Below are 47,738 nucleotides of genomic sequence, written 5' to 3'. Positions count from 1 at the left end.
CTTGCTCCCGCACGGGGGCGTGCGGGAGAGGGAGTCTGTTTGGCCCTCGCCGGGCGGGCGCTGCCGCGCCCTTGGCCGCCGCCGCAATGGCGGCTGGGTGGCTTGTTTGGTCATCGCTGTGCGGGGGGCCGGGCGGGCGAGTCTGTTTGGCCCTCGCCGGGCGGCCACTACCGTGGCCTTGGCCGCCGCGGCAATGGCGGCTTGCTCCCGCACGGGGGCGTGCGGGAGCGGGAGTCTGTTTGGCCCTCGCCGGGCGGGCGCTGCCGCGCCCTTGGCCGCCACCGCAATGGCGGCTTGCACCAGCCATCCTTGATGGCTGGTGCAGCTCTATGGGAACGGCCTGAGTACTCGGTCCGGTACCCGGCCTCGCTCAGCCGGCGCGGGGGTCCTGAGCGACCGAGTGTTCGGTGCCGGCCATGGAGGTTACCGCGAAGGTGGTGGCCTCGGGGGCCGGGGCCGGGTGGTGCCAGATGCCGGCGGGGATGACCACGAAGCCCCCCGCCTCGATCTTCACGGTTTCCGGGCCGCTGTCGTGCAGCAGGGTCAGCTGGATGGCGCCGTCCAGCACCTGGACCTGCTCGTCATGGGGGTGGCGTTCCCACGGCACCTGGCCGGCATAGCGCAGCAGATAGGCCATGCAGCCATTGGCCGCGGCCAGCGGCCGCATCGCCGCCATGGCGTCTTCCGGCCTGGTATCGGGGCCGATGGTCAACAGGGGCAGATCGCCGGCGATCTTACCGATGGCATGAACGTCCATGACACACATCTCCTCTCCTGGCGTGGCAGGGGCGCCGGTGCTTCGCCGGCAGGAGGGGATTCCACCATGGATTGAACCATTGAGTCGATATGCGTCGTAAAAATTCATCATTTGCGCGAGGCCCTGCCCCTGCCGGGCCGGCTCTCACAGGAACGTGACCCGCCGCGAGCGGCTTCCGGCTTGCCCCGCCGGCCGATCTGCCGACATCTGTGGGGCAGCCCCACCCGTCTCAGGGATCCGCCAGATGTCCTCAGCCCGCACGCCTGCCCTGCCCTGGAACGGCCCCCGCGGCCGTTTCTCGCCGATGAAGGCGCTGGTCTTCGGCCTGCTGCTGCTGCCGGGCGTGTGGATGATCTGGACCCTGGTCGCAGCCGCACCGGACATGCCGCAGCAGCCAGGCCCCGGGATCGGGCTTCAGGGGCTGCCGGATCGGGGACTGCCGGGGCCGGGCGGGCCGGCCGGCGGCATCGACGAAGCCGGGCTCAGCGTGCCCCAGGTCAAGGAGACCCTGCTGCTGGCGGGGCTCTGGGCCGTGCGGCTGCTGACCCTGTCGCTGCTGGTCACACCGCTCAAACTCTCGCTCGGCCGGCCGAAGATCGGCCAGCTCCGGCGGATGATCGGGGTCGCGGCCGGGCTCTACACGCTCGCCCATTTCGGGCTCTATCTCGTCTGGATGAAGCTCGATCTGGCACGGATCGCATCCGAAATCTGGCTCAGGACCTATCTCACCATCGGCTTCGTGGCCGTGCTGATCCTGGCGGCCCTGCTCGCCACCTCTACCGACGGCATGGCGAAACGGCTGGGCGGCAGCACCTGGAAACGGCTGCACAAGGCGGTCTATGCCGCCGCCCTGCTCGGCGCCCTGCACTTCTTCATGCAGACCCGGCTGGAGCCGGGGGAGGCGACCATTCTGGCCGGCATTCTGGGCTGGGCCGCGCTCTGGCGGCTGGCCGATGCCCGGCGCCCCGGCTGGGTGCGGGGGGTGCCGGGCCTTGTCGGCCTCGCCCTGGCCGCGGGGCTTCTGACCGTCGGGATCGAAGCGGCCTGGTTCGCCTTCGGCACCAGCCTGGATCCCGGGCGTGTGGTGGCGGCCAATCTGATGCCCGATGTCTTCCCACGCCCCGCCGCGGTGGTGGCGATGGCCGGGCTCGGGATCGTCGGGCTGCACCTCGCCGTCAGACCCCGCCCCCGCGCTCAGCCTGCCCGGCCGCGCCGGAATTCGGTCGCATAGATCAGGAGCATGGCAAGGCCCAGCCCGGCACCGGCCACGACCACGCCCACCCAGCCGCCGGCATGATAGATCACCGTGCCGAGGGCGGCGCCCGAGGCCCCGGCAAAGAACATGATCGTCATATAGATGGCGTTCACCCGACCGCGGATCTCGGGCGCGGTCGAAAAGATGATCCGCTGGCCCGTGATCTGATTGGCCTGGATGGCCGCGTCCAGCACCACCGCCAGCACCGCCATCGCGATGATCGAGCCGGCCGAAACCGCCCCGCCCGAGGCGAGGAACGACACCACCACCAGCACCATCGCCACCCCGGTCTGCACCCGGCTGTAGCCGCGATCGGCAAGCCGGCCCGCCACCGGGGCGACCAGCGCACCGCCGGCACCGGCCAGCGCGAACAGGCCGATCTGGTGGATGCTGAGGCCGAAGCGCTCTGCCAGCATGATCGGCGCCGTGGTCCAGAACAGGTTGAAGGCCGCGAACATCAGCGCCTGATAGGCGGCCCGCCGGCGCACCGCCGGCAGGCGGCGCAGCAGGCCGGGCATGGAGCCCAGGATGCGAAGATAGGCGACCAGCCCCGATCCGCTGCGGCTCCGCCCCGGCTGCCAGGCCGGCATCATCCGCCAGAGGGCGGCGCCCACCACAAGCATCAGCGCGGCCGAGGCCCAGAACACCGCCCGCCAGCCGAAGCTGCCGGCAATGAACAGGGCAGCCGGCCGCGCCAGCATGATCCCGGTCAACAGCCCCGCCATCACCGTGCCGACCACCTGGCCGCGGCGCGCATCGGGCGCGAGTCTCGCGATGAACGGCACCAGCACCTGGGCGCCGGTGGCACAGAGACCGACCATGAAGCAGAAGGCGAAGAGCGGCAGTGCCTCGGTCGACATCGCGATGCCGGCCAGGCCCAGCGTGGTCAGCACCAGCGTCGCCAGCACCAGCCGGCGGTTTTCGACCAGATCCGCGGCCGAGACCAGCAGGAACAGGCCCACCCCATAGCCGATCTGGGTGATGCCGGTCAGCGAGCCGGCAAGATCGGGGTCCAGCCCCAGATCCGCGCCGATCGCCGCCACCATCGGCTGGGCATAATAGAGATTGGCGACCAGCGCACCGGTCGCCACGGCAAAAAGCGCCACGAGGGCCCCGGAGGGCCCTCGCGACACGGATGGTTCAGAGGTGGCCGCAGCCTCGCTCACCGATCGTCTCCCCGCCGCCGGGAGGCCGCGCGTCCGGTCCCCTGGCGTTCCAGCATCCAGCCCGGATATTCGGGCGGAAGCGCACTCACCGCATCCAGCCGCGCGAGTTCCTCGGTCGACAGCTCGACCTCGGTCGCGGCCAGGTTGTCATCCAGCTGCTCCACCGTATTGGCACCGATGATCACCGACATCACCGACCGCTGATGCAGCAGCCAGGCGAGCGCGATCCGCGCCACCGACACGCCCCGCGCCGTCGCGATGTCGCGCATCACGTCGATGCAGTCGAAGGCACGGTCGCGGTTCACCGGCGGGAAATCGAACGTCGCCCGGCGCGACCCCTCGGGGCCGTTGCCGTCACGGTCGTACTTGCCCGACAAGAGGCCGCCCGCCAGCGGGCTCCACACCATCAGACCCAGCTTTTCGGCCTCGATCAGCGGCACCAGCTCGCGTTCGAGATCGCGCCCGGCGATGGTGTAATAGGCCTGAAGCGTGGCGAAGCGGCTGAAACCGCCCCGATCGGCGATGCCCAGCGCCTTCATGATCCGCCAGGCGGACCAGTTGGACACGCCGACATAGCGCACATGACCCTGGCGGACAAGATCGTCGAGCGCCCGCACCGTCTCTTCGATCGGCGTCACCGGATCCACGCCGTGGATCTGGTAGAGGTCGATATAGTCGGTCCCCAGCCGGCGCAGGCTGGCCTTGACCGCATCCATGATATGCCCGCGCGAGGCGCCGCGGTCATTGGGCCCGTCGCCCACCTGCCCCAGAACCTTGGTCGCCAGCACCATGTCGGTGCGCGGCCGGCCGGAATTGCGCATGGCATGGCCGGTGATCTCTTCCGAAAGCCCGCCCGAATAGACATCGGCGGTGTCGATGAAATTGACGCCCCGGTCCAGCGCCCGGGCGAGGATCGCATCCGCGCCCGCCTGATCGAGCCTGCCGATCTGGGTCCAGAAGCCGCCGCGGCCGCCGAAGGTCATGGTGCCGAGGCAGAGTTCCGACACGAGCAGGCCCGTGCCGCCAAGGGTGTTGTAGCGCATCGCTTTCCCCATTCGATCGCTGTCGTTGTCGACAAGGCCCGATATGGCACGGCGTGCCCTATCGGATAACCGCCCGGATCGGTCACGCCGTGTATAGTATGGCTGAACAATGGCGGTGCGATCCGTCACCCCTGCTCCTGCGATCCGGACCCTGCATCCATGGCGAACGGCGACCCTTTCGACGGGCTGCATGAATTTCTGGCCATCGCCCGGCGCGGCAGCATCCGCGGTGCCGCGGCCGAGCTGGGCGTCACGCCGGGGGCGGTCAGCCAGGCGCTTCAGGGGCTGGAACGGCGGCTGGGCCTGCCGCTCTTCCATCGCACCACCCGGCGGATTTCGCTCACCGAGGCGGGCGAAACCCTGCTCGGGCGGCTGGGCCCCGCGGCCGACGCCATCACCGGCACCATCGACGGCCTGCGCCGGATGACGGCCGAACCCTCGGGCACGCTTCGCCTGCTCGCCCACCGGATGGCGGTGGAAACGGTGATCCATCCGCTGATCCCGGCTTTCCGCGCCGCCTGCCCAGGGGTCACGGTGGACATCACCATCGATGACGGGCTGGAAGACCAGATCGCCGGGCGCTACGACGCCCATATCGCGATCGGCGAATTCATCGACCGCGACATGATCGCGGTCAGGGTCTCGCGCCCCTTCCGCTGGCTGGTGGCGGCCTCCCCCGACTATCTGGCCCGCCGGGGCCGACCCGAGGTGCCGGAAGACATTGCCCGCCACGACTGCATCCGCTTCCGCCTGGCCCGCAGCCGGCGGATCTATCGCTGGGAATTCGAACGCCCCGGCCCCGACGGCACCGCCCAGGCGCTGTCGGTCGACCCGCCGGGGGACATCGTCACCAACGACACGAAGCTGGTCCGCACCTTCGCCCTGCAGGGGCTGGGGCTGGTCTACGGGTCGGAGCTGATGCTGGGGGAGGATCTTGCCGCCGGACGGCTGGAGACGGTGCTGGATGCCTTCATGCCCGCCCGCGACGCCCTGTTCCTGTGCTATCCCCGGGCCAGCCGCGGCGACCCAAAGCTTCGCGCCTTCGTGGAGGCCTGCCAGCGGCAGCTGCGCCGCAGCGGCGGCTGACCGGTCAGGCGGGGCGGCGTAACCCCCCGGCCCCCGCCGTCCGGAACCGGTCGAGCCCGGCCATGCAGAACCCGACCATGAAATCGACCAGCACCGGCTTGTCGCGGGCATCGTCCGCCACCTTGGCGAAGGGCCAGATGATCGCCTCGTCCAGCGCACCGGGGATGCAGGCGGCGGCAAGCTCGGTGTCGAAGGGGATGAATTCACCCGCGGCGATGCCGTCCTGCAGGATCTCGGAAAACAGCAGATGGAAGCGGTGGCGGCAGTCCAGGCGCACCGCCTCGATCTCGGGCGAGACCGGCTCGGCCAGCAGGGCATGGGCCAGACGCGGCCGGCGCAGCGCCCGTTCGACATGCACCTGCACGGCAGCCGCCAGCCGCTCGCCATGCGGGCCCGGCCGGTCTGCCGCCTCGACCGAGGCGGCCAGTTCGCGCAAGGCCGCCGTCCGGAAGACCTCGGCATAAAGCGCGGTCATGGTCGGGAAATAGCGGTAGATCGTGCCTTCCGATATCCCGGCCTTCTCGGCCACCAGCCGGCTGCGCACGCCCCGGAAGCCGACCTCGGCGATCAGTTCGCGGGTCGCCTTCAGGATCATCATCCGCCGCTCGGCAAGGCGGCGACGGGTCTCGGGCGTCTGTCGATAGGCCAAGGCTGGGGGCTCCGGTCCGGACATATCCTCCTGCGAGCATGCACCGTCATGCACGCACTTGCCAGTGGATAAACAATGAGTCCATACTCATTTCTTAAAAGGGGCCACCATCGGGTGAATGACGTCCGCACCCGCATCGGCCATCCCGGTCGCCCCCGCCGGACGGAGAGCCCAGATGACCCTCGACGCGCGCCCAGATCCCCAACCTGTAGACGATCTTGATATATCACAGGCAATCCGGGATGCCGGAGCGAAAACGCATGAGGTGCTGCCCGGCACACCCGGCGGGCATCTGGCGGAGATCGCGGCGCGCTTTCCCGACCGGCCGGCGATCGAGGGCGAGGGCCTGGTGCTGGACTATGCCGGGCTGGATGCGCGGGTGAACCGCACCGCCCGTCTGCTGACGGCGCGCGGGCTGGGCCGCGGCGACCGCATGGCGGTGCTGGCGGAAAACCGGCTGGATTATGTGGTGCTGGCCTTCGCCGCCGCGCGCACCGGTATCATCCTTGCGGCCCTCAACTGGCGGTTGTCGGATGGTGAACTCAGCCATTGCGTCCATCTGGTGGCCCCGCGGCTGGTGATCGCCTCGCCCCGGTTCCGCGACACCGCGCGCCGGCTCGGCCTCGACCCGCTGGTGTTCGGCCCCGACTGGGAGGCGGCGCTCGGCGCCGAAGAGCCGGGCCCGATCCCCGGCGCCGAAGCCGAGGCCGAAGCCCGTCAGGAAGACGGGCTGCTGATCCTTTACACCAGCGGCACCACCGGCCTGCCCAAGGGCGCCATGATCAGCGCCCGGGCCGAGATGGCGCGGTTCACCCTCAGCCGGCGGGAACTCGGGCTCAGGCCCGAGCATATGTTCATCGCCTGGGCGCCGATGTTCCACATGGTCTCGATCGAGCATGCGATGCATGTGCTGATGACCGGCGGCCGGGTGGTGGTGGTCGATGGGGCCGACATCCCGCGGCTGGTCGATCTGGTCGAGACCGGGCCGCATTGGTGGCTGGTGCTGATCCCGGGCATGATCGAACGGGTGGCGGCCGAGATCCGCAGCCGCCGGGCCGCCCGGCCCGACTGGCGACCGGCGCGGATCGAGATGGTGGGTGCACTGGCCGATCTGGTGCCCCCGGCGCTGATCGCCGAGATTTCGGGCGTGCTGGAAGCGCCCTACTGGAACAGTTTCGGCTCCACCGAAACCGGCATGCTGCCGGCCGCCGGCACCCGCTTCGCACCGGGCGAGGCGCCGGGCGACCTCGCCAAGGCCCCGAACAGTCTGCATCTCTGGCGGCTGGTCGACGAGGACGACCGCGACGTGCCCCCGGGCACGGCAGGCGAGATCGCCGTGCGCGGCCCCTCGGTCTTCAGCGGCTACTGGAATGCGACCGCGACGAATGCCAAAGATTTCCGCGGCGGCTGGTTCCATATGGGCGACATGTTCGTGGAGCGCCCCGACGGCCGGCTCGATTTCGTCGACCGCGCCAAATACATGATCAAATCGGGGGCCGAGAACATCTATCCGGTCGAGATCGAGCGGGTGCTGATGACCCATCCCGCCGTGGGCGAGGCGGTGGTCGTGCGCCGCCCCGACGAGCGCTGGGGCGAGGTTCCGGTCGCCTTCGTGGCCCTGGCGGACGAGGCCCCCCCGGTGACGGCGGCCGAGCTGACCGCCTGGTGCCGGGCGGGGCTCGCCACCTATAAATGCCCGCGCGAGATCCGTTTCGTCGCCTCGCGCGACGACTTCCCGCGCAGCACCAGCGGCAAGGTCCAGCGCAAGACGCTGGAGGCGCAGCTTCAGGCCGAAACCGCGCCCCCCGCCGCCCGCGACGTCGTCGGGGAGAGTGCCGCATGAGCACGATCATCCTGCACCATTACGACTATTCGCCCTTTTCCGAGAAGATCCGGCTGATCTTCGGGCTGAAGGGGCTGGACTGGCGGTCGGTGATCGTGCCGGCGATCAACCCGAAGCCCAAGCTGATGCCGCTGACCGGCGGCTATCGTTTCACGCCCGTGATGCAGATCGGTGCCGACATCTATTGCGACACACGGCTGATCGCCCGCGAGCTGGAGCGCCGCTTTCCGACGCCGCCGCTGTTCACCAGCCTGGCCGAACAGGGCCTGGCCGGGGTGGTGGAGGCCTGGGCGGAGCGCGACCTGTTCTGGCCGCTCGCCCGCTACATCTCCGGCATCAATGCCGAGCGCACGGAGCCGGGACTGAATGCCGATCGGGCGGCGCTGCGCGGCAAGCCCGAGCCGTCGCTGGCCCGGCTGCAGCAGGTGGCACGCGACAGCCTGGGCCAGGCGCTGGGCGAAATCCGCCGGGTGGACCAGATGCTGGGCGACGGCCGGGCTTTCCTGCTGGGCGGCAAGCACCCGGGCCTGGCCGATCTTGCGGTCTATCACGGCCTCTGGTTCCTCGACGCCCTGCCGATCCGCTGCGGCACCGCGCTCGACCTCTACCCCGCCATCCGCGCCTGGATGGGACGGGTGGCCGCCCTCGGCCATGGTCGGGAAAGCCCGTTCACGGCCGAACAGGCGCTGGATGCCGCCGCCGCCGCCTATCCGGATCCGCTGCTGGCCTCGGCCGACGGGGCGGCGCCGGCGCCGGGCAGCCTGGTCGAGGTCCGCCCCGAAGGCTATGTCACCGAGCCGGTGACCGGCGAACTGATCCGCGCCGATGCCGGCCGGATCAGCCTGCGCCGCATCCATCCCGCCGTCGGCGAGGTGATGGTGCATCTGCCCCGCCAGGGCTATGTGCTCCGCCCCGCCGGGCATGGCGGCCATACCCTGGCAACCGCCATGGAAGACCCTGTCGGAGAGGAAGCCTGCCGGTGACCACCCTGCTCGACGGCAAGATCGTTCTGCTCACCGGTGCCGCCTCGGGCATCGGTGCCGCCACCGCCCGTGCCATGCTCGACGAGGGCGCGCGGGTGATGCTCACCGATCTCGACGCCGCCCGGCTCGACCGTCTGGCGGCAGAGCTGGCCGAAGACCATCCGGGCCGGGTGGCCGCCCTGCCCCAGGACGTGACCGACGAAGCCGGCTGGGAAGCGGCGACGGCGGCCGTGGCCGACCGTTTCGGCCCGATGACCGTGCTGGTCAACAATGCCGGCGTGCTGCCCGAACTCTGCCGGCTGGAAGACACCAGCCTGACCGAATGGCGGCGGGTGATGACGGTCAATCTGGACGGCGTGTTCCTGGGGGTGAAGCACGGCATCCGGGCGATGAAGGACCGGGGTGGCGCCATGGTCAACATCTCGTCCGTTGCCGCCATGATCGGCATGCCGATCACCGGCGCCTATAATGCCAGCAAGGCCGGGGTGCACATGCTGACCAAATGCGCGGCGCTGGAATGCGCGCATCTGGGCTATGCGATCCGGGTGAATTCGGTCCATCCCGGCTATGTCCGCACCCCGATGACCGGGCAGATCGCCGACACGCTGGGCGGCGACCGCTTCGACCGGCGGATGACGGCGGTCACGCCGATGCGGCGGCTGGGGGAGCCGCGCGAGATCGCCGATGCGGTGGTGTTCCTGGCCTCGGACCGGTCGTCCTATGCCACCGGTACCGCGCTCGTCATCGACGGCGGCTGGACCGCGCAATAGCCCCGGGCGGCGGGGGCCTGGACCAGAGGGGGAGGTTCAAGGCAGGATCGGGGACGTCCCGCCCCTCCTCCGGAAGGCCCGCATCCCCATGTCCCGCTCGCTGCCCCTCGCCGGCCTCGCCGGCGCTGCCTGCCTGATCGGCGCCACGCTGGCCCTCGCGCCCGCGCCGGCCAAGGCCGAAGAAGTCGGCTGCGTCAGCACCACCTTCAAGCTGATCGGCCCCAACAACAAGATCTGCATCGACAGCTTCCGCGACCCCAAGGTCGACGGCGTGGTCTGCCATGTCAGCCGTGCCAAGACCGGCGGGCTGAAGGGCGCCGTGGGCCTCGCCGAAGACACCTCCGACGCCTCGATCGCCTGCCGCCAGGTCGGCCCGATCACCATCCGCGAAAAGCTGAAAGAGGGCGAAGACGTCTTCCGCGAAAGCCGCTCCTGGCTGTTCAAGCGCCTCCAGGTCGTCCGCTTCTACGACGAACCCAACAACACCCTGGTCTACCTGACCTATTCCGACGAACTGGTCGACGGCTCGCCCAAGAACGCCATTTCCACCGTGCCGATCATGCCGTGGCCGGAGAAGTGAGGCAGCGCACCGGCTGCGGCATGATCATCATGTGTCATCCAACGGCGGCAATTGCCCGCCGCCCGGCGGCGGCATAGTCTCAAGGCGGTTCTGTCGCAGACGCAAGGAAAGTGCAGGCGGATGGAAATCTGGATCATCCTCGGCATCGTGGTGCTGGTGGCGCTTTATGCCATCGCCACCTATAACGGCCTGGTCGGGCGGCGGAACGGGGTGCGCAATGCCTTTGCCCAGATCTCGGTGCAGTTGAAGCGCCGGCATGATCTGGTGCCGAACCTGGTCGCCGCGGTGCGCGACGCCATGGCCTTCGAGCGCGAGACCCTGGAAGCCGTGGTCGCCGCGCGCGGCAAGGCGGTCGCCGCAACCCAGCGGGCGGAACAGGGCGGCAGTGCCGCCGATCGCGCCCAGGCGCTGGCGGCGGAACGCGAACTGGGCGCCGGGCTCGGCCGGCTGCTCGCCGTGGTCGAGGCCTATCCCGAAATCCGCTCGGGCACCCATGTATCGGAGCTGACCGAAGAGCTGCGCTCCACCGAAAACCGCATCGCCTTCGCCCGCCAGCACTATAACGACAGCATCCAGTCCTATAACGACCGGGTGCAGATGTTCCCCTCGAACCTGATCGCCGGCATGTTCGGCTTCCGGACCGAGGAATTCTTCCAGGTCGATGCCGCCGAGACGGCGGTACCGACCGTGTCGCTGCGCTGATCCCATGGCCCGCGGCAATGGCTGGCGGCCCTGGCAGAGGCAGGCCTCCCCCTGGGCGCGCCGTGATCCCTGGGACAGGGGACAGGAGACGGTGTCGGACCAGGCAGACCAGGATCCGGCGCCCGACCCGATCCGCGAGGCGGAGGACCGGCCGGAGCCGGTCGAGGGCATCCGGATCGACCGCACCGATTTCGCCGGCGCCATCCGTGCCAATCGCCGCAAGAGCCTGGCGATCTGCCTGGGCCTCACCCTGTTCGGCGTGGCGCTCGGCTATCTGGTCGGCTGGTGGGTGGCCCCGCCCTATGCGCCCGAAGGCACGGCCACGCTCGCCCTCCTGCTCTCGGGCGGCGGTGCGGTGGGGGCGGCGGTGATGGCGGTGGCGGGCGGGCTCTGGTCGACGCTGGCACTCACCACCGGTGATCGCATGGCGCTCGGCATCGCCGGCGCCCGCGAGGCCGACCCGATCGCCGATCGCCGGCTGCACAACGTCGTCGAAGAAATGGCCATCGCCGCCGGCCTGCCCAAGCCGCGGGTCATGGTGATCGAAACCGACATGCCCAATGCCTTCGCCGCCGGGCTCCGGCCCGAAAAGGGCACGATCGCGGTTACCCGCGGGCTTCTGAACCGGCTCAGCCGCGACGAGCTGCAGGCGGTGGTGGCGCATGAAACCGGCCATCTCGCCAATGGCGACAGCCGCTACATGGTCGTGGTCTCGGTGATGGTCGGGCTGATCGTCATCGTGGCGGCGATGGCCCGCAACATGGCCTATTTCGGTGGCGGCTCCCGCCGCGGCAGCGACCGCAATGGCGGCAACGCCCTGGCGCTGGTGGCCCTGCTGCTGATGGTGGTCGCCATCCTCGCCCCCTTCGCGGCCCAGGCGATGCAGTTCGCGCTGTCGCGGCAGCGCGAATATCTGGCCGATGCCACGGCGGTGAAGCTCACCCGCAATCCCAAGGCGATGATCGGGGCGCTGATGCGGCTCGACGAGGCGGCCGCCGCAACCGGCCGCGATGCGCCCACCTCCGCACGGGCGCTCGAAGCGCTCTGGATCGTCAACCCGCTGGACGGGCCCGGCGAAAGCGGCCGCCGCCGGCGCCGGGCCGGGCTGTTCTCCACCCATCCCTCCATCGACGACCGGATCGCGCGGATCCGCGCGATGGGCTGAGCCGCAGCCACGCCATCAGCCCTTCACACAATGGCGCGGCCCGCCGGCCGTCCCGGTCTCGTCGATCTCCGCCAGCTGGCGGCGGGCCGGCTTGACGTCAAGCAGCGGGGTGCCGTCCAGGCAGTCGAGACCACGCACCAGAAGCGTGCAGCCCTCCCGCCCCTCCAGCGTCACCTCGGCGGTGCCGATCGGGTTGGGGCGGTTGGGGGAGCGGATCGAGAAGGTGCCCCGCGTCGCGCCGCTATGGCCGGGGTTCTGCACCATCAGATCCCGCCGTGCCCGGTCGAGCCAGTAGAGCAGTTCCAGCCGCCCGAAATCGTCGAGCCCGGCCAGCGCCGGCGCCCAGAGCGGATCGATCTCCACCCGGCAGAGGGGGCCCTCCCCCGCCCGGCCCTGGCGCGGACACTGCCCCCGGCCGGTCCAGGGGGTGCGGATCCGGCCGATGAAGACCAGGCCGGCATCATCCGGCGCGGGCGCGGTCACCGTCTCTTCAAGCGGGCGCAGATCGATCTCCATGGGGCCTCTCCGATCGATGGCGGGTGGTTCCGATCATGCGCGGATGGTTCTCGATTGCAAAGCACCGGCGGCACGGGTTGAATCGGGCGGCCTCCACCCCATCTGGCGGAGGCGCCCATGGTCCGGTTCCGGACATCGAGACAGCGGCAGGTTTGAGATGCAGGACCAGGATTCGCCCGCCACCCGCAAGACCATGCTGCTGACCGGCGCCAGCCGGGGCATCGGTCACGCCACGGTGAAACTGTTCTACCAGCATGGCTGGCGGGTGCTCACCCTCTCGCGCGCGCCCTTCGATCCCGAATGCCCCTGGCCGGGCGGGCGGGAAAACCACATCCAGGGCGACCTGGCCGACCCCGAGGCCTTCGAGGCGATCGCGGCCGAGGTGCGCCGCCGCCTGGGCGGCGGCGGGCTGAACGCGCTGGTCAACAACGCCGCCATCTCGCCCAAGCGGCCGGGCGGCGCGCGCATGGGCGTGGCCGATACCGACTACGCCACCTGGGCGGCGGTGTTCAACGTCAACCTGTTCTCGGCGGCGCTGCTCTCACGCAACCTGCTGCCGGAACTGAAGGCCACCGGCGGCACCATCGTCAACGTCACCTCGATCGCCGGCTCGCGCGTGCATCCCTTCGCGGGCGTCGCCTATGCCTGCTCCAAGGCGGCGCTGGCCACGCTGACCCGCGAACAGGCCTTCGATTTCGGCCGCTTCGGCGTCAGGGTGAACGCGATCGCCCCGGGCGAGATCGACACCTCGATCCTCTCCCCCGGCACCGAAGACATCGTCCGCACCCAGATCCCGATGCAGCGCCTGGGCGACCCCAAGGAAGTCGCCCGCACGATCATGTTCCTGTGCTCGCCAGACGCGTCCTACATCAACGGCGCCGAAATCCACATCAATGGCGGGCAACACGTCTGACGGCGAGGGGCCCTGCCCCCGTCTCCCCCGGCCCCCGTCTCCCCCGGCCCCTCCCGATTGTCCCACTCCCGCAGCCGCGCTATGGTGCCCCCCGACGGGCCGGCGGTCATGATCCCGCCGGCCGGCCGCAAAAGGACGCGCCGATGCAGCCGACCGATATGTTCTTCGACTACACCCTGGCCGCCCTGCCCGATTATCTGGGCTTTCTCGGCACCATGGCGGCGCTTATCGCCGTCTTCACCGCGATCTATCAGGCGATCACGCCCTATCGCGAGATCCGGCTGATCCGCGCCGGCAACCGGGCGGCGGCCATCTCGCTCTCCGGCACGATCATCGGCCTGGCCATCGCGCTCAACACGGTCGCGGCCGGTGCGGTCTCGATCCTCGACATGGCACTCTGGGGCGCCATTGCCTGCATCAGCCAGCTGGTGGTCTATCTGATCGTCGCCCGGCTGCTGGGCGATCTGTCGGCCGGCATCGAAGAGGACCGCATCGGCTATGGCATTCTGCTGGGCGGTGTGTCGGTCGCAACCGGGCTGGTGAATGCCGGGGCGCTGACCTATTGAACCTGAAGCCCTCGTTTCAGAGCCCGACGATCCCCATCTCTCGCTCATCCTCCCCCAACGCACGAGGTTGCTCCCCGATGCGTCGCTCCCGCGCCGTGACCACCCTGCTCATCGCCGGTACCGCCCTCACCCTCGCCGGTTGTGGCGAAGACACCGAACAGGTGAAGATCTACGGCACCAGCGAGGCCTGCAGCGCCGAGATGACCGCCGCCGACTGCGCTGCTGCCGAAGCCGAGGCGCGCGAGGCCCATATCGCGACCGCGCCGCGTTTCGACAGCCTGGCGGCCTGTGAAGAAGATTTCGGCGCCGATGGCTGCCAGCCGGTGCCCCAGCAGCAGGCCTCGTCCGGAGGCAGCTTCTTCATGCCCGCCTTCGCGGGCTTCATGCTCGGCCGGATGATGGGCGGCGGCGGGGGCTTTCACGGCCGCCCGGTCTATGTCGACCGCAACGGCTACATGTACAGCGGCGCCGATCGCTTCGGGCAGACCCGGCGCGAGAACGTGTTCCGCAATGGCCGGCCGACCAACTGGGCGGGCTCGGCCAATGTTGCGCGCAGCACGGTCAGCAACCCTGTGAAGCCTGCGGGTACGGTGTCGCCGGCCCGACGCTCGGGCGGATTCGGTTCGACCGGCGCCCGCGGCTATTCCTTCGGCGGCTGACGGAGACATTCCCCATGCGTCGCGTCACTCACCCGCCCCGCCCCGACTGGGCCCGCCGGATGGAAGAGGAGCTGGGCTTCGTCTTCCACTCCCCCGACGGCACGGTCTATTGGGACGAGACCGCCCATTGGGCCTTCACCGAAGACGAGATCGACCGGATCGAGGATGCGGCCGACGCCTTCCATGCGCTCGCCATCCGCGCCGCCGATCGCGCCGTTTCCCAGAACCGTCTGGCGGAGCTGGGCATTCCGGGCTATGCGGTGGCGGCGGTGGCCGACAGCTGGCGCCGCTTCCGCGAGGGCGACCCGCTGGAAGCCCCGGTCTATGGCCGGCTCGACATCGCCTGGACCGGCGACGGTGCGCCGGCGCTGCTGGAATACAATGCCGCCACCCCCACCAGCCTTTACGAGACGGCGGTGGTCCAGTGGCACTGGCTGGAAGAGACCCATCCCGAGGCCGACCAGTTCAACCGCCTGCACGAGGCGCTGGTCGAGGCCTGGGCAGCGCGCGGGGCCGCCATGGCCGGCCGGCCGATCCATTTCACCGCGGGCGACGTGACCGAAGACATGGCGACGGCCGGCTATCTGCAGGCGATCGCCACCGAAGCCGGGCTCGCCACCAAACTGGTCGCGATCGGCGACATCGCCTTCGACGAGAGCGACCGCCGCTTCTACGACCCGGACGGCACGCCGATCGAGGCGCTGTTCAGCCTGTACCCGGTCGAATGGATGCTGCGCGAAGACTGGGGCGTGCCCCTGATCGAGGCGGTGGAGGCCGGGCGGCTGGTGCTGTTCGAACCGCTGTGGAAGCAGCTCTTCTCCAAGGGCATCCTGGCCTTCATGTACGAGCTGGAGCCCGACCATCCGGGGCTGCTGAAGGCGGGGTTCGCCCCCGGCCTGTTCGCCCCGGGCGACCGGGTGGTGGCCAAGCCGCTCGCCGGCCGCGAAGGCGATGGCGTCGAGATCGTGACGCTTGGCCCCGACGGCATGCCGGCGGCCGACAGCGTGGTACGCCAGGCAAGCCCCGGCCCGCGCATCGCCGGCGACGAGGGCTGGGTCTACCAGGCCTTCACGCCGCTTGCCCCCGCCCCGGGCGGCCATGCGGTGGCGGGCGTCTGGATCATCGGCGACAAGGCCGTGGCGATGGGCCTGCGCGAGGATGCGGGCGAGATCACCGGGGTCGGCAGCCGCTTCGTGCCGCATCTGTTCACGCCGCGGGACGCGTAAGCCGATCCGGGCCGCCCGGCGGGATCACCCCCGCCCGGCGGCCACCCGGCGCAGCCGGACGTTCCACCAGATGATCGCCGGCACCACCAGCACCGTCGGCACCAGCCAGGTGGCGATCGGGGGCAGGCCGAGGGTCGGGCCGTTGACGACCAGGGCGGCGGTGATGGTGCCGATCAACGCACCCATCATGCGCGAAAGGTGGCGGGCGATGCGCGGCGGGCCGACGCGGCTCACCTCCATCAGATCCTGACAGGCGAGCGCACCGCCGATCACGCCGAAGACCGGCATGACGACATTGGCGGCCCCGCCCACCGCACCGGTCAGGCCGGCGACGATCATCACCAGGGCCAGGCCCAGCATCAGCCCGGCGATCAGCCGGTCGGCCATGCCCGGTTCCGCCTTGCGCCGGCGGGCGGCACGCCAGCCGGCGGCGAGCAGATAGGCCGAAAATCCGGCAATGGCGAGTAGGAAGGACGAGAAGTTCACCAGCGCCAGCACCACCGAGGCGGCAAGCGATACCGCCATCGACCAGCCGAACACCCGGCCAATCCGGCGGTGGCGGTCATTGCCCTTGCCCGGCAGGACCATCAGGGTCAAGCCGCTCGCCAGCGCCAGGGCGCCCGCCCCCACATGCAGCATCAGAAACGCCGTCGAAATCATGCCTGCCCCGTTCCGCTGTTTCACTGCCGCCCGACGGGCAGCGGCGTCTCATCATAATCATCTGCATGCGCCGATGCCTGTGCGATCGAACACGGTTTGAGTGCGATTTGTGTAAAATATCGGCGCCCGACCGGTGCTCAGCTGCGCCGCCGGGGATCGGCCGGCTCCCCCAGGGTCTGGAGACGGCGGGCGACCTCGGCGCAGTCGTCGTCGATCCGGGCGGGCACGTGCAGCAGGGCTTCGAGATGCGCATCGTCGAAGCTTTCCACCGGCACGCCCTGGGCGCGGGCGATGCGATGGCTGCGCACCAGCCCGGGCAGATAGGTCTCCAGCGAGCGGGCCGAAGTCCGGATGCTCATCAGCGGCGTCTGCACCATGCGCCCGGCAGCCCGGCCGCTTTCGGCGAGCGCCCGTTCACGCACCGCCCGCGAATTGGCGGCGTTGTAGTTGAAAATCGCGCCGCCCAGCAGGCCGAAGGCCAGGATCGGGGCGTATTCGGCATAGATCGCCACGTCGTGTTCGGGCGGGCCCGTGATCAGGGCCATGGCAACGCCAAGCCCGGTGCCGATCAGGAACAGCATGATCAGGCTGAACCAGTCGACCAGCAGCACCAGAAGGAACAGCGCCGTCAGGGTCGACATCTGCCAGATGACCGAACCGCCGTTCATCACCGTCATGAAGGTGAAGAAGAAGGGCAGGCAATAGCCCAGCATCACCAGCCAGACCGCCGGGATCCAGGGCTGCAGCCGCGCCGGCCAGCGCCGGCGGAAGGCAAGCAGCAGGCACAGCACCGACCCGGCCAGACGCAGGCCGAGATTCTCGTAAGCCTGGGGAAAGAGGAAGGTCCAGACCATCCAATAGGCCGGCATCATCACCGCACCGGCGATCGATACCGGCACGAGATTGGGCTCGATATGGCGGAAGCCGTTCAGGATGATGCCACGCAGGCTGCCGGCCGGAACGTCGGTGCCGGCGCGCGCGGCCTCGCCAGCCGGCCTCGGGTCGGATCGGTAGGTGCTGCTGCCCGACATGGTCTTCAGCCCATCACCGTGCTGGGGCCCGTCGGCATGCCACCCTGGCCCGGTCGCCGGCCGTCGCCACCGGGGCCTTCGACGCTGCGTCCGCCGCCGCCCAGCCGGCCGCCGGCGCCGCGCTCGCCGATCCCCGGGTCACTGATGCCGGAATGCGGACCCCCCCGCCGGCCGCTGCCCACCACACGCGCCGCCGGCCAGGCGATCTCGGCACGGGTGCCCTCGTTCACCCGGCTGATCAGCTGGAAGCGGCCGCCATGCATCTCGATCAGCGACCGGACCAGCGGCAGGCCAAGCCCGGTGCCCGCATAGCGACGGTTGAGCGCACTGTCCACCTGTCCGAAGGCCTCCATCGCCCGGTTAATGTCTTCAGGCGCAATGCCGATGCCGGTGTCGACCACCGCGATCGTCAACCCGCCCTCTTCGGCGATCCGCGCCTCCACCGTGACGCTGCCGCCGATCGGGGTGAATTTGACCGCATTGGACAGCAGGTTCAGCAGCACCTGCTTCATTGCCCGCTGGTCGCCGCGCAGCGCCGGCAGATCGGGTGCCAGCATGTTGACCAGCTTCAACCCGGCCTTGTCGGCCTGGCCGCGCATCAGATTGGTGGTGGCCCGGACGATGCTCTCCAGCGTGAAGACGCTTTCGTCCAGGTTATAGGCGCCGGCCTCGATCTTCGACAGGTCGAGAATGTCGTTGACGATGTCGAGCAGGTGAACGCCGCTCTCGTTGATCAGCCGGGCGAATTCCATCTGCTCGTCGATCTGGGCGTCGGTGCGCGGCCGATCGTTCATCAGGATCTCCGAGAAACCGATGATCGCATTCAGGGGCGTGCGCAGTTCGTGGCTGGTATTGGCGAGGAAATCGGATTTGGCGATGTTGGCCGCCTGGGCGGCCTGCACCGCATCGGCCAGTTCGATCCGCAGGCGCAGCCCGTCATCCAGCAGACGGGCCAGATAATGTGCGCCCACCGCCAGCACGGCGGCGGAAGCCAGAATCGCCAGCATCAGCGGCAGATCCACCCGCCCGGCGATCACCAGCCCGCCCGTCAGTGCGGCAGAGGTCACCCCCAGCCAGACCAGGGCCGATGTCAGATGACACGACATCATGACCGTGCCGGCCACCCCGATCGCGGCGGTGGCGAACAGCACCTTGGCCATGTCGATCGAGGCCGCGGCAGGCGCCAGCACCAGCGGTGCCAGCCCCCAGATCACGCCGCTGACCGCGATGATCATCAGGATCGGCAGGGCACGTTGTTCGGGTTCCGTCTCGGCCCCGCCATCGCGCAGGTCGCGCTGAATGGCGGCGAAGCGCAGGCCCACCAGGCAGTTGACCGCCACCAGCCAGAGCGCGATCTGCTGCTGGGCGGCGGCAGGCCAGATCAGCACCGCCAGACAGATCGAGACCAGCGGCTCCATCAGGATGCCGATCCGCGCGGCCCGATAGAGCGCATCGAGCTGTGCGGCGCGCATGCGCGCCGTCACTGTCGCCGCCTGACCCTCCGCTCCACCGTCCCGCCGCAGGTTCATGATGTGCCGATATGCCCTCTATCCCGGCCCTCGAAACATGTCCGGCCATTATGGCGACATTCGAAGCCGTTGGCGATGGAGCGTTGTGTACGGACGTCAGGATGCACTTATAGCGTGTAAATTCCGGCCGAAGATAAAACCAGTGGCTACGCTTTCCTGCGAAACCGGCGCGAAAGGCCGGCCCCGGCGCACATGCCGGGCCCGGCCTTCGCCGGTCAGGCACATCACTCCGCGGCCTGGGCCATGCTGTCCGGCCTGTCCCAGGCGGCCATCAGGCGCCGTTCCTTCAGGCGAACCCGCTTCAGGTTCTCGTCCTTCACGTGACCGAAGCCGCGAATGTCCATCGGCAGCTTCGCGATCTCCACCGCGCGACCATGGTTTTCCGGCGTCAGCCCCGCGACCAGCCGTTCAACCGTGGCCCGGTATTCGGCGATCAGCCGGCGCTCGGTCCTGCGTTCGGCGGTGTAGCCGAAGGGGTCGAAGACGGTGCCGCGCAGCCGCTTCATCCGGGCGAGCAGGCGGAAAGCGCCCATCACCCACGGGCCATAGCTCGATTTGCGCGGCCGGCCGGTGGTCTTGTCGCGCCGGGCGAAAAGCGGCGGGGCCAGGTGGAAGGTCAGCCTGACATCGCCCTCGAACTGCCGCGCCAGCTTGTCTTGGAAGGCGCCGTCGGTATAAAGCCGCGCCACCTCGTACTCGTCCTTATAGGCCATCAGCTTGAACAGCGACCGCGCCACCGCATCGGTCAGCGCGGTGCTGCGGGGCATCACCCGCATCTCGTGCTGGCGCACACGCTCCACCAGTTCAGCATAGGCGCCGGCATAGGCGGTGTCCTGATAGGCGGTCAGGAAATCGGTCCGCCGGGCCATCACCTCGTGGATCGTTTCCGACAGCCGCTCGCTTTCGGCCACCGGCCGGCTGCGCGCCACCAGATCCCGCACCCGGCGGATATCGTGGGCCGCACGCCGCCCCCAGAGGAAGGCGTCGAGGTTGAGCTTCACCGCAACACCGTTCAGCTCGATCGCCTTCAGGATGCTGGCCTCGGCCAGCGGCACCAGCCCGCGCTGCCAGGCATAGCCCAGCAGGAACAGGTTGCTGGCGATGCTGTCGCCCAGCAGGGCCGTCGCGATCGGCCCGGCCTCGATGAAATCCACCCCCGCAGGGCCGGCCGCCCGGCGATAGGCCGCACGCAGATCCTGGCCGGGGAAGACCAGGTCCGGATCCTTGACGAAGGCCGCGGTCATCAGCTCCTGGTCGTTGATCACCGCCCGGCTGCGCCCGGGATCCAGCAGCCCCAGCGCATCGGGTCGCGCGCCCACCACCAGATCGGCCGCCAGCATCAGATCGGCGCCGCCGGTGGTGATGCGGATCGACTTGATGTCTTCAGGGCGCTCTGCGATGCGCAGATGGGTGAAGACCGCCCCGCCCTTCTGGGCCATGCCGGTCATGTCGAGCACGCCGACGCCCTTGCCTTCCAGATGGGCGGCAACCCCGATCAGCGCACCGATGGTCACGACACCCGTGCCGCCGACACCGGCGACCAGAATGCCATAGGGCCGCGCCCCCAGCGCCGGCAGCTCCGGATCGGGCAGCACCTCGAAGGGGGTGGCATCGGCGGCCTTGGGCGCGGGCTTGCGGATCTTCGCACCAGAGACGGTCACGAAGCTGGGGCAGAAGCCCTGCAGGCACGACAGATCCTTGTTGCAGTTCGACTGGTCGATCTGGCGCTTGCGGCCGAATTCGGTCTCCAGCGGCTGCACCGACACGCAATTGCTCTTGGCCGAGCAATCGCCGCAGCCCTCGCAGACCAGATCGTTGATCACCACCCGACGGTCGGGGTCGACCAGGGTGCCGCGCTTGCGACGGCGGCGCTTTTCGGTGGCGCAGGTCTGCTGATAGATGATCACCGTGCAGCCCTCGACCTCGCGCAGCATGCGCTGCACGGCGTCGAGTTCGCCGCGGTCGTGGACCGTCACTCCTGACGGCAGGCCGGCGCCACCCTCGTAAGCCGTGGTGTCGTCGGTCACCACCACCAGGCGGCGCACACCTTCCTGAAGCAGTTCATGGGCGATCTGCTGCACGGTCAGCGAACCGTCGATCGGCTGGCCGCCGGTCATCGCGACCGCGTCGTTGAACAGGATCTTGTAGGTGATGTTGACCCTGGCCGCGATCGCGGCGCGAATCGCCAGGGATCCCGAGTGGAAATAGGTGCCGTCGCCCAGATTCTGGAAGACATGGTTCTCGGTGGTGAACGGCGCCTGGCCGATCCACGAGGCCCCTTCGGCGCCCATCTGGCTGAAGGTCTCGGTGCGCGGCATCACCCAGGTCGCCATGTAGTGGCAGCCGATGCCGCCCAGCGCCCGGCTGCCCTCGGGCACCACGGTCGAGGTGTTGTGCGGGCAGCCCGAACAGAAGGTGGGCTTGCGCTCGATCGCCGCCTTGCCCGAAGACGCGTCCTCCAGCTGGCGCAGATGCGCCACCCGGGCACGGATACGCTCGGCCAGGCCCGGCTCGTCGGGCAGGAAGCGGGCCAGACGGTCGGCCAGGACCTGGGCGATCCGGCTGGGGCGCAGCTCCCCCGCCGAGGGCAGGATCCAGTTGCCGGCCTCGTCGAACTTGCCCACCACCAGCGGCCGGACATCGGCGCGCCAGCCGTAGAGATGCTCCTTCAGCTGCGGCTCGACCACGGCACGCTTCTCTTCGACGACCAGCACCTCTTCCAGGCCCTCGGCGAAGCGGCGGATGCCTTCCGGTTCCAGCGGCCAGGGCATGGCGACCTTGTAGAGCCGGATGCCGATCCGGGCCGCCAGCGCCTCGTCGATGCCCAGCTCGTCCAGGGCCTGGCAGACGTCCAGATGGCTCTTGCCGGCGGTGACGATGCCGATCCGGGCGCGCGGCGCGTCCATCACCACCCGGTCCAGCCGGTTGGCGCGGGCGAAGGCCGCGACCGCCGCCAGCCGGTAGCGATGGTGGCGGTATTCCTGGTCCATCGGCGCGTCGGGCCAGCGGATATGGACACCATCGGCCGGAAACTCGAACTCCGGCAGCAGAACCCGCACCCGGCCGGCATCGACATCGATCGAACCCGAGCTGTCGACCGTGTCGGCGATGGTCTTCATCCCCACCCAGGCGCCCGAGAAACGCGACAGCGCCCAGCCGATCAGGCCGTAATCCAGGATTTCCTGCACACCGGACGGGTTCAGGATCGGGATCAGACAGTCCATGAAGGTGTATTCGGCCTGGTGCGGCAGGGTCGACGATTTGGCGCCGTGATCGTCGCCGGCCAGCAGCAGCACGCCGCCATGGCGCGACGAGCCGGCCATGTTGCCGTGCTTCATCACATCGCCCGACCGGTCGACGCCGGGGCCCTTGCCGTACCACATGCCGAACACGCCGTCGTATTTCGCCAGCGCCGCATGTTCCGGCCGGGTCAGGTTGTCCATATTGGCCTGCTGGCTGCCCCAGACCGAGGTCATCGCCAGATCTTCGTTCACCCCCGGCCGGAAGACGACGTGATGCGCCTCCAGATGCTTGCGCGCCTTCCAGAGCTGCTGGTCGAGCGCACCCAGCGGCGAGCCGCGATAGCCCGAGATGAAGCCGGCGGTGTTCAGCCCGGCGGCCAGGTCGCGCTGGCGCTGCATCAGCGGCAACCGCACCAGGGCCTGGGTTCCGGTCAGAAAGATCCGTCCGCGCTCGACGGTGTACTTATCGTCCTGCGACAATTCGGGCAGCGTCATTTCGGCGTCTCCACACGACATCGTCCCCGCCTGAGGCGGATCCCCGGGTGATGGCCCCGCCTTCGCCGCAATCGATGCGTCGGGCATCGATGCGCCGGGCCGGGCTCGTCTTGTTGATGCTGACCGGCCTGGCTGCCGGCAGATCAAATTAGGTCAGCATTAGTGACCTATTTTTCCGGTTATACGATGGATGCGGGCCATGCCGCAACATCCTTGTCCGAGGGGAATAGCGCACGGATCTTGCAGGATTTTCCGAAAGAAAACCCCTGGAAACCCTTAAGAATCATGCGGAAAATTATCGCGCGTGGCCCGTTCGGCACGACCCGCGACCTGGCCCCCGATCACAGCCCGGCAGGCCGGTCGGCCGCAGCCCGGGCCCGCCTCAGAACCGCTTCGGCCCCTTCCAGAAAGAGTTCGACGCCGAAGGCCAGCTGCGCCGCGCCATAGGTGTCCACCCCCAGACCGGCGATCCGTTCCAGATTGGGAAATCCGGGCGGTCCGACCTCGGACAGGGCCGTGCGGAGTGAACGGGCACGGGGTCGTTCCGTCTCCCGGCCCGCCTGGACGATATCGCGCGCATGGCCGAGACAGAGGGTGGCGAGCATGGTCACCATCCGAACGGCGTCTTCGTCCGGAAAACCGGCCGCATTCAACCGGGCGAACAGCGCCTCGGCGGGTTCCAGCGCCCAGGCGGTCACCGCTTCGTTGAACCAGAGGTATTCGGACAACTCCCCCAGCGAGGTGACGCTGTCCACGAATTCTCTGGCATAGACCCGGCACGCCTCGCGCCAGTCTTCGGCGGCCGCGACACCTTGCCCCTGCAGGCGTTCTGCGAAGCTGTCCAGAGCGACGAGTTCGAAAAGGGACTGCCTGTCTTTCACATGATAGTGCAGTGCCTTGCGGTCGACGTTCAGGCGGTCCGCCAGCGACTGAATGGACAGATCCGCGATGTCGAACTGTCGGGCGGTCTGAACGATCTGCCGAAGATCCAGGCCGGCCCGTTTTCCCGGCCGGCGGGTTCGCCGCACTGCCATGTCATCCCCGCTCCCTGTCTGCCCGGCTCTGGTGATCAGGCAAGGCTCTTCCTTATCACGCCCCCGGTGCCGATGCAGCACGCCCGCGCGCCTTGACTCATATTCCCCCTCGGGAATATCGTTTATTCCCGAACGGGAAATAGGGAGGCTGAGCCCATGAGCGTACAATCAGAAACCGAAGAACGCCGGCCGAACGTCATCGTCACCAGAGAGCGCCTGCTTGGAAAGGCGAGCCGCTGGCGACGCCATGGTCAGCCGAAGGTCGCGAGCCTCGGAGACGTCGGGGATCGCGGCGTGTTCGGCCCGGGCTCGGTGGCCTGGGATGTTCTTCTGCATCCGGCGGTCATCGTGTTTCAGTCGCCGGCTCAGTTCATTCTGCAGCTCACCTACAAGCCGGTCGTGGCCGGGGTTCGGGACTGGGATCCCATCTCCCGCAAGGCGCATCGGGGCGAGCTGACGATGTTCGACGTCTTCGACCGCGCCCAGCGCAATTCGGGCATCCACGCGCCGATGTGGCTGGGTGATCTGGACACGGCACGGCGCGTCTCTCAGCACCTGATACGGGTCCACGAGAAGGTGGCCGGTGACGTCATCGATGTCGGCGCGCCCGAGATCGGCGGCTACCGGGCCAATTCTCCGCGCGAATCGATGTGGGCCGCGCTGACCGAGATGCATTCCATGCTCTGGGTCTATGAACGCCTCGGCTTCCGGGGCCTCAGGCTTCCGCGGCGCCTCGCGGCCGAGGAACGGGATCGCTACATTCGCGAGGTCAGCGACTACTGCCGCCTGTTCCCGCACGATGAAGCGGACCTCCCTGCCTCAATGGCAGATCTGAAAGCGCTCTACAAAAAATATGACCATCTCTTCGGCGTGACGAAGACGCTCAGCATCATTCCGGAAACGGGCGACGACTTCCATGACTTGTGGAAATCGTCGATTCAGAAGAACCATCACCCGTCACAACGCAAGGTCAAACGCCAGCTCTTCTTCCAGGAAGGCCTGTTCAAACTCATCGCCATGAGTGCCGTCTCCGCGAAGACACGCCGCAACAGCGGCGTGACGCCGCGCCGGGAGAAGATGATCCTGGCGGCACGCATCGCGATGATGCCGTTGATCTGGCTGCTCCAGCGCGGCCCGATCGAACGCTATTTTCTACGGATGATGTGGGGGCCGGACGCGGTCGACCTCGTCAGATCGGCGCGCAGGCTGCATGCAGAGGCAAAACGGGCGCAGAAAAGCACCACCCGGCAGGCGCGCTACGCCTGACGGCCGGAACGGGGGGATGCGGTGCGGCGGGCGGGCTCATGCTCGCCCGCGTCTTTTCTGCGCCGGCTCAATCGGTGCCGTCGAGACCCAGATCGCGCAGCTTGCGATAGAGGGTGGACCGGCCGATGCCCAGGCGGCGGGCCATCTCGCTCACCCGGCCGCGATACTGGCGCAGCGCCATGCGGATGATGTCGGCTTCGATCTCTTCCAGCGGCCGGATATGGCCCGCCTCGTCGAAGGCGCGGATCGGCGCCTCGGCCTCGTCGTCGCGTGGGCGCAGGCCGGTGGCCGGTAGCGGGCCCTGGGGGGCTGGCGGCATCGGCGCCGGCATGGGCGCCTGGGCGAAGCCCTGCGGCATCATCGGGGCCGGCTGTCCGCCGCCCGCCGCGACCAGCATCGGGCGCCCTCCCGGCATCTGAGTACCAGACATCTGAGTGCCCGGCATCTGAGTACCCGGCATGGGCGCAGGCGCCATCTGGCCCCCCGCCTGCGGATAGGCGAGCCCGCCCGGCGTCGGCGCCAGCGGTGGCTGACCACCGGGCACGGCATAGACCGGCGGGCCGGCGCCGTAATCGCCGGGCAGCGCGGTATCGCCGAAGCCGTTGGCACGATAGGCCGCCTGCTGGACCTGGGGGAAATGCTCCACATCCAGGATGTCGCCGTCCGACAGTACCACCGCCCGGAAGATCGCATTCTCCAGCTGGCGGACATTGCCCGGCCAGTGATAGGTGGTCAGCAGCCGCTCCGCCGCCTCGGTCAGGCCGCGGATGCGCTTGCCCTCGGCCGCCTCGAAGCGCTGGATGAAATGGCGGGCCAGAACCAGGATGTCGTCGCGCCGGTCGCGCAGCGGCGGCACATAGATCGGAAAGACATTGAGGCGGTAATAGAGATCGTCGCGGAACTGACCGGTCTGGACCAGATCCCACAGATTGCGGTTGGTGGCCGAAATCAGCCGGATGTCGATCGGCACCGGCTGTTTGGACCCGACGGGGTCGATTTCGCCCGCCTGCAGGGCGCGCAGCAGCTTGACCTGCAGATCCGGGCGCAGCTCGCCGATTTCGTCCAGAAACAGGGTGCCGCCCGAGGCTTCCTGGAACTTGCCGATATGGCGCTCACTCGCGCCGGTAAACGCCCCCTTCTCGTGGCCGAACAGAATGCTCTCGACCAGATTTTCGGGGATCGCGCCGCAATTGACCGTCACCAGCGGCCCGTGGGCGCGGTCGCTGCGGGCATGGATCGCCCGGGCGATCAGCTCCTTGCCGACACCGCTTTCACCCTCGATCAGGATCGGGATGGTCGAATTGGCGGCCCGCGCCACCAGGCCCAGCACGGCGCGGATCGCCCGGCTGTCGCCCAGAATATCGGTCACCGGCATCGGCCGGCCGCGCCGCGGCGCCACCCCGTCCAGATCGTCGGCGACGCCGGGACGCAGCGCCTGGCGGATCGCGATCTGCAGCCGGTCGGCCGAGACCGGCTTGACCATGAAATCCGTCGCACCGGCCCGCATCGCCTGCACCGCCACATCAATGCCGCCATGGGCGGTGAAAACCAGAATCGGCAGATGCGGCCGGGTGGGACGCACCTGGTTCAGCACATCGATGCCCGACAGCCCCGGCATGGTGAGGTCGAGCAGCACGGCATCCACCCGCTCGCGCCCCGGCATCAGCAGGCGCACCGCCTCCTCGCCGCTGCCCACCGGCCGGGGCCGATAGCCGAAACGGCCGATCGTCGCCTCCAGCAGCCGGCGCTGAGCGGGGTCGTCATCGACGATCAGGATGGTGGGTGTCATATGATGGATGCGCCGTTCCGATGCCGTGGACGGGCGGCCGGAAACCCGGCCGGCCGCGGGAGACTGCATATTTAATCAGATAAGCGTATCACGTCCATTTACCAAGTTGGCCAACGCCAACGGCGCGATGGCCTGATGGCTGAGGTTGACCTGTGACGGTTCATTGAAATCAGTGGCGCATGTCCGTTCGGGTTGGTCGGCTCCGCCCGCCGGCCTATATTGTGTCCACCATGACGACACGGTTCCTTGAGGAGCAGCCTTCCCATGCCCGACGGCCACGAGCCCCTTCGCCCCGAGATCGGCGATCTGCCCCGCTGGCGCCTCGACGATCTTTATGCGGCCCCGGACGATCCGGCGATCGATGCCGATGTCGCCACGGCACGTGCGGATGCGGAGGCCTTCGCCACGGCCCATGAAGGCCGCCTGGCCGAGCTTGAGCCCACGGCCCTCGCCGATGCGATCGAAACCTATGAACGCATCGAAGAGGCGATGGGCCGGATCGGGTCCTATATCGGGCTGATGCACGTCACCCGCCTGGACCAGGCCGAGGCCGGGCGCCGCTATCAGACGGTGTCGGAACAGCTGACCGAGATTTCGAGCCGGCTGCTGTTCTTCGTGCTGGAGTTCAACCGGCTGGACGATGCAGCACTTGCCGCCGCCTACGAGGCCGAGCCGCGGCTTGCCCGCTACCGCCCCTGGATTGAGCGACAGCGCGCCTTCCGGCCGCATCAGCTGGAAGACCGGCTGGAAAAGCTGCTGCTGGAGAAGTCGGTCTCGGGCCGCGCAGCCTGGGTGCGGCTGTTCGATGAAAGCTGGGCCTCGGCCCGCTTCACCATCGACGGCGAAGAACTGACCTCGGACGCCGTGCTCTCGCGCCTGGGCGACCGCGACCCTGAGCGCCGGCGCAAGGCCGCGGCCGCCTTCTCGGAAGGGCTGGGCCAGCGCATCCCGATGCTGACGCTGATCTACAACACCGTGGTCAAGGACAAGGAGACCGAGGATCGCTGGCGCGGCTTCGCCCGGCCGATCTCGTCGCGCAACCTGTCCAACCAGGTGGAAGACGAGGTGGTGGATGCGCTGATCAAGGCGGTGCGCGAGGCCTATCCGCGGATCTCGCACCGCTATTATGCGCTGAAGGCCCGGCTGCTCGGCATGGAGAAGCTGAACTACTGGGACCGCAACGCCGCCTATCCCCAGGATGCCGATGCCGCGATCCACTGGGACCGGGCGCGCGAGATCGTGCTCGACGCCTTCGGCCGCTTCATGCCCGAAATGGCCGAGATCGCCGGCCGGTTCTTCACCGAGAACTGGATCGACGCGCCGGTCGCCCATGGCAAGGCCGGCGGCGCCTTCTCGCATCCGACCGTGCCGGGTGCCCATCCTTATGTGCTGATGAACTATCAGGGCAAGGCGCGCGACGTGATGACGCTCGCCCACGAACTGGGCCATGGCGTGCATCAGACGCTGGCGGCGCATCAGGGCCTGTTCCTGTCGGAAACCCCGCTGACGCTGGCCGAGACCGCCTCGGTCTTCGGCGAAATGCTGACCTTCCGCGCCCTGCTGGATGCCGAGACCGACCCGACCCGCCGCCGGCTGATGCTGGCCTCGAAGATCGAGGACATCATCAACACCGTGGTGCGCCAGGTGGCCTTCGCCAGTTTCGAGATGAAGGTCCACGACGCGCGCCGGTCGGGCGAGCTGACACCCGAAGATCTGGGCCGGATGTGGTTCGAGGTTCAGACCGAAAGTCTGGGCCCGGCCTTCGATTTCTCGGAAGATTATCGGAACTGGTGGGCCTATATCCCCCACTTCTTCCATACGCCCTTCTATGTCTATGCCTATGCCTTCGGCGAATGCCTGGTGCACGCGCTTTACGCCGTGCACGAACAGGGCGATCCGGATTTCGTCGCCAAGTACCGCACCCTGCTCGCCACCGGCGGGGCCAAGGATCATCGCGAACTGCTGGCGCCCTTCGGCCTGGATGCCGGCGATCCGGCGTTCTGGAGCCGTGGCCTTCAGCTGATCGAGGGCTATATCGACCGTCTGGAAGCGGAAGTCGCGGCGGCGGGTCTCTGAGGGCCCGGCTGCCGGGCCTCCGGCGCCGCCTGCCCGGAAGGAGCCTCCTCCCCCATGACCACGCCCACCTCTCATGACGATACCGCCGCCCCGGGTGGGGCGGCGGGAGTGTCCGACGAAGACGATCGCCTGGGCGGCCGGATCCGGCGCTATGCCCGGGTCGGCACCGGTGTCGGCGGTCTGGCCGCCCGGCTGGCAGGCGAGCGCCTGTTCGGCCTGCCGCTGGATCGCGGCCGGCATGCCGAGGATCTGCGCGCAGCCCTGGGCGGGCTCAAGGGGCCGCTGATGAAGGCGGCGCAGATCCTCTCCACCATCCCCGACGCGCTGCCGCGCGAATATGCCGAAGAACTGGCCCAGCTTCAGGCCGATGCGCCGTCGATGGGCTGGCTGTTCGTCAAGCGGCGCATGGCGACCGAACTCGGGCCCGACTGGCGCAGCCGGTTCGGCAGCTTCGAACGCGAGGCCGTGGCCGCCGCCTCTCTGGGGCAGGTCCACAAGGCCACCACCCATGACGGCCGGGCGCTTGCCTGCAAACTGCAATATCCCGACATGGCCTCGGCGGTGGAGGCGGATCTGCGTCAGCTGAAGCTGATCTTCGGCATCTACCGCCGCTATGACCGGGCGATCAACCCCGACCAGATCCATGCCGAACTGTCGGCGCGGCTCAGGGAAGAGCTGGATTACGGCCGCGAGGGCCGGCAGATGCGGCTCTATGCCCATATGCTGCGGGACGAACCCGATGTGCATGTGCCCGACTGGCTGCCGGAGCTGTCGACGAAGCGGCTGCTGACCATGACCTGGCTCGACGGCGCGCGGCTGATGTCGTTCCGCGACGCGGATCAGACGGTGCGCGACCGGATCGCCATGAACATGTTCCGGGCCTGGTATGTGCCCTTCTACGAGTACGGCGTCATCCATGGCGACCCGCATCTGGGCAATTACGCCGTCCGCCCCGAGGATTACGGGATCAACCTGCTCGATTTCGGCTGCATCCGTGTGTTCCGGCCGGGCTTCGTGAAGGGGGTGATCGACCTCTATCACGCGCTCGACCGCAAGGACGACGAGCTGGCGGTGGAAGCCTACCGCGCCTGGGGTTTCGAGAAGATCGACAAGACCCTGCTCGAGGTGCTGAACACCTGGGCCGGTTTCCTCTACCGGCCGCTGCTGGAAGACCGGGTGCAGCGGATCCAGGAGGAAAGCAGCGGCCAGTACGGCCGCGCAGTGGCCGAGAAGGTCCATGCCGAACTGAAGCGGTTGGGCGGGGTGACCCCGCCGCGCGAATTCGTGCTGATGGACCGGGCCGCGATCGGGCTGGGATCGGTCTTCCTGCATCTGAAGGCCGAAATCAACTGGCACCGGATGTTCCGCGATCTGATCGACGATTTCGATGTCAACACCCTGACCAGCCGTCAGGAGGCGGCGCTGGCGGCGGTGGATCTGGACCGTCCGGCCGATTGAGGACCGGTGCCCGATCATTGACCGGTTCCGCAGAGGCGGCGGCGGAACCGGTCACCGCATGTCATTTTAGTGGCAGACGCCCCGTATGGCGGCCCCTGCCGTGACATTATCGGGAGTCGCAGCGAAATCAGCCGGTTACCTCGGTTACATAAAAAACCGTCAAAATCCTTGATATAAAAATCATGGTTAACAGATGGTTTACGCTTGCTCAGTGTTCCGGGGGCCCCATATGACCCCTTAAGACGGCGGGGCAAAGACGGGACATCGGGAGGGGCAAACCATGGTTGTCGACGGACTATTGGCCATTGAGGCCGCCGCAGCCGCGGCTGCGGTGCTCGCCGCCTTCAGACTTGCTCTTTTGCCGCACGAGGATGCACGCATCCGGCCGATGAGCCGGATTTTTGGCGTGCTGATGGGCATTTCGATCCTGGCCGGGCTGGGGCTTGCGATCGTACAGCCCTCGGTTCTGCTGCTGATCGTCACCCTGCTTGCCATTTATACGCTGATCGCCGGCTGGCGGGCCAACACCCGACAGACCGCCGAGCCGTCCACCGCCGACCGGATGATGTCGGGCGTGGTGATCGGCACCGGCCTTCTGACCGTGATGGCCGGGCTGACCGGCATGATCGGCCGCGAGGTCGACCCGGCGCTGGCGGCGGTGATGCCGGTTGCAGCCAATGTCGCCCTGCCGGTTCTGGGCCTGGTCGGCGCCTTCCTGGCGGTTCAGGACGTTCTGGAAGAACCGGGCCGGGTGCGGGTCGGCCGGCATATGGTGCGTATGCTGGGCGCGCTGGCCGCCACCGTCACGCTCGCCCTGGTTCTGCACCGTCCCTTCGCGGGGCTGGGCGGCGGCATGATCGCCGATGGCGCCCATTGGATGGCGCCGGCGGCCGTCACCCTGCCGATGATCACCATGTGGACGCTGAGGCTGCGCCGTGCCGCGGCCGCCATGGCCGCCCGGCGTCGCACGCCGCAGGAAGCCGTGAACTGAGACGCCATGACATGAGCTGGTGAGGGCGTCCGTCAGCCGGGCTGGGACGCCTGATCACCGGGGACGGTTCTGACCCGTGTCAGGTCGGCGGCTGCCGCCTGTTCGCGCGCAGCCGCCATGCGGTGCCCCGCCCAGCGTTCGAAATCCGCGGCATCCATCGGCCGGGCGATGGCATAGCCCTGGGCGACATCGCAGCCCCAGCTGCCCAGCAGCGTGAGAATTTCCTCACTCTCGACCCCCTCGGCCACCACCGAGAGCCCCAGATTGTGGCTCATGCCGATGGTGGAGCGCACGATCACCGCATCCTCGCTCGCCGCCGACAGATCGCGGATGAAGGACTGATCGATCTTCAGTTCCTGCACCGGCAGCCGCTTCAGATGGGCGAGCGAGGAATAGCCGGTGCCGAAATCATCCACCGAGATCGTCACGCCGCTCAGTCTCAGCCCCTCCAGCACCGCGCGCGACCGGTCGGGGTCGGTCATGATCGCGCTCTCGGTCACCTCCAGCGTCAGCCGCCCGCCCGCGATCCCCTCGGCCTCCAGGCTGCGGCCGACGAAGCCCACGAGATCCGGATCATCCAGATCCAGGGCCGAGATGTTGACCGACAGCCCGATATCGAGCCCGGCCAGCCGCCAGCTGCGCATCCGGTGCACCGCCTCTCTGATCACCCAGCGGGTCATGCCGCTTGTGGCACCGCTCTGCTCGGCGAGCGGGATGAATTCGGCCGGCGAGATCATGCCATAGGTGGGATGCTGCCAGCGGATCAGCGCTTCCGCCGCCACCAGCCGGCCGGTGGCGACATGGATCTTGGGCTGATAGAGCAGCCGGAACTCGCCATGTTCCGCCGCATGGCGCAAGTCGCGGATCAGGGCGATCCGGCGACGATGGTCGTCGTCGCGCCCGGCCTGATAGAGCTGGATCCGCCGCGGCAGGCGCGCCGCATCCTGCATGGCGATCGCCGCCCGCCGCAGCAGATCCTCGGCCGTGCGCGCGTCGTCGGGATGGATCACGATCCCCACCCGGCAGGCGATCGACATGTCGGTGCCGCCCACCTGCTGGGGCACCGCGAACAGCCGCTGGATGCGATCGGCTGCGATCATCGCGCGCGCCTGGTCGGTCCCGGGCATCAGCACCAGGAATTCATCGGCCAGCAGGCGCGCTGCGATTTCCCCCGGCGCCAGGGCCGTCTCCAGCCGCCGGCCCAGCTGGCGCAGCACGGCATCGCCGCCGGCATGGCCGATCGCCTCGTTCACCGCACCGAAATCGCTGAGGCCCAGATGCAGAACCGCCACCGGCTGGCCGCGCTCCACCGCCGTTTCCAGCCAGTCTTCGGCCGCCCGGCGGTTCAGAAGACCGGTCAGTTCGTCATGGCGTGCCTTGTGGCTGGCCTCGCGTTCGATCTCCGCCATGTGCAGCCGGGCGGCCTCTTCCCGGCGTTCGGCGGCGAAGCGGCGCTCCCGCTGCTGGTTCATGGAATCGGCCAGGCCGAAGGCCAGCAGCATCACCTCGATCGACGAGCCCGCGATCAGCGGCCAGATCCGGAAACCGCTGGCCGGCAGCAACTCGCTCAGCTCCAGATAGTGCAGGGCCACGGCGACGATCAGGGCGAAGAAGGCCGGCACCGTGAAGCGGGCCTCGCGCACGCCCTTGAACAGCAGATGGACGTTCAGCAGATAGACCACCACCACCAGCAGCAGGCCGATCAGGCTGAACGCAACCGCCAGCACATACTGCCCGAAGGCCAGCGGCACCAGCCCCGACAGGGCCGCGATCATCAACAGGCTGACCGCCCGTCGGGTGATCATCGACACATGGCGATGCAGCCGGACATAGCGCACCACGAACAGGCTGCCGGTCACGAAGGCCAGGATGATCGATCCGGCGGTCATGGCATTGCCGAAAACCGGCAGATCCGGCCAGATATACTGAAAACCATAGCCGCGATAGCTGACGCTGCCGGCCAGCACCGCCAGCAGATGCAGGACATAAAGCCCGACCGGCCCCTGGCGGGTGACCAGAAAGACCAGAAGATTGAACGAGGCCAGGGCCGCGAGCCCGCCATGGAACATCGACAAAAGCAGGCTTTCGCGTCCGGAAGCCACGAAGAAGCCGGTATAGTCATAGAGCCTGAACGGCATCATCGCGAACAGGCCGTCATGAGTGTCGAAGCGCAGATAGACCGTCACGCTCGCATCCGGCGGCAGATGATAGGGCAAGACGAGATCGCGATAGGGCATAAGCCGGCTGTCGAAGGGCCGCCGGTCGCCGCTTTGGTTGGCGAGCAGCACCCGACCCTGGGGGTCGGTGACGTACCAGTCGACATAATCCTGCTGCGACGTACCCAGATCGAGCACCACCCGCGCGGTGCGGGCCGAGGGGTTGGTCAGCGTCACCCGGGCCCACCAGGCCATGTCGGGGGCGTAGCCGAAGCGCAGAACCCGGTTCGGCGTGGCCTTCCAGCCGGTGGCCCGGCGCGCCGCCTCAAGATCCATGCCGCCGCCGGGATCGGGCAGGATCCGGGTATAGGGCGCCAGGTCGACCCCGGCCCCGATGCCTTCGGTCATCACCGCCGGTGCCTCTGCGGCAATCGCGGCCCGCACCGCGCCGCCCCCCGCCAGCAGGGATGCCAGAAACAGCATCCCGATCAGGGCGAGGCGCAGGCGGTGGCAGGCCGATCCCCGGGGCATGGTCAGGCGCCTGCCGGCGCCGAGGCTTCGGCCAGCGCCACCCACAAGGCAGCGGCATCGCCCAGGACCGCGTCGTTGAAATCATAGCCGGGGTTGTGGATCATGCAGCTGGTCGGCCCCGACTCCACGCCGTTGCCCACCACCAGATAGCAGCCGGGAACGCCCTCCAGCATATAGGCGAAATCCTCGCTGCCCATCGATGCCTCGGGGATGTCGATCACCCGCCCGGCACCGAAGGCATCAACCGCCACCGCGCGCGCAAAGGCGGTCGCGCCGGCATCGTTGATCACCGCCGGATAGCCCCGGTCCACCTGGACGGTCGCCGAGGCCCCCCAGGCGGCGGCCTGGCCCGCGACCAGCTCGCGGATCCGCATCTCGATCAGGCTGCGGGTCTCGGGGTCGGTGGTGCGCACGCTCGCCTTCAGCACCGCCGTTTCGGGAATGACGTTCGCCGCCTCGCCGGCCCGGAACGCGCCCACCGTCACAACGGCCTGCCGGGTGGGCGGCACGTTGCGCGCCACGACCGATTGCAGGGCCAGCACGATCGCCGATCCGGCCACGATCGGGTCCACGGCCCGTTCGGGATAGGCGCCATGGCCGCCGCGGCCGCGGACGGTGATCACATAATCATCCGATGCCGCGGTCAGTGCGCCCGGGCGGAAGCCGAACACGCCGGCAGGCAGCCCCGGCATGTTGTGCAGGGCATAGATCCGATCGACCGGGAAGCGGGTGAACAGCCCGTCGCGCATCATCACCGCCGCCCCGCCGCCATGTTCCTCGGCCGGCTGAAAGATCACCCGCACGGTGCCGCGAAAGCGCCGCCGCTCGGCCAGGCAGCGCGCGGCCGCCAGCAGGATGGTGGTGTGGCCGTCATGGCCGCAGGCATGCATCCGGCCGTCATGCAGGCTGGCATGGGGCAGGCCGGTGGTTTCGGTGATCGGCAGGGCGTCCATATCGGCCCGGATGCCGATCACCGGCCCCGGCCCGGTGGTCAGGGTGCCGACGACACCGGTCCCGCCCAGGCCTTCATGAACCTCCCCCCCCCAATCGGCCAGCGATCGGGCCACCAGCGCGGCGGTCCGCCGTTCTTCGAACGCCAGTTCCGGATGGCGATGCAGATCGTGGCGCAGCGCCACCATTTCATGCAGCCAGGCTGCGATCTGACGGCCTGGTCCATTCGGCTTCGACTGCGGCTGGGGGGCGGACATGAAGCAACCTCCGGTTCACCACGATTTGCCCGGGTCAGCATAGCAGGATGCAATGGTCTGGCTCCATGAAATCGCCTGACGGAACAACCGCCCTTTACCGGCCCCTTCGCAAATTTTACAACCTTATGTATATGATTTTCGGTCATTTAATTCTGATTAGTCGTGACTCTTTGTTAACCTCAGGTAGAATGTTCCTGTTTCTATAATCCCCGTATGGAGGGAGACGCCATGAGCGACAAAGTGGTGGACGTCAGGGATACGGTGGCGAAGCTCGGGCTGGACGCGAAGGAGCCCGACATCGCCCTTCGCACCGGGCTGACCGGCGGCAAGACCTTCCTGGTCCAGATCCGTCCGGCCACCCAGGAGAAGCCGGTGCTGATCGCCGTGCATCTCTGAGCCGGCGACATCTGAACGATCGGGCGCCGGTCCCGGGGGCTCCCCGGGCCGGCGCCTTCCCCGCCGACGCCGAAGGAAGCCCCCGATGAGCCACGCCGCCCCCGATCCGGCTGCATCGCGGATCGACGCCGATCCGGCCCCCCTGCTCCATGGCGGCATCGTCGCCGCCACCCAGCTGCGCGCGCTGGGCATCGGGCATCTCTTCACGCTGACCGGCGGGCATCTGTCGCCCTTGTTCGACGGCTGCGCCCGCACCGGCATCCGGCTGGTCGATTTCCGCCATGAACAGGCCGCCGCCCATGCCGCGGATGCCATGGCCCGGCTGACCCGTCAGGTCCAGGTATCGGCTGCAACCGCAGGCCCGGGCGTGGTCGGGGCCGCGGTCGCGGTCGCCAATGCCTGGGCGGCCGGCAGCCCGCTGATGCTGCTGGCCGGCCGCAATCCGGGGGCCACGGAAGGCATGGGGGCGCTGCAGGAAGCCCCCCAGCTCGACATGCTGAAGCCCGTCACCCGCATGACCGCGACGCCGGGCGATCTGTGGCGCCTGCCTGAATTGCTGGCAGAGGCCGCCGCCGCCGCCATGGTGCCGCGGCCGGCCCCCGTGGCGCTGGATCTGCCCTTCGACCTGCTGATGGGCCGCGTGCCGGCGGATGCGCTCAGTTTCACGCAGGGGCGCGGCCAGAGCCACGCCCCCGCCGCCGATCCGGACGCCGTGGCCAAGACCGCCGCCCTGCTCCGCGCCGCCCGCACCCCCCTGCTGCTGGCCGGATCGGGCGTCTATTGGGCGGGGGCGGAAGAGGCGCTCGACCGTTTCGTGCGCGAGACCGGCTGCCCGGTCTTCGCCAATGGTGCCGCCCGCGGCATCCTGCCGCCGGATCATCCGCAGATGCACAGCGCCGCCCGCGCCCGCGCCCTGCCCGCGGCCGATCTGATCATCGCGATCGGCATCGATTTCGACTTCCGCCTGAATTACGGCCGCGCACCGCTGATCGACCCCGATTGCGTGATCGTCCATGTCGATGCAGACCCCGCGAGGCTTGGCCGCAATCGCGGCGCGGTCATGGGCGTCACCGCCAGCCCGCGCCATTTCCTGACCGCCCTGGCCCAGGCTTTCGAGGCCGATGGCCACCGGGTGCCGGCCGCCTGGCCCGAACAGCTTGCCGCCCGCGATGCCAGGGCGGCCCGCGCACGTCAAGACCGCCTGGACGGCGACGGCCCGATCGACCATGCCCGTTTCGCGGCCGAGGCCGCCCGGTTCGTCACCCCCGACACCGTCACCATCGGCGATGGCGGCGACGTGATCGCCGAAACCGCCGGCGCCATCCCGGTCGGCCGACCGGGCCACTGGATGGATCCGGGCCCCTTCGGCTGCCTGGGCATCGGCCTGCCCTTCGCCATCGTCGCCCGCCTGGCCCGGCCCGCATGCCCGGTGCTGGCGGTGCAGGGCGACAGCGCCTTCGGCTTCAATGCCATGGAAATCGACAGCGCCGTGCGCGCAAAGACCGGTTTCGTGGTGCTGATCGGCAATGACGGCGCCTGGGGCGAGATGCGCAATTTCCACGACGACATCTTCGGCGACGCCAATCTCGACGGCCAGTTCTTAAGCCGCGCCACCCGCTATGACCGCCTGGCCGAGGCGCTGGGCGGCCATGGCGAGCGGGTGGAGCGCGCCGCGGGCATCGCCCCCGCCCTGGCCCGTGCCGCGCGCGCCGCCGAGGCGGGCGTGCCGGCCGTGGTCGAGGTGATGCTCGATCCGGCCGCCCGCCGCCCGGCCGGCGCCGTCTCGGGCAAAGCGATCGCCGCAGCCTTCGGCGGCGGCGATCCCGACGCCTTCAAGTCCTGAGCCTGGATGGATCCCGATCACGAGAGGCGCCGTTCCCCATGTCCGTCGACACCTTTCCCCCCCACCCCCTCGCCCCCCGCCGCCCACGCCTTGCCGCCCGCATCGTCGAGGCGGCGGACGGCATCGCTCTCGACCGCGGCGGCACGCGCTTCCATCTGGAGGCCGGGGGCGTGGATGCCCCGGCGCTGGGCCGGGTGCTGCGCCTGATCGACGGCGGTCGCGATGCCGAGGCGCTGGAGCGCGAGGCCGGGGGCGCCGACATGCCCCGGTTGATCCGCGACCTCGCCGCCTTCGACCTGGTCGACGAAGCGGCCCCGCCGGCCGCCCGGTCGGGCCGGGCCGCCCTGTTCGCGATCGAGGACCGGACCAACCGTCTGCTCTTCACCCGGCTCTATCGCAACCGGTTCTGGCGGGCCATGCTCGACGATCCTCATGCCGTGCCCGAGCGGGTTTTCCATGGCATGGCGATCGAGAACTACCATTTCCTGTTCCGCGAAAGCTGGTTCGACAGCCCGGTCCTGGCCTGGACCGGCAGCACGCCCGCGCGGGTGGCGATGAACCGCTTCTACGGCGAAGAGGTCGGCCATGACGAGCTGATCCTGAAAGCGCTGGAGGCCGTGGGGCTCGACCGCGAAATCCTGGCCCGCACCGTGCCGCTGCCCGAGACGATGGCGCTTGCCAATGCGCTGTCGCACTGGGCCCGGACCGACCCGATCCTGTTCTTCGCGACGCTCGGCGTGCTGGAAGGCCGGGACATCGACGTCGACAGCTTCGTGCGCGCGGCCGAGCGCCGCGGCATGGACGAGGCCTTCATCGGCCCGATCCGCGCCCATGCCGGCATCAACATGAACGGCGGCCACGGCCTGCTCACCCGCGAGATCTTCGATGCGCTCGACGGCATCGGCGAGGACGAGCTCGGCCGGGTGATCGACGGGCTCGACCTGTTCGTCGAGCTGTATGACGATTTCTACGGCGCGATCCTCGATCACTATGCCGTGCCGGGCGACCGGGTGCGGCGGGTGGAGGGCTTCGCCCCCGATACCGGGCTGCCGGCGATCGCAGGCAACGTCACCACCGCTCCCTCGGCGCCCGAGGCGGCGGTGCCGCGCCGGCCGAAACTCAGGGACGGTGTCGGCGTGGCGATCGAGCCCGCCTCAATCCGCCTGGATTACGGCGATCAGGGCTGTGCGATCGACATCCTGCCGGAAGGGCTGGACGAGGCGCGCCGGCTGATGGCCGCCCTCGCCGCGGGTGCCCCGCGGGCGCAGCTGGCGGCCGTGGCCCCCGGTTTCGGCGCGGCGGGTGTGGGCGAAATCCTGCAGGCGCTGGACGGGTTGGGCCTGCTGGAAGACGCCGATCCCGGCATCGCCCATGGCGTGTCGGGCGCCCAGGCGATGCGCGAGCTGCGCCGCTTCGTCGCCGCCGCCGAGGCGCGGATCTGCACCGGTGCCCTGGGCCGGGCCTTCGCCGAAGGCAGCGCCTCACGCGCGCAGCTGATCGGCTATGCGATCGAGTATCATCAGGTGGTGCGGATGGGCCCGCGGGCGGTCGCCCCGGCGCTCGGCCATGCCGGATCGCCGGCCCGGACCCGGCTGCTGGAAGGCTTCCTCGCCGAAGAGGTCGGTCACGACCGCACCCTCGCCGATGCCCTGGCCGCGGTCGGCATCGACGAGGATCTGCTCGACCGGCTGGTGCCGCTGCCCGAGACTTTTGCGCTCACCTCGACGCTGGCGGTGCTCGCCGCCCAGGATCCGGTCTCATTCGAGGCCCTGCTCTTCCTGTTCGAGCGGCCGGCGCAGCGGTTCCACGATCTGCTGGTCGATCGCGCCCGGGCGCTCGACATGCCCGAAGGCTTCTGGTCGCCGCTGGTCTGGCATGCCGGGCTGAACGACGAAGGTGCGCATGGCGACATCTCGTCCCGGCTGATGGGCTTGCGTGATTTCGTCGGCCGGGAGCAGACTCTGGTGACGCTGAAAGCGGCCGTCACCCTGCTCGAAGCCTTCGACCGGCTGGAGCGCCGCATCCTCAGCCATTACGGGCCGGGTGCCGACCCGATCCCGTCCCTGCGTCTGCCGCTTTCGATGACCGCCACCCGCGGAGAGCCTGCCCGATGACCGCGCCCGCCGCCCCCTTCTCCTCTGAGAGCGTCCCCGTCTCCCCCGCGAGCGTCCCCTTCTCCCCCTGGAGCCTCGGCGCCTATCGACGGCCGCGGCTGGCGGTGCTGCGGATCGACCCCCGCAGCCCCGACACCCTCGCCCTGGTCCATGACGGCGGCGTGACCGAACTCGACGTCACCGGCATCGGTGCGGCCGACCTCGCCGCCCGGCTCGACCGGCTGCGCGATGCGGCGGCGGGGGATTGGGCTGCGATACGCAGCACCTCGGCGGCCCGCGCACAGCGGCGTGCGGCGGGCGCCGACCCGGATCCCGACGGGCTGGTCGATCTTCTGGACGGGCTCGACCGGCTGGGGCTGATCACCGAAACCGATGACGGCCACGATGTTCTGGTCGCCGATCATGCCCGGCTGGATGCAGCACTCGACCGCGCGGCGGGCTGGATCGCCGCCGGGCGGCGCGAGATCGGCGGGCTCGACCACACCGCCATGCTGGATCTTGCCCGCAGCCTGCTCGACCGCATCCGCGATCTGATCGCCGGCGGCGGCCAGGCGGGCCCCTTCGCCCCGCCGCCGGAGCTGCCGCAGGGCGCCGGCTTCCATGCCACCATCCTGCGGCTGCTGGTCGAAGCCTGGGCGGTGACCGCGCCCTTGAGCCTGGTCGCCACCGGGCGCCTGCTCGCCCGGCTGACCGGCACCGAGGCACGGTTCTCGGCCCCACCCGGCTGTCTTTATGACATCACGGAAGCCGAACGCCATCTGGGGGTGGCGGCAACCACGCTGATCCTGGCGGGCCTGCCCGGGGCCGAACGGCGGGCGCTGCCTCCCCCGGGGATCCCGATCCCCGAAACCGGCATCGGCCTGATCCTCACCGCCGAGGCGATGACCCCGGGCCTGCTCTCCGCCATCGGCGACGACCGGATCGGGGCGCTGCTGGCCGGCCGGGATGCCGGCATCGCAACCGCGATCGCACGCGGCATCTATCTGGCGCAGTACCATGTTTCGGCACGGATCACCGACATCTTCCTGCCGGCGATGCGCATGGCGCTGCGCCCGGGGCTGCGCGGCCGCATGCGGCGCTATCATGTCGAGGAAAGCGGCCATGAAGCCCATGAGCTGGAGGCCTGCCGCCGGCTGGGGCTCGATGCCGACGCGGTGATCGATGGTCTGCCGCTGCCGCCCTTCACGGCCTATGTCGACCTGCTGGGCCTGATCGCCGATCGTGCACCCGCCGCCTTCCCGGCGGTGCTGATCGTGACCGAAGGCCTGCCCGGCCGGCCCAATCCGATGAACGGCCGGCTGGCCGCCGCCGGCATCACCGCCGCCGGGGATGCCGAGGTCCGCGCCCATGAGCAGATCAATATCGGCCTCGATCACACCACCATGCCGCGCCGGCTGGGTGCCGAAATCCCGCATCTGGGCCGCGACGATGCCCGACGCGCACTCGATCTCTACGCGCTGATGGTGGAACTGAACGCCCGCGCGCTGGGCTGGCTGGCCGCCTTCCATGGCGACCCGGCCCGCCGCCCCGTCCCCGACTGGCTGCCGGTACCGGCGCGGGATCTGGCCGACTGGGCCCGCGACGGCCTGATCTGACGGGGGTCAATCCGGCAGCAGCGGCCGTCAGCGGAATGACGACGTCGGCGCTGCTCTCGGAAGATCCGTCTCGCCGAAGTCATTGCCCTTAAAAAGCAAAGGCTCTGCCATGTCCTTCGCCAGGGCATAGGCAAAACAATCCCCATAATTGAGGCCCGCCTTGTGGCGTCCTTTTCCGAAATTCAGAAATGCCAGACGAGCAAGATGCCCCTGCTCCACAGTCACCGGCTCGATCACAATGCCTGCCCGGTGAATGAAGAGATCAGCCTGCTGCATTCCGGTCGCGCCAAGCTGCTTGTCGATCACCATCGACAACTCAAGATAATTGGCGACGCTCATTCGACAGATATCGGCGTCATGTATAAACTTCACAAAATCCTCGGCTTCCGCCTCTCGATAAAGAATCGCGACCATTGCGGAGGTATCCACAATCATTTCGGCAGCCCACGTTCATCGTAAAGCAAATCGCCATGTTCAAGATATGGGCGCTTTACGTGGGCTGCAGCATGATCTGCAATGGCAAGAAGCTCCTCGACGCTCGCCTTGGCGGAGGGCTGTCGGAGCCGTGCGTAGCGCTCGCGCAGGGCTTCCGTCACCACGCGGCTCATGCTTTGGCCGGTCGCATCGGCAATAGCCTGCGCCAGACGCCGGGCTTCCGGATCTTTGACGTTCAGGCTCATGACATCCCCCTGTTTCGCAGACTGGCCGCCTTCCGGCCTCAGTTTACCCCTCCATAGATGGGGCGGATAGGCGGTAACCGCCAGATTCTCGGGGCGCGCGGGGCCGACAGGTCACATGACCAGAATCGCCCTGAAATCATTCACATTCGTCCGCGTCGCCCCGGTCACGATCCGGGCGTCCAGCCGGGCGAACAGGGTGTGGGCGTCGTTGCGGGCCAGCATCTCCGCCGGGTCGAGGCCGAGCGCGCGGCAGCGGGAGAGCGTATCGGGGCCGATGATGGCACCCGCCACCGGCTCGGCACCGTCAATGCCGTCGGTATCGGCGGCCAGGCCGTGGATGCCGGGCGTGCCGCCCAGCGCCAGGGCCAGCGCCAGCAGGAATTCGACATTGCGGCCGCCGCGTCCGTCGCCGCGCACCGTGACGGTGGTCTCACCGCCCGAGAGCAGGACCGCGGGGGCCCTGACCGGCCGGCCGTGGGCGCGGGCCGAGAGCGCCATGCCGGCCATGACGCGGGCGACCTCGCGGGCCTCGCCCTCGATCCGGTCGCCCAGCACCAGGGGGGTGAGGCCAAGGCGGGCCGCCTCTGCCGCCGCGGCCTCCAGCGCCAGCATCGGGGTCGCGATCATGTGATAGCGGGCCCGATCGAAGACCGGATCGCCGGGTTTCGGGGTCTCGTTGGCGGGGTCGGCGAGCGCCCGGGCGACGCTGTCAGGGGGCGTGATGCCCCAATCCGCCAGCACCCGCCCGGCATCGGCAAGCGTGGTGGGGTCGGGCACGGTCGGCCCCGAGGCGATGGTCGCCGGGTCGTCGCCGGCCACATCGGAAATCGCCAGTGTCACCACCTGTGCCGGCGCCGCCGCGGCCGCCAGCCGGCCGCCCTTGATCGCCGAGAGATGCCGGCGGACGGTGTTCATCGCCCCGATCGGCGCGCCCGAGGCCAGCAACGCCCGGGTCACCGCCCGCTTGTCGTCGAGCGGCACCCCCGCCACCGGTGCCGCAGCCAGCGCCGATCCCCCGCCCGAGATCAGGGCCAGCAGCAGATCGTCGGGACCGAGGCCGCGCGCCAGCTCGATCAGCTCGGCACTCGCCCGCCGCCCGGCCTCGTCCGGCACCGGATGGGCGGCTTCGACCACGCGGATATGCCGCGTTTCAAGCCCATGGTCATAGGGCACGATCACCAGCCCCTCGGGCCGCATCGGCCAGTCGGCGGTCAGCTCTTCCACCGCCGCCGCCATGGTCGCCCCGGCCTTGCCCGCCCCCAGCACCATCAGCCGCCCCCTGGGCGGCGCCGGCATATGCGGGGCAAGCAGCGCCGCCGAGGGGCGGCTGGCGGTCAGACCGGCGTCGAACAGGCGCCGGAGCAGGGTTTCGGGGGCGAGGGTCATGGGCGGCGGATCCGTCTGGTCAGGGGAAGAGGCGGCGCGAAGATCGTGACCGGAGGTCGCATGGCTTGGCAAGTCCTGCAGGACGGGCCATTCTTGTGGCGCGCGCGCCCCCCTCCCCCTCCGGTGGCTGGCCGGCCGCCCATCAAGGGTAGGGCCGGCCGTCGTCCAGAGATCCGATTCGTCGAGAGATCCGCATCCGATGATCCCGTCACGACAGCGCCTGCCCCATCTGACCGCCACCGCGCCGCTGGCCGCGATCCTGCCGGTGGGGTCGTTCGAACAGCACGGCCCCCATCTGCCGATGACCACCGACACGCTGATCGCCGGTGCCGTCGCCGCCGCGATCCACGACGCCCTGCCGGCGGATATGGCCGCCGCCACGCTGGTGCTGCCGCCACTGCCGGTCAGCTGTTCCCAGGAACATGCGGGCTTCCCCGGCGCCGTCTGGGTTGGTGCCCGCGCGCTTGGCGGTTTCGTGGAAGATCTGGCGGCAAGCCTGCGCCATCAGGGCATCGGCGTGTTCGCCATCGTCAACGCCCATGGCGGCAATTACGTGCTGGCCAATCTGGTCCAGGAGCTGAACCTGACCGCCCATCCCCGCACCCTGCTGCTGCCCGGCCGCGACCATTGGGCAGAGGCCCTGCAGGCGGCCGGCATCACCCGCAGCCTGTCGGAAGACATGCATGCGGGCGAGATCGAAACCTCGATCCTGCTGGCCGCCGCCCCCGATGCCGTGGCACTGCCCCTGCCCGCCGCCGATGGTGCGCGCGAGCGGCCGCGGCTGACCGAGCTGGGCATGGCCGCCTATACCCGAAGCGGCGTGATCGGCGATCCCTCTGCCGCAACGGCAGAGAAGGGCCATGCCCTGCTCGCCGCCCTGGGGGCGACCGGCGCGACCGAAATCGTGCGCGCCGCCGTCATGGTCGCAGGTGACGACAGCTGACGCAGATCCCCTTGACTACCCCCTTCACGCCCGAGCTGATCCGCCCCGACACCCGCGCCCGGGTGATCTTCCTCTGCGATCACGCCAGCAACCACATCCCGCCCGAATATCAGGGGCTGGGGCTGGATCCGGCCGTGCTCGGCCTGCATGTCGCCTGGGATATCGGGGCGGCAGAGGTGACGCGCCGCCTGGCCGGTGCCTTCAACGCCCCTGCGGTGCTGACCACGGTCTCGCGGCTGGTGTTGGACGTGAACCGTTTCCTGGACGACCCGGCCTCGATGCCGGGCCGCTCCGACGGGATCGAGGTGCCCGGCAACCGCGGGGCAGATGTGGCTGAGCATCAGACGCGGGCCGCGCGGATCTTCCACCCCTATCACACCGCCGTCGACCGCCGGATCACCGCCCTGGTCGCCGCCGGGCTGCATCCGGCGGTGGTCTCGGTCCATTCCTGCACCGACCGGATGGACGGCCAGCATCGCCCCTGGCATGTGGGTGTGCTCCATGCCCGCAACGACCGTCTGGCGATGCCGCTGCTCCGCCATCTGCGCAGCACACCCGGGCTGGTGGTCGGCGACAACCAGCCCTATTCGCTGAAGACGATGCGCGGCTACACCACCGACATCCATGCCGAACGCCGCGGCCTGCCCTATGTGGCGCTGGAGATCCGCCAGGATCTGATTGCGACCCCGACGGGGGCTGCGGTCGTGGCCGGGATGATCGCCGCCACCCTTTCAGCAGCGATCGACGGGCTGGACTGATCGGCCTCCGCGCCCCACATTCCCCGTCTCCCGTCTGATGAGGACCAGCCAGATGACCGATACCCGCACCGAACTCGAAGCCGCCGTTTTCCGCCGCCTGGTCCAGCATCTGCGCGACCGGCCGGAGGTGCAGAACATCGATCTGATGAACCTGGCCGGCTTCTGCCGCAACTGCCTGTCGAACTGGTATGCCGATGCCGCGGCGGAAAAGGGCGAGCCGATCGACAAGGAAGCGGCGCGCGAGCTGGTCTATGGCATGCCCTATGCCGAATGGAAGGCCCGCCACCAGACCGAGGCGACGCCCGAACAGCAGGCGGCCTTCGCCGCGAAACAGGCGGCGGCGCACAAGGGCTGAGGCTGACGGTCTGACGCCGACCGCCGCACGCGGTCCGCTCAGACCGCCCAGCAGCCGCAGCCGACGGCCCCCCAGAAGCCGGCCAGATCGCCGTCCTGCACCGGCAGGGAAGCGGCGCGCGGCCGGGCATGGGCATGGCCGTGGATGCCGCAGGCGCTGGCACAGCAGCTGCCGGCCGCGGCGACCGAGCGGTCGATGCCCTCGGCCGCCATCGCCGCCTTGCGCTGCTTCACCTGATCCAGCGCATAGCGCCTGGTCGGCGCCCAGTCGGGGCTGACCGGCAGCGGCGGCGGCGCCAGCCGGTCGAAGGGGCCGGCGCCATGCACGATCCGGCCACCGACGATGGTCAGCAGGCTTTCGATCCCGGCGATCGCCTCGTCGGCGACCGTCATCAGATCCTCGGACAGCACCGCCAGGTCGGCGAACTGCCCGGCCTGGATCCGGCCCTTCTTCCCCCCTTCGGTCGAGAACCAGGCCGAGCCCTCGGTCCACATGCGAAGCGCCTCCAGCCGCGAGGGCCGGGTCGAGGGCGGGTAGAGCTGCAGACCGCCCACCGTCCGCCCGCCGATCAGCCAGGCGAGCGCCGTCCAGGGGTTGTAGCTGGCCACCCGGGTCGCATCGGTGCCGCCGCCGACCGGCAGGCCCATATCCAGCATCCGGCGCACCGGCGGCGTGGCCTCGGCGGCGCGGGCGCCATAACGATCGACGAAGGCCTCGCCCTGAAAGGCCATGCGGTGCTGGACCGCAATTCCCCCGCCCAGCGCCGCGATCCGCTCCAGATTGCGCGGGGTCACCGTCTCGGCATGATCGAAGAACCAGTGCAGCCCGTCGAAGGGGATCTCGCGGTTCACCCGCTCGAACACGTCGAGCGCGCGGCCGATGCTCTCGTCATAGGTGGCGTGCAGGCGGAAGGGCCAGCGATTGGCGACCAGCACCCGCACCACCTGCTCCAGCTGGCCCTCCATCTCGGGCGGCAGTTCGGGGCGCGGCATGAAGAAGTCTTCGAAATCGGCGGCCGAAAACACCAGCATCTCGCCGGCGCCGTTGTGGCGGAACCAGTCGCCGCCATCGCCCGGCGTCACCTGGGCGGCCCAGTTCACGAAATCCTCTGTCTCGGCGCCCGGACGCTGGGTGAAGAGGTTGTAGGCGATGCGCACCGTCAGCTGGTCGTCCTCGGCCAGCCTGCGGATGATTGCATAATCGTCCGGATAGTTCTGAAAGCCGCCGCCGGCATCGATCACGCTGGTCACGCCCAGCCGGTTCAGCTCGCGCATGAACTGGCGGGTGGAGTTGATCTGATCCTCCGGCTCCAGCTTCGGCCCGCGGGCGAGCGTCGCATACAGGATCGCCGCATTGGGTTTGGCCAGCAGCAGCCCCGTCGGCTCGCCATGGGCATCGCGCCGGATCTCGCCGCCCGGCGGTTCCGGCGTGTCACGGGTATAGCCCCCCGCACGGAGCGCCGCCCGGTTCAGCAGCGCCCGGTCGTAGAGATGCAGAATGAAGACCGGCGTGTCGGGGGCCGCCGCATTGATTTCGTCCAGCGTCGGCAGCCGCTTCTCGCGGAACTGGTACATGGTGAACGAGCCCACCACCCGCACCCATTGCGGGGCAGGCGTCACCCGCACCTGCGCCTTCAGCAGGGCCAGCGCGTCGTGAACGCTCTCGATCCCCTCCCAGCGCAGTTCCATGTTGTAGTTCAGCCCGCCGCGGATCAGATGGGTGTGGCTGTCGTTGAGCCCAGGGATCACCCGCCGGCCGCCCAGATCGATCACCCGGGTCTCGGGGCCGGTCGACACCGCCAGATCCCGGCGGCGCCCGACGGCGAGGATGCGGCCATCGGCGATCGCCACCGCATCCGCCTCGGGATTGGCGGAATCGAGCGTGGTGACCCGGCCGTTGACCAGCAGCAGGTCGGCTGTCGGTGATCCGCTGGATGCAGACATGGGCGGCGGTCCTTCAGTTGGTCGGGCCTTCGAAAGGTAGGGCCTTCAATCAGCCGAGACCCTGCATGCGCTTCGAGAGCGGCACGACCCGCTCGCCGATCAGCATACCCGGAATGCCGGGCAAAGCCCGCGCCCATCTCGCCACCGGCCGCCGCCGCATCGCCGCGATTGCGCCGGCCCGCGCCAGCCGCTATCTTGCCGCCCTTGCACGGGATCCCCGCGGCCGGGGGTTCCGATGGTCATCTGCCTTGAGAGACGGGGATACGATCCATGACCGAGGTCGGCGGCATCGCGGGCGACGTGCTGCGCTCGTATATCGAGCGGATCGAGCGGCTGGAGGAAGAGAAGGCCGGCATCGCCGCGAACATCCGCGAGATCTT

At 69.1% G+C, this 47,738-nt stretch carries 41 protein-coding genes; 24 read left to right on the top strand and 17 right to left on the bottom strand.

Annotation, left to right across the window (positions count from 1 at the left end; translation table 11 throughout):
* Positions 1–370: 370 nt before the first annotated feature.
* Entirely contained in the window at positions 371–757 is a 387-nt protein-coding gene (locus tag CMO28_RS19800; RefSeq protein ID WP_062763628.1) for a cupin domain-containing protein, read from the bottom strand.
* Positions 758–1,001: 244 nt separating this feature from the next.
* On the opposite strand from CMO28_RS19800, the gene CMO28_RS19795 reads away from it, so the two are divergent.
* Positions 1,002–1,988 (top strand): sulfite oxidase heme-binding subunit YedZ, encoded by a 987-nt coding sequence (locus CMO28_RS19795; RefSeq protein WP_296716054.1) that lies wholly within the window; start codon positions 1,002–1,004, stop codon positions 1,986–1,988.
* Here the strand turns inward: CMO28_RS19795 and CMO28_RS19790 are convergent.
* Positions 1,952–3,118 carry an MFS transporter gene (locus CMO28_RS19790; RefSeq protein ID WP_296716052.1) on the bottom strand — a complete coding sequence of 389 codons (1,167 nt, stop codon included), beginning with the start codon at positions 3,116–3,118 and terminating at the stop codon, positions 1,952–1,954. The two genes, CMO28_RS19795 and CMO28_RS19790, sit on opposite strands and share 37 nt — an antisense overlap.
* A gap of 56 nt (positions 3,119–3,174) precedes the next feature.
* On the bottom strand, positions 3,175–4,221 hold the full coding sequence (locus tag CMO28_RS19785; protein ID WP_296716049.1) for an aldo/keto reductase: 1,047 nt from the start codon (positions 4,219–4,221) through the stop codon (positions 3,175–3,177).
* 159 nt (positions 4,222–4,380) lie between these two features.
* On the opposite strand from CMO28_RS19785, the gene CMO28_RS19780 reads away from it, so the two are divergent.
* The gene (locus tag CMO28_RS19780) at positions 4,381–5,307 is read left to right on the top strand and encodes a LysR family transcriptional regulator (protein ID WP_296716047.1); all 927 of its coding nucleotides are present in this window, start codon (positions 4,381–4,383) and stop codon (positions 5,305–5,307) included.
* A 4-nt stretch (positions 5,308–5,311) separates the two neighbouring features.
* Here CMO28_RS19780 and CMO28_RS19775 read toward each other — a convergent pair whose 3' ends face one another.
* On the bottom strand, positions 5,312–5,956 hold the full coding sequence (locus CMO28_RS19775; protein WP_296716045.1) for a TetR/AcrR family transcriptional regulator: 645 nt from the start codon (positions 5,954–5,956) through the stop codon (positions 5,312–5,314).
* 265 nt (positions 5,957–6,221) lie between these two features.
* Here CMO28_RS19775 and CMO28_RS19770 point away from each other — a divergent pair, with 265 nt between their 5' ends.
* The 6 genes from CMO28_RS19770 to CMO28_RS19745 all read left to right on the top strand — a co-directional run bounded on the left by CMO28_RS19770 (position 6,222) and on the right by CMO28_RS19745 (position 11,999).
* Complete coding sequence (locus CMO28_RS19770) at positions 6,222–7,799, top strand: class I adenylate-forming enzyme family protein (protein WP_296716043.1); 1,578 nt, start codon at positions 6,222–6,224, stop codon at positions 7,797–7,799.
* Positions 7,796–8,782 (top strand): glutathione S-transferase family protein, encoded by a 987-nt coding sequence (locus CMO28_RS19765; RefSeq protein WP_296716041.1) that lies wholly within the window; start codon positions 7,796–7,798, stop codon positions 8,780–8,782. Before CMO28_RS19770 ends, CMO28_RS19765 begins: the two co-directional genes overlap by 4 nt.
* Entirely contained in the window at positions 8,779–9,552 is a 774-nt protein-coding gene (locus CMO28_RS19760; protein ID WP_296716039.1) for a glucose 1-dehydrogenase, read from the top strand. Before CMO28_RS19765 ends, CMO28_RS19760 begins: the two co-directional genes overlap by 4 nt.
* Positions 9,553–9,640: 88 nt before the next feature.
* Positions 9,641–10,132: a CreA family protein gene (locus tag CMO28_RS19755; RefSeq protein ID WP_014747890.1), complete on the top strand. Its 492-nt coding sequence runs from the start codon at positions 9,641–9,643 to the stop codon at positions 10,130–10,132.
* A gap of 120 nt (positions 10,133–10,252) precedes the next feature.
* On the top strand, positions 10,253–10,834 hold the full coding sequence (locus CMO28_RS19750; protein WP_014747891.1) for a LemA family protein: 582 nt from the start codon (positions 10,253–10,255) through the stop codon (positions 10,832–10,834).
* Positions 10,835–10,925: 91 nt separating this feature from the next.
* A complete protein-coding gene (locus CMO28_RS19745) occupies positions 10,926–11,999 on the top strand; it encodes a M48 family metallopeptidase (protein WP_296716033.1) in 1,074 nt (357 codons plus the stop codon).
* A gap of 15 nt (positions 12,000–12,014) precedes the next feature.
* Here CMO28_RS19745 and CMO28_RS19740 read toward each other — a convergent pair whose 3' ends face one another.
* Entirely contained in the window at positions 12,015–12,515 is a 501-nt protein-coding gene (locus tag CMO28_RS19740) for an SAM-dependent methyltransferase (protein WP_296716031.1), read from the bottom strand.
* A gap of 157 nt (positions 12,516–12,672) precedes the next feature.
* Here CMO28_RS19740 and CMO28_RS19735 point away from each other — a divergent pair, with 157 nt between their 5' ends.
* The 4 genes from CMO28_RS19735 to CMO28_RS19720 all read left to right on the top strand — a co-directional run bounded on the left by CMO28_RS19735 (position 12,673) and on the right by CMO28_RS19720 (position 15,879).
* Positions 12,673–13,428, top strand: a complete 756-nt coding sequence (locus tag CMO28_RS19735) for an SDR family NAD(P)-dependent oxidoreductase (protein WP_296716029.1) — start codon at positions 12,673–12,675, stop codon at positions 13,426–13,428.
* Positions 13,429–13,571: 143 nt separating this feature from the next.
* The gene (locus CMO28_RS19730) at positions 13,572–13,994 is read left to right on the top strand and encodes a DUF350 domain-containing protein (RefSeq protein WP_296716027.1); all 423 of its coding nucleotides are present in this window, start codon (positions 13,572–13,574) and stop codon (positions 13,992–13,994) included.
* Positions 13,995–14,071: 77 nt separating this feature from the next.
* Positions 14,072–14,653: a DUF1190 domain-containing protein gene (locus CMO28_RS19725; RefSeq protein WP_014747897.1), complete on the top strand. Its 582-nt coding sequence runs from the start codon at positions 14,072–14,074 to the stop codon at positions 14,651–14,653.
* 14 nt (positions 14,654–14,667) lie between these two features.
* Complete coding sequence (locus CMO28_RS19720; RefSeq protein ID WP_296716023.1) at positions 14,668–15,879, top strand: glutathionylspermidine synthase family protein; 1,212 nt, start codon at positions 14,668–14,670, stop codon at positions 15,877–15,879.
* A 24-nt stretch (positions 15,880–15,903) separates the two neighbouring features.
* On the opposite strand, the gene CMO28_RS19715 is transcribed toward CMO28_RS19720, so the two are convergent.
* From CMO28_RS19715 to CMO28_RS19695, 5 genes are all read right to left on the bottom strand, one after another.
* Entirely contained in the window at positions 15,904–16,539 is a 636-nt protein-coding gene (locus tag CMO28_RS19715; protein WP_296716021.1) for a hypothetical protein, read from the bottom strand.
* A gap of 137 nt (positions 16,540–16,676) precedes the next feature.
* Positions 16,677–17,570, bottom strand: a complete 894-nt coding sequence (locus tag CMO28_RS19710) for a hypothetical protein (RefSeq protein WP_062763647.1) — start codon at positions 17,568–17,570, stop codon at positions 16,677–16,679.
* A gap of 5 nt (positions 17,571–17,575) precedes the next feature.
* Positions 17,576–19,042, bottom strand: a complete 1,467-nt coding sequence (locus CMO28_RS19705; RefSeq protein ID WP_296716017.1) for a sensor histidine kinase — start codon at positions 19,040–19,042, stop codon at positions 17,576–17,578.
* A 281-nt stretch (positions 19,043–19,323) separates the two neighbouring features.
* Complete coding sequence (locus CMO28_RS19700; protein WP_296716015.1) at positions 19,324–22,836, bottom strand: indolepyruvate ferredoxin oxidoreductase family protein; 3,513 nt, start codon at positions 22,834–22,836, stop codon at positions 19,324–19,326.
* Positions 22,837–23,177: 341 nt separating this feature from the next.
* Positions 23,178–23,870, bottom strand: a complete 693-nt coding sequence (locus CMO28_RS19695) for a TetR/AcrR family transcriptional regulator C-terminal domain-containing protein (protein ID WP_296716013.1) — start codon at positions 23,868–23,870, stop codon at positions 23,178–23,180.
* A 156-nt stretch (positions 23,871–24,026) separates the two neighbouring features.
* Between CMO28_RS19695 and CMO28_RS19690 the strand changes: the two genes are divergently transcribed.
* Positions 24,027–25,136: an oxygenase MpaB family protein gene (locus CMO28_RS19690; protein WP_296716012.1), complete on the top strand. Its 1,110-nt coding sequence runs from the start codon at positions 24,027–24,029 to the stop codon at positions 25,134–25,136.
* Between the two features lie 67 nt (positions 25,137–25,203).
* Here CMO28_RS19690 and CMO28_RS19685 read toward each other — a convergent pair whose 3' ends face one another.
* The gene (locus tag CMO28_RS19685; RefSeq protein WP_296716010.1) at positions 25,204–26,925 is read right to left on the bottom strand and encodes a sigma-54-dependent transcriptional regulator; all 1,722 of its coding nucleotides are present in this window, start codon (positions 26,923–26,925) and stop codon (positions 25,204–25,206) included.
* A 264-nt stretch (positions 26,926–27,189) separates the two neighbouring features.
* Here CMO28_RS19685 and CMO28_RS19680 point away from each other — a divergent pair, with 264 nt between their 5' ends.
* The 3 genes from CMO28_RS19680 (at position 27,190) to CMO28_RS19670 (ending at position 31,450) form a co-directional block, all read left to right on the top strand.
* Entirely contained in the window at positions 27,190–29,001 is a 1,812-nt protein-coding gene (locus CMO28_RS19680) for a M3 family oligoendopeptidase (protein ID WP_296716009.1), read from the top strand.
* A 54-nt stretch (positions 29,002–29,055) separates the two neighbouring features.
* Positions 29,056–30,459: an ABC1 kinase family protein gene (locus CMO28_RS19675; RefSeq protein WP_296716007.1), complete on the top strand. Its 1,404-nt coding sequence runs from the start codon at positions 29,056–29,058 to the stop codon at positions 30,457–30,459.
* A 280-nt stretch (positions 30,460–30,739) separates the two neighbouring features.
* Positions 30,740–31,450 carry a hypothetical protein gene (locus tag CMO28_RS19670; protein WP_296716005.1) on the top strand — a complete coding sequence of 237 codons (711 nt, stop codon included), beginning with the start codon at positions 30,740–30,742 and terminating at the stop codon, positions 31,448–31,450.
* A gap of 32 nt (positions 31,451–31,482) precedes the next feature.
* Here the strand turns inward: CMO28_RS19670 and CMO28_RS19665 are convergent, their stop codons facing one another.
* Positions 31,483–34,137 (bottom strand): EAL domain-containing protein, encoded by a 2,655-nt coding sequence (locus tag CMO28_RS19665; protein WP_296716003.1) that lies wholly within the window; start codon positions 34,135–34,137, stop codon positions 31,483–31,485.
* A 2-nt stretch (positions 34,138–34,139) separates the two neighbouring features.
* Entirely contained in the window at positions 34,140–35,276 is a 1,137-nt protein-coding gene (locus CMO28_RS19660; RefSeq protein ID WP_296716058.1) for a M20 aminoacylase family protein, read from the bottom strand.
* 297 nt (positions 35,277–35,573) lie between these two features.
* Here CMO28_RS19660 and CMO28_RS19655 point away from each other — a divergent pair, with 297 nt between their 5' ends.
* From CMO28_RS19655 to CMO28_RS19640, 4 genes are all read left to right on the top strand, one after another.
* Positions 35,574–35,741 (top strand): hypothetical protein, encoded by a 168-nt coding sequence (locus CMO28_RS19655; protein WP_197465132.1) that lies wholly within the window; start codon positions 35,574–35,576, stop codon positions 35,739–35,741.
* An 85-nt stretch (positions 35,742–35,826) separates the two neighbouring features.
* Positions 35,827–37,584, top strand: a complete 1,758-nt coding sequence (locus CMO28_RS19650; RefSeq protein ID WP_296716001.1) for a thiamine pyrophosphate-binding protein — start codon at positions 35,827–35,829, stop codon at positions 37,582–37,584.
* A gap of 38 nt (positions 37,585–37,622) precedes the next feature.
* Entirely contained in the window at positions 37,623–39,698 is a 2,076-nt protein-coding gene (locus CMO28_RS19645) for an iron-containing redox enzyme family protein (RefSeq protein ID WP_296715999.1), read from the top strand.
* Positions 39,695–41,293 (top strand): hypothetical protein, encoded by a 1,599-nt coding sequence (locus CMO28_RS19640; RefSeq protein ID WP_296715997.1) that lies wholly within the window; start codon positions 39,695–39,697, stop codon positions 41,291–41,293. Before CMO28_RS19645 ends, CMO28_RS19640 begins: the two co-directional genes overlap by 4 nt.
* 27 nt (positions 41,294–41,320) lie before the next feature.
* On the opposite strand, the gene CMO28_RS19635 is transcribed toward CMO28_RS19640, so the two are convergent.
* The 3 genes from CMO28_RS19635 to CMO28_RS19625 all read right to left on the bottom strand — a co-directional run bounded on the left by CMO28_RS19635 (position 41,321) and on the right by CMO28_RS19625 (position 43,359).
* Positions 41,321–41,728 carry a type II toxin-antitoxin system VapC family toxin gene (locus tag CMO28_RS19635; RefSeq protein ID WP_322111387.1) on the bottom strand — a complete coding sequence of 136 codons (408 nt, stop codon included), beginning with the start codon at positions 41,726–41,728 and terminating at the stop codon, positions 41,321–41,323.
* Positions 41,725–41,973 carry a type II toxin-antitoxin system VapB family antitoxin gene (locus CMO28_RS19630; protein ID WP_014747917.1) on the bottom strand — a complete coding sequence of 83 codons (249 nt, stop codon included), beginning with the start codon at positions 41,971–41,973 and terminating at the stop codon, positions 41,725–41,727. Before CMO28_RS19630 ends, CMO28_RS19635 begins: the two co-directional genes overlap by 4 nt.
* Before the next feature lie 111 nt (positions 41,974–42,084).
* A complete protein-coding gene (locus tag CMO28_RS19625) occupies positions 42,085–43,359 on the bottom strand; it encodes a glycerate kinase type-2 family protein (RefSeq protein ID WP_296715992.1) in 1,275 nt (424 codons plus the stop codon).
* A 199-nt stretch (positions 43,360–43,558) separates the two neighbouring features.
* Between CMO28_RS19625 and CMO28_RS19620 the strand changes: the two genes are divergently transcribed.
* Genes CMO28_RS19620 through CMO28_RS19610 form a run of 3 tightly spaced genes read left to right on the top strand, consistent with a single transcriptional unit; the run spans position 43,559 to position 45,415 of the window.
* Positions 43,559–44,302 carry a creatininase family protein gene (locus tag CMO28_RS19620; RefSeq protein WP_296715989.1) on the top strand — a complete coding sequence of 248 codons (744 nt, stop codon included), beginning with the start codon at positions 43,559–43,561 and terminating at the stop codon, positions 44,300–44,302.
* Between the two features lie 11 nt (positions 44,303–44,313).
* Positions 44,314–45,060 carry an N-formylglutamate amidohydrolase gene (locus CMO28_RS19615; RefSeq protein ID WP_296715987.1) on the top strand — a complete coding sequence of 249 codons (747 nt, stop codon included), beginning with the start codon at positions 44,314–44,316 and terminating at the stop codon, positions 45,058–45,060.
* 52 nt (positions 45,061–45,112) lie between these two features.
* Positions 45,113–45,415 carry a DUF1244 domain-containing protein gene (locus CMO28_RS19610; RefSeq protein ID WP_062763663.1) on the top strand — a complete coding sequence of 101 codons (303 nt, stop codon included), beginning with the start codon at positions 45,113–45,115 and terminating at the stop codon, positions 45,413–45,415.
* A gap of 38 nt (positions 45,416–45,453) precedes the next feature.
* On the opposite strand, the gene CMO28_RS19605 is transcribed toward CMO28_RS19610, so the two are convergent.
* The gene (locus tag CMO28_RS19605) at positions 45,454–47,358 is read right to left on the bottom strand and encodes an amidohydrolase (RefSeq protein WP_296715985.1); all 1,905 of its coding nucleotides are present in this window, start codon (positions 47,356–47,358) and stop codon (positions 45,454–45,456) included.
* Positions 47,359–47,628: 270 nt separating this feature from the next.
* On the opposite strand from CMO28_RS19605, the gene CMO28_RS19600 reads away from it, so the two are divergent.
* Positions 47,629–47,738, top strand: a 110-nt coding sequence (locus CMO28_RS19600; RefSeq protein WP_296716057.1) for a GapR family DNA-binding domain-containing protein, incomplete at its 3' end; no start/stop codon positions are given.

It is taken from the genome of Tistrella sp. (assembly GCF_002684955.1).
GTDB classification, from domain to species: Bacteria; Pseudomonadota; Alphaproteobacteria; order Tistrellales; family Tistrellaceae; genus Tistrella; species Tistrella mobilis.
Note: the sequence above shows the minus strand (reverse complement) of the source record. Positions and strands in the feature narration are given on the sequence as shown.

Bases quoted from the DNA above. Each gene is read 5' to 3' on its own strand.
- CMO28_RS19800 (WP_062763628.1), bottom strand. From the start codon at position 757: ATGGACGTTCATGCCATCGGTAAGATCGCCGGCGATCTGCCCCTGTTG.
- CMO28_RS19795 (WP_296716054.1), top strand. From the start codon at position 1,002: ATGTCCTCAGCCCGCACGCCTGCCCTGCCCTGGAACGGCCCCCGCGGC.
- CMO28_RS19785 (WP_296716049.1), bottom strand. From the start codon at position 4,221: ATGCGCTACAACACCCTTGGCGGCACGGGCCTGCTCGTGTCGGAACTC.
- CMO28_RS19780 (WP_296716047.1), top strand. From the start codon at position 4,381: ATGGCGAACGGCGACCCTTTCGACGGGCTGCATGAATTTCTGGCCATC.
- CMO28_RS19765 (WP_296716041.1), top strand. From the start codon at position 7,796: ATGAGCACGATCATCCTGCACCATTACGACTATTCGCCCTTTTCCGAG.
- CMO28_RS19755 (WP_014747890.1), top strand. From the start codon at position 9,641: ATGTCCCGCTCGCTGCCCCTCGCCGGCCTCGCCGGCGCTGCCTGCCTG.
- CMO28_RS19750 (WP_014747891.1), top strand. From the start codon at position 10,253: ATGGAAATCTGGATCATCCTCGGCATCGTGGTGCTGGTGGCGCTTTAT.
- CMO28_RS19740 (WP_296716031.1), bottom strand. From the start codon at position 12,515: ATGGAGATCGATCTGCGCCCGCTTGAAGAGACGGTGACCGCGCCCGCG.
- CMO28_RS19735 (WP_296716029.1), top strand. From the start codon at position 12,673: ATGCAGGACCAGGATTCGCCCGCCACCCGCAAGACCATGCTGCTGACC.
- CMO28_RS19730 (WP_296716027.1), top strand. From the start codon at position 13,572: ATGCAGCCGACCGATATGTTCTTCGACTACACCCTGGCCGCCCTGCCC.
- CMO28_RS19725 (WP_014747897.1), top strand. From the start codon at position 14,072: ATGCGTCGCTCCCGCGCCGTGACCACCCTGCTCATCGCCGGTACCGCC.
- CMO28_RS19720 (WP_296716023.1), top strand. From the start codon at position 14,668: ATGCGTCGCGTCACTCACCCGCCCCGCCCCGACTGGGCCCGCCGGATG.
- CMO28_RS19715 (WP_296716021.1), bottom strand. From the start codon at position 16,539: ATGATTTCGACGGCGTTTCTGATGCTGCATGTGGGGGCGGGCGCCCTG.
- CMO28_RS19710 (WP_062763647.1), bottom strand. From the start codon at position 17,570: ATGTCGGGCAGCAGCACCTACCGATCCGACCCGAGGCCGGCTGGCGAG.
- CMO28_RS19705 (WP_296716017.1), bottom strand. From the start codon at position 19,042: ATGCGCGCCGCACAGCTCGATGCGCTCTATCGGGCCGCGCGGATCGGC.
- CMO28_RS19700 (WP_296716015.1), bottom strand. From the start codon at position 22,836: ATGACGCTGCCCGAATTGTCGCAGGACGATAAGTACACCGTCGAGCGC.
- CMO28_RS19695 (WP_296716013.1), bottom strand. From the start codon at position 23,870: ATGGCAGTGCGGCGAACCCGCCGGCCGGGAAAACGGGCCGGCCTGGAT.
- CMO28_RS19690 (WP_296716012.1), top strand. From the start codon at position 24,027: ATGAGCGTACAATCAGAAACCGAAGAACGCCGGCCGAACGTCATCGTC.
- CMO28_RS19685 (WP_296716010.1), bottom strand. From the start codon at position 26,925: ATGACACCCACCATCCTGATCGTCGATGACGACCCCGCTCAGCGCCGG.
- CMO28_RS19680 (WP_296716009.1), top strand. From the start codon at position 27,190: ATGCCCGACGGCCACGAGCCCCTTCGCCCCGAGATCGGCGATCTGCCC.
- CMO28_RS19675 (WP_296716007.1), top strand. From the start codon at position 29,056: ATGACCACGCCCACCTCTCATGACGATACCGCCGCCCCGGGTGGGGCG.
- CMO28_RS19670 (WP_296716005.1), top strand. From the start codon at position 30,740: ATGGTTGTCGACGGACTATTGGCCATTGAGGCCGCCGCAGCCGCGGCT.
- CMO28_RS19665 (WP_296716003.1), bottom strand. From the start codon at position 34,137: ATGCCCCGGGGATCGGCCTGCCACCGCCTGCGCCTCGCCCTGATCGGG.
- CMO28_RS19660 (WP_296716058.1), bottom strand. From the start codon at position 35,276: ATGGTGGCGCTGCGCCACGATCTGCATCGCCATCCGGAACTGGCGTTC.
- CMO28_RS19655 (WP_197465132.1), top strand. From the start codon at position 35,574: ATGAGCGACAAAGTGGTGGACGTCAGGGATACGGTGGCGAAGCTCGGG.
- CMO28_RS19650 (WP_296716001.1), top strand. From the start codon at position 35,827: ATGAGCCACGCCGCCCCCGATCCGGCTGCATCGCGGATCGACGCCGAT.
- CMO28_RS19645 (WP_296715999.1), top strand. From the start codon at position 37,623: ATGTCCGTCGACACCTTTCCCCCCCACCCCCTCGCCCCCCGCCGCCCA.
- CMO28_RS19640 (WP_296715997.1), top strand. From the start codon at position 39,695: ATGACCGCGCCCGCCGCCCCCTTCTCCTCTGAGAGCGTCCCCGTCTCC.
- CMO28_RS19635 (WP_322111387.1), bottom strand. From the start codon at position 41,728: ATGATTGTGGATACCTCCGCAATGGTCGCGATTCTTTATCGAGAGGCG.
- CMO28_RS19630 (WP_014747917.1), bottom strand. From the start codon at position 41,973: ATGAGCCTGAACGTCAAAGATCCGGAAGCCCGGCGTCTGGCGCAGGCT.
- CMO28_RS19625 (WP_296715992.1), bottom strand. From the start codon at position 43,359: ATGACCCTCGCCCCCGAAACCCTGCTCCGGCGCCTGTTCGACGCCGGT.
- CMO28_RS19620 (WP_296715989.1), top strand. From the start codon at position 43,559: ATGATCCCGTCACGACAGCGCCTGCCCCATCTGACCGCCACCGCGCCG.
- CMO28_RS19610 (WP_062763663.1), top strand. From the start codon at position 45,113: ATGACCGATACCCGCACCGAACTCGAAGCCGCCGTTTTCCGCCGCCTG.
- CMO28_RS19605 (WP_296715985.1), bottom strand. From the start codon at position 47,358: ATGTCTGCATCCAGCGGATCACCGACAGCCGACCTGCTGCTGGTCAAC.